Annotated in this window: 50 protein-coding genes (2 of these 50 only partly in view); 19 read left to right on the top strand and 31 right to left on the bottom strand. The window is 55.9% G+C overall.

The annotated features are described in order from the left end of the window. Positions 1–511: the start of a pyruvate kinase gene (gene pyk, locus BJL95_RS03390; protein ID WP_064031525.1), read on the bottom strand. The gene continues 935 nt to the left of window position 1, outside the view; 511 of the gene's 1,446 nt are visible here — the first part of the coding sequence; its start codon is at positions 509–511; its stop codon lies off the left edge, out of view. Positions 512–520: 9 nt separating this feature from the next. Then, positions 521–1,534 carry a type I glyceraldehyde-3-phosphate dehydrogenase gene (gap, locus tag BJL95_RS03385; RefSeq protein WP_064031526.1) on the bottom strand — a complete coding sequence of 338 codons (1,014 nt, stop codon included), beginning with the start codon at positions 1,532–1,534 and terminating at the stop codon, positions 521–523. A 179-nt stretch (positions 1,535–1,713) separates the two neighbouring features. Here gap and ylqF point away from each other — a divergent pair, with 179 nt between their 5' ends. After that, positions 1,714–2,631, top strand: a complete 918-nt coding sequence (gene ylqF / locus BJL95_RS03380) for a ribosome biogenesis GTPase YlqF (protein WP_071155487.1) — start codon at positions 1,714–1,716, stop codon at positions 2,629–2,631. Between the two features lie 45 nt (positions 2,632–2,676). On the opposite strand, the gene BJL95_RS03375 is transcribed toward ylqF, so the two are convergent. Further along, positions 2,677–3,318 carry a methyltransferase gene (locus BJL95_RS03375; RefSeq protein WP_175463637.1) on the bottom strand — a complete coding sequence of 214 codons (642 nt, stop codon included), beginning with the start codon at positions 3,316–3,318 and terminating at the stop codon, positions 2,677–2,679. A gap of 283 nt (positions 3,319–3,601) precedes the next feature. Between BJL95_RS03375 and BJL95_RS03370 the strand changes: the two genes are divergently transcribed. From BJL95_RS03370 to BJL95_RS03360, 3 genes are all read left to right on the top strand, one after another. Further along, the gene (locus BJL95_RS03370) at positions 3,602–4,045 is read left to right on the top strand and encodes a regulator (RefSeq protein ID WP_071155483.1); all 444 of its coding nucleotides are present in this window, start codon (positions 3,602–3,604) and stop codon (positions 4,043–4,045) included. Between the two features lie 120 nt (positions 4,046–4,165). Beyond that, complete coding sequence (locus BJL95_RS03365) at positions 4,166–4,720, top strand: cyclin-dependent kinase inhibitor 3 family protein (RefSeq protein ID WP_071155481.1); 555 nt, start codon at positions 4,166–4,168, stop codon at positions 4,718–4,720. 9 nt (positions 4,721–4,729) lie between these two features. Further along, positions 4,730–5,410 (top strand): hypothetical protein, encoded by a 681-nt coding sequence (locus BJL95_RS03360; protein ID WP_071155478.1) that lies wholly within the window; start codon positions 4,730–4,732, stop codon positions 5,408–5,410. 356 nt (positions 5,411–5,766) lie between these two features. Here BJL95_RS03360 and BJL95_RS03355 read toward each other — a convergent pair whose 3' ends face one another. From BJL95_RS03355 to nadA, 4 genes are all read right to left on the bottom strand, one after another. Then, a complete protein-coding gene (locus tag BJL95_RS03355; RefSeq protein WP_071155476.1) occupies positions 5,767–6,552 on the bottom strand; it encodes a PhzF family phenazine biosynthesis protein in 786 nt (261 codons plus the stop codon). A gap of 696 nt (positions 6,553–7,248) precedes the next feature. Then, positions 7,249–7,983, bottom strand: coding sequence for a DUF1566 domain-containing protein (locus tag BJL95_RS03350; protein WP_071155474.1), 735 nt, complete (start codon positions 7,981–7,983; stop codon positions 7,249–7,251). Positions 7,984–8,140: 157 nt separating this feature from the next. Continuing rightward, a complete protein-coding gene (locus BJL95_RS03345) occupies positions 8,141–8,872 on the bottom strand; it encodes a DUF1566 domain-containing protein (protein WP_071155472.1) in 732 nt (243 codons plus the stop codon). 948 nt (positions 8,873–9,820) lie between these two features. Beyond that, complete coding sequence (nadA, locus tag BJL95_RS03340; RefSeq protein WP_071155470.1) at positions 9,821–10,915, bottom strand: quinolinate synthase NadA; 1,095 nt, start codon at positions 10,913–10,915, stop codon at positions 9,821–9,823. Between nadA and BJL95_RS24435 the strand changes: the two genes are divergently transcribed. Beyond that, positions 10,903–11,097: a hypothetical protein gene (locus tag BJL95_RS24435; protein WP_139306109.1), complete on the top strand. Its 195-nt coding sequence runs from the start codon at positions 10,903–10,905 to the stop codon at positions 11,095–11,097. The genes nadA and BJL95_RS24435 overlap by 13 nt on opposite strands. Positions 11,098–11,127: 30 nt before the next feature. Here the strand turns inward: BJL95_RS24435 and BJL95_RS03335 are convergent, their stop codons facing one another. Next, positions 11,128–11,646: a DUF2780 domain-containing protein gene (locus BJL95_RS03335; protein WP_083385591.1), complete on the bottom strand. Its 519-nt coding sequence runs from the start codon at positions 11,644–11,646 to the stop codon at positions 11,128–11,130. A gap of 232 nt (positions 11,647–11,878) precedes the next feature. On the opposite strand from BJL95_RS03335, the gene BJL95_RS03330 reads away from it, so the two are divergent. The 3 genes from BJL95_RS03330 (at position 11,879) to BJL95_RS03320 (ending at position 18,115) form a co-directional block, all read left to right on the top strand. Then, the gene (locus BJL95_RS03330; RefSeq protein ID WP_071155468.1) at positions 11,879–12,808 is read left to right on the top strand and encodes a ZIP family metal transporter; all 930 of its coding nucleotides are present in this window, start codon (positions 11,879–11,881) and stop codon (positions 12,806–12,808) included. Between the two features lie 13 nt (positions 12,809–12,821). After that, entirely contained in the window at positions 12,822–13,475 is a 654-nt protein-coding gene (locus tag BJL95_RS03325; RefSeq protein ID WP_071155466.1) for a TMEM165/GDT1 family protein, read from the top strand. A 146-nt stretch (positions 13,476–13,621) separates the two neighbouring features. Beyond that, complete coding sequence (locus BJL95_RS03320) at positions 13,622–18,115, top strand: EAL domain-containing protein (RefSeq protein ID WP_071155464.1); 4,494 nt, start codon at positions 13,622–13,624, stop codon at positions 18,113–18,115. On the opposite strand, the gene rnd is transcribed toward BJL95_RS03320, so the two are convergent. After that, positions 18,112–19,266, bottom strand: a complete 1,155-nt coding sequence (gene rnd, locus BJL95_RS03315) for a ribonuclease D (protein ID WP_071155462.1) — start codon at positions 19,264–19,266, stop codon at positions 18,112–18,114. The genes BJL95_RS03320 and rnd overlap by 4 nt on opposite strands. A 351-nt stretch (positions 19,267–19,617) precedes the next feature. Here rnd and BJL95_RS03305 point away from each other — a divergent pair, with 351 nt between their 5' ends. After that, the gene (locus tag BJL95_RS03305; protein WP_071155458.1) at positions 19,618–21,927 is read left to right on the top strand and encodes a TonB-dependent receptor; all 2,310 of its coding nucleotides are present in this window, start codon (positions 19,618–19,620) and stop codon (positions 21,925–21,927) included. 92 nt (positions 21,928–22,019) lie between these two features. Here the strand turns inward: BJL95_RS03305 and BJL95_RS03300 are convergent, their stop codons facing one another. The 3 genes from BJL95_RS03300 to lptD are packed head-to-tail and all read right to left on the bottom strand — an operon-like array spanning position 22,020 to position 26,726. Beyond that, positions 22,020–22,565: a DbpA RNA binding domain-containing protein gene (locus tag BJL95_RS03300; RefSeq protein WP_071155455.1), complete on the bottom strand. Its 546-nt coding sequence runs from the start codon at positions 22,563–22,565 to the stop codon at positions 22,020–22,022. 11 nt (positions 22,566–22,576) lie between these two features. Further along, complete coding sequence (locus tag BJL95_RS03295) at positions 22,577–23,857, bottom strand: peptidylprolyl isomerase (RefSeq protein WP_071155452.1); 1,281 nt, start codon at positions 23,855–23,857, stop codon at positions 22,577–22,579. A 7-nt stretch (positions 23,858–23,864) separates the two neighbouring features. Further along, positions 23,865–26,726: an LPS-assembly protein LptD gene (lptD, locus tag BJL95_RS03290; protein ID WP_071155450.1), complete on the bottom strand. Its 2,862-nt coding sequence runs from the start codon at positions 26,724–26,726 to the stop codon at positions 23,865–23,867. 96 nt (positions 26,727–26,822) lie between these two features. On the opposite strand from lptD, the gene BJL95_RS03285 reads away from it, so the two are divergent. Both BJL95_RS03285 and murU read left to right on the top strand, forming a co-directional pair. Next, the gene (locus BJL95_RS03285) at positions 26,823–27,824 is read left to right on the top strand and encodes an aminoglycoside phosphotransferase family protein (RefSeq protein ID WP_071155448.1); all 1,002 of its coding nucleotides are present in this window, start codon (positions 26,823–26,825) and stop codon (positions 27,822–27,824) included. Next, positions 27,821–28,504 (top strand): N-acetylmuramate alpha-1-phosphate uridylyltransferase MurU, encoded by a 684-nt coding sequence (gene murU / locus BJL95_RS03280; protein ID WP_064031548.1) that lies wholly within the window; start codon positions 27,821–27,823, stop codon positions 28,502–28,504. Before BJL95_RS03285 ends, murU begins: the two co-directional genes overlap by 4 nt. A gap of 2 nt (positions 28,505–28,506) precedes the next feature. Here the strand turns inward: murU and hemJ are convergent, their stop codons facing one another. The 6 genes from hemJ to pyrC form a co-directional block, all read right to left on the bottom strand. Beyond that, complete coding sequence (gene hemJ, locus BJL95_RS03275; protein ID WP_071155446.1) at positions 28,507–28,932, bottom strand: protoporphyrinogen oxidase HemJ; 426 nt, start codon at positions 28,930–28,932, stop codon at positions 28,507–28,509. 74 nt (positions 28,933–29,006) lie between these two features. Further along, positions 29,007–29,579, bottom strand: coding sequence for a DUF4124 domain-containing protein (locus BJL95_RS03270; protein WP_071155444.1), 573 nt, complete (start codon positions 29,577–29,579; stop codon positions 29,007–29,009). An 87-nt stretch (positions 29,580–29,666) separates the two neighbouring features. After that, a complete protein-coding gene (locus BJL95_RS03265) occupies positions 29,667–29,954 on the bottom strand; it encodes a lipid-A-disaccharide synthase N-terminal domain-containing protein (protein ID WP_071155442.1) in 288 nt (95 codons plus the stop codon). Continuing rightward, positions 29,947–30,672, bottom strand: a complete 726-nt coding sequence (locus tag BJL95_RS03260; protein ID WP_071155440.1) for a glycosyltransferase family 2 protein — start codon at positions 30,670–30,672, stop codon at positions 29,947–29,949. The genes BJL95_RS03265 and BJL95_RS03260 overlap by 8 nt, the downstream gene beginning before the upstream one ends. Positions 30,673–30,735: 63 nt before the next feature. Then, positions 30,736–32,319 carry a glycosyltransferase family 39 protein gene (locus BJL95_RS03255; protein ID WP_071155439.1) on the bottom strand — a complete coding sequence of 528 codons (1,584 nt, stop codon included), beginning with the start codon at positions 32,317–32,319 and terminating at the stop codon, positions 30,736–30,738. 186 nt (positions 32,320–32,505) lie between these two features. After that, positions 32,506–33,540: a dihydroorotase gene (gene pyrC, locus BJL95_RS03250; protein ID WP_071155514.1), complete on the bottom strand. Its 1,035-nt coding sequence runs from the start codon at positions 33,538–33,540 to the stop codon at positions 32,506–32,508. 109 nt (positions 33,541–33,649) lie between these two features. Between pyrC and BJL95_RS03245 the strand changes: the two genes are divergently transcribed. From BJL95_RS03245 to BJL95_RS03235, 3 genes are all read left to right on the top strand, one after another. Beyond that, positions 33,650–33,919, top strand: a complete 270-nt coding sequence (locus BJL95_RS03245; RefSeq protein WP_064031554.1) for an FmdB family zinc ribbon protein — start codon at positions 33,650–33,652, stop codon at positions 33,917–33,919. Positions 33,920–34,026: 107 nt separating this feature from the next. After that, positions 34,027–35,820 carry an aspartate--tRNA ligase gene (gene aspS / locus BJL95_RS03240; RefSeq protein WP_071155436.1) on the top strand — a complete coding sequence of 598 codons (1,794 nt, stop codon included), beginning with the start codon at positions 34,027–34,029 and terminating at the stop codon, positions 35,818–35,820. A gap of 239 nt (positions 35,821–36,059) precedes the next feature. Further along, positions 36,060–36,332, top strand: coding sequence for a hypothetical protein (locus BJL95_RS03235; RefSeq protein ID WP_064031556.1), 273 nt, complete (start codon positions 36,060–36,062; stop codon positions 36,330–36,332). Between the two features lie 101 nt (positions 36,333–36,433). Here BJL95_RS03235 and epmA read toward each other — a convergent pair whose 3' ends face one another. Together epmA and efp are read right to left on the bottom strand one after the other, a co-directional pair. After that, positions 36,434–37,414 (bottom strand): EF-P lysine aminoacylase EpmA, encoded by a 981-nt coding sequence (gene epmA, locus BJL95_RS03230; RefSeq protein ID WP_071155434.1) that lies wholly within the window; start codon positions 37,412–37,414, stop codon positions 36,434–36,436. Then, on the bottom strand, positions 37,414–37,983 hold the full coding sequence (efp, locus tag BJL95_RS03225) for an elongation factor P (RefSeq protein WP_064031574.1): 570 nt from the start codon (positions 37,981–37,983) through the stop codon (positions 37,414–37,416). The genes epmA and efp overlap by 1 nt, the downstream gene beginning before the upstream one ends. A gap of 73 nt (positions 37,984–38,056) precedes the next feature. Between efp and epmB the strand changes: the two genes are divergently transcribed. The 5 genes from epmB (at position 38,057) to BJL95_RS03200 (ending at position 45,809) form a co-directional block, all read left to right on the top strand. After that, positions 38,057–39,043 carry an EF-P beta-lysylation protein EpmB gene (gene epmB / locus BJL95_RS03220; protein ID WP_071155512.1) on the top strand — a complete coding sequence of 329 codons (987 nt, stop codon included), beginning with the start codon at positions 38,057–38,059 and terminating at the stop codon, positions 39,041–39,043. Positions 39,044–39,129: 86 nt separating this feature from the next. Then, the gene (locus BJL95_RS03215; protein WP_071155432.1) at positions 39,130–43,116 is read left to right on the top strand and encodes a PAS domain-containing protein; all 3,987 of its coding nucleotides are present in this window, start codon (positions 39,130–39,132) and stop codon (positions 43,114–43,116) included. A gap of 4 nt (positions 43,117–43,120) precedes the next feature. Then, positions 43,121–44,068, top strand: a complete 948-nt coding sequence (locus BJL95_RS03210) for a diguanylate cyclase (RefSeq protein ID WP_071155430.1) — start codon at positions 43,121–43,123, stop codon at positions 44,066–44,068. 51 nt (positions 44,069–44,119) lie between these two features. Beyond that, positions 44,120–44,845: a sulfite exporter TauE/SafE family protein gene (locus tag BJL95_RS03205; protein ID WP_064031560.1), complete on the top strand. Its 726-nt coding sequence runs from the start codon at positions 44,120–44,122 to the stop codon at positions 44,843–44,845. Positions 44,846–44,855: 10 nt separating this feature from the next. Beyond that, positions 44,856–45,809 carry a sigma-54-dependent Fis family transcriptional regulator gene (locus tag BJL95_RS03200; protein ID WP_064031561.1) on the top strand — a complete coding sequence of 318 codons (954 nt, stop codon included), beginning with the start codon at positions 44,856–44,858 and terminating at the stop codon, positions 45,807–45,809. 101 nt (positions 45,810–45,910) lie between these two features. Here BJL95_RS03200 and BJL95_RS03195 read toward each other — a convergent pair whose 3' ends face one another. From BJL95_RS03195 to BJL95_RS03140, 11 genes are all read right to left on the bottom strand, one after another. After that, positions 45,911–46,651: a PP2C family serine/threonine-protein phosphatase gene (locus BJL95_RS03195; protein ID WP_064031562.1), complete on the bottom strand. Its 741-nt coding sequence runs from the start codon at positions 46,649–46,651 to the stop codon at positions 45,911–45,913. 4 nt (positions 46,652–46,655) lie between these two features. After that, positions 46,656–47,399 (bottom strand): pyridoxine 5'-phosphate synthase, encoded by a 744-nt coding sequence (pdxJ, locus tag BJL95_RS03190; RefSeq protein ID WP_071155428.1) that lies wholly within the window; start codon positions 47,397–47,399, stop codon positions 46,656–46,658. A 33-nt stretch (positions 47,400–47,432) separates the two neighbouring features. Then, positions 47,433–48,134 (bottom strand): DNA repair protein RecO, encoded by a 702-nt coding sequence (gene recO, locus BJL95_RS03185; RefSeq protein ID WP_064031564.1) that lies wholly within the window; start codon positions 48,132–48,134, stop codon positions 47,433–47,435. Further along, on the bottom strand, positions 48,134–49,024 hold the full coding sequence (era, locus tag BJL95_RS03180; RefSeq protein WP_071155426.1) for a GTPase Era: 891 nt from the start codon (positions 49,022–49,024) through the stop codon (positions 48,134–48,136). The genes recO and era overlap by 1 nt, the downstream gene beginning before the upstream one ends. Beyond that, on the bottom strand, positions 49,021–49,704 hold the full coding sequence (gene rnc, locus BJL95_RS03175; protein ID WP_071155424.1) for a ribonuclease III: 684 nt from the start codon (positions 49,702–49,704) through the stop codon (positions 49,021–49,023). The genes era and rnc overlap by 4 nt, the downstream gene beginning before the upstream one ends. Beyond that, entirely contained in the window at positions 49,701–50,078 is a 378-nt protein-coding gene (locus BJL95_RS03170; protein ID WP_071155422.1) for a DUF4845 domain-containing protein, read from the bottom strand. Before BJL95_RS03170 ends, rnc begins: the two co-directional genes overlap by 4 nt. A gap of 45 nt (positions 50,079–50,123) precedes the next feature. Then, positions 50,124–50,900, bottom strand: a complete 777-nt coding sequence (lepB, locus tag BJL95_RS03165; RefSeq protein WP_064031568.1) for a signal peptidase I — start codon at positions 50,898–50,900, stop codon at positions 50,124–50,126. Positions 50,901–50,915: 15 nt separating this feature from the next. After that, positions 50,916–52,715 (bottom strand): translation elongation factor 4, encoded by a 1,800-nt coding sequence (lepA, locus tag BJL95_RS03160; protein WP_064031569.1) that lies wholly within the window; start codon positions 52,713–52,715, stop codon positions 50,916–50,918. Positions 52,716–52,785: 70 nt separating this feature from the next. Next, positions 52,786–53,514 (bottom strand): cell division protein ZipA C-terminal FtsZ-binding domain-containing protein, encoded by a 729-nt coding sequence (locus tag BJL95_RS03155; protein WP_071155420.1) that lies wholly within the window; start codon positions 53,512–53,514, stop codon positions 52,786–52,788. Continuing rightward, the gene (gene smc / locus BJL95_RS03150) at positions 53,514–57,008 is read right to left on the bottom strand and encodes a chromosome segregation protein SMC (protein WP_071155418.1); all 3,495 of its coding nucleotides are present in this window, start codon (positions 57,006–57,008) and stop codon (positions 53,514–53,516) included. Before smc ends, BJL95_RS03155 begins: the two co-directional genes overlap by 1 nt. A gap of 245 nt (positions 57,009–57,253) precedes the next feature. Then, positions 57,254–57,671, bottom strand: the end of a protein-coding gene (locus BJL95_RS03140) for a helix-hairpin-helix domain-containing protein (RefSeq protein ID WP_071155414.1). Its footprint extends 779 nt past the window's final position; the window shows 418 of its 1,197 coding nt (coding positions 780–1,197); its start codon lies off the right edge, out of view; the stop codon is at positions 57,254–57,256.

Genomic DNA, 57,671 nt, shown 5'->3' with positions numbered 1-57,671 from the left:
CCGCCGATAAACCGCCACCCAGTAAGTTAATACCTTTGTTGTTGGATAGATCGCCGCCGACAACCACCTTGGTATTAACGCGGGCATTGTCCACGACATTAACGACGTCCAGCACCACCCGACCGTCGTCCAGCAGCAAGCGCGTGCCCGGCTTGACTTCGCGCGCCAACGGTTCGTAGCTGATGCCGACCTGAGTATTGTCGCCGTCCAGCTTGCCGAGGTTGATGTCCAACGCAAAGTCCTGGCCTTCTTCCAGCCAAACCTTGTTTTCCTTGAAGCGCTCGATACGGATTTTAGGGCCTTGCAAGTCGGCCAGAATGCCGACCCGGCGACCGCTTTTTTTGCTCAACTCGCGAACCCGGTTGGCGCGATCGATGTGATCTTGCGCCGAACCGTGCGAGAAATTTAAACGGACAACATCGATGCCTGCCTTGAACAAATCTTCAAGCACGCCGGGTTTGTCCGTGGCGGGTCCCAGCGTCGCCAGGATTTTTGTTCTACGTAACTGCATGTATTCCCTTTATTTGGCGTTGTACAAAGCGACGGTGGTGTCCAGCATCCGGTTAGAGAAGCCCCATTCGTTGTCGTACCAGGACAGTACTTTGACGAAGTTTCCGCCGGTGACTTTGGTCAGACCCGCTTCGTAAATCGAGGAATGCGGATTGTGGTTGAAGTCGGAAGACACCAAAGGCTCGTCGTTGATCGCCAAAATACCTTTCAAGGAACCGTTGGCCGCTTCGCGCAAAATGCCGTCGATTTCTTCCTTGGTGGTATTGCGAGACGCCTGGAAGCACAAATCGACCACCGAGACGTTGATGGTCGGAACCCGCATCGCGAAACCGTCCAACTTGCCTTTCATTTCCGGCAACACCAAGCCAACAGCGGCGGCGGCACCGGTTTTGGTCGGAATCATCGATTGGGTGGCGGAACGCGCGCGATGCAAGTCGCTGTGATACACGTCGGTCAGTACTTGGTCGTTGGTATAGGAATGAATCGTGGTCATCAAGCCATGATCGACGCCGATGGTATCCATCAGCGGTTTCACCAGCGGCGCCAAGCAGTTGGTGGTGCAAGAAGCGTTGGAAATGACGGTATCGCTCGCTTTCAAGCTGGTGTGGTTAACGCCGTAAACAACGGTCGCATCGACATCGTTACCGCCCGGCGCGGAAATAATGACTTTTTTGGCGCCGGCGGAGAGGTGGGCGGACGCCTTGGCTTTGCTGGTGAAGAAACCGGTACACTCGTGAACCACGTCGATACCCAACTCGGCCCAAGGCAATTTAGCCGGATCGCGTTCCGCCAGAACCCGGATGCGATCGCCGTTGACCACAATGTAATCACCATCGACGGAAACATCGAACGGGAATTTACCGTGCACGGTATCGTACTTGGTCAAGTGTGCATTGGTTTTGGAATCGCCCAAATCGTTGATCGCGACGATTTGAATCTCGTTGGTGCGACCAGATTCGTACAACGCGCGCAAGACATTGCGACCGATACGACCGTAACCGTTAATTGCAACTTTAATTGCCATAGAGTTTTCTCCGGGATGAGTGTGAAGGACTAACTTCAAGATGTGCGGAAAGCACTAAAAATAGCGCTGATTGTAGCAAACCCCGACAAACAACGTCTACCGCGCAACCGCGCGGCAAAGCCGGAACCGGCGTTGGCTTGCGTTACAATGGGCACCGATTCCGCAAATAAGACCCAACCATGAATATCCAGTGGTACCCCGGCCACATGCATAAGGCCAGCAAAGAGATCAAGGAAGCCCTGCCCGACATCGACCTATTGATCGAAATTCTCGACGCCCGCATTCCCTACAGTAGCCAGAATCCGATGCTGGCCCGGCTGCGCGACGACAAACCGACGATACGCATCCTCAATAAGACCGATCTGGCCGATCCCGAGGTCACCAAACTTTGGCAGGACTACCTGGAACGCGAACAAGGCGTCAAAACCCTGGCCCTCACCAGCCAGCAAACCGACAAGGTCAGGCAAATCGTCGATCTGTGCCATAAAATGCTGGCCGACAAGCTGGCCGCCGGCAAAGTCCTGCGGACCATGATCATGGGCATCCCCAACGTCGGCAAATCGACGATCATCAATATCCTGGCCGGCCGCGTCATTGCCAAGACCGGCAACGAACCTGCCGTCACCAAGCGCCAACAACGCATCAACCTGAGCAACAATTTGGTGCTGTCCGACACGCCGGGCGTGTTATGGCCCAATGTCGAAAACCGCCACGGCGGTTACCGCTTGGCCGTGACCGGCGCGATCAAGGACACCGCCTTCCAGCACGACGACATCGCCCTCTATGCGTTGGAGTACCTGACCCAGGTCTATCCCGAGCAACTGAAAACCCGCTATCGGCTGGAACCGCTGCCGGGCGAGGTACTGGCCTTGCTGCAAGCGATCGGCGCCAAACGCGGCTGCCTACGTAGCGGTGGCATCGTGGAACTGGACAAGGCCGCCAAACTGCTGTTGACCGAACTCCGAGCTGGCACGCTGGGCCGCATCAGCCTGGAAACCCCGGACATGATCGAACGCGAACTACTGGATGTCGCCGCGCTGCGAGAAGAAAAAGCCGCCAAGCAAGCGACGAAGCGGCGCGGCAACCGACCGCAATAGGCCGCTAGGCCCCGCGCCAGCGGAAACTCGAGCGGCTCGATCCAGCTAGGCCTTCATCACCTTATAAATATAATGCTCGCCGGCATGATTAACGGTGCTTTCCTCCAATGTCACCGAAAAACCGAATTCCGGGGCGATGTGTTTCGGATCGTGCTCTTCGCCGACGAATTGCGAATAGGGAATATAGATGCGGGTGTGTTCGCTAATGTAGTCCTTCACTTGATGAAAAAACCGTTTCAATATCTCGCGGCCACCGTCCTCGTTCAGGCCAAAAGTGCCGTCGCACGGGTAATAATTGAAGTTGAACACGATCAGGTCGAACGGCCGCCGCGGCACGTCGGCGAATAAATCGCTGTGCAGAAAATCGATCGGCGTCAGATCGGGATTCAAGCGGGTATTTTCCAAGGTACACAGCACCGCATCCCGATTGAAATCCACGCCCATCACGTTCTCGCAGCCCATCTTTTTCAATAAAAACGCGAAATAGCCGCTACCGCAGCCCATATCCAACGCCGTTTCGGCGGGCGGCTGCCGCTGCATGAAATTGCCAAAAAACGAGCTGGTCAGTCCGAAATCGGACGGAAACACGTTTTTGGCGATTTTCAAGGTAATGCCGTCCAACTCGGTGATGTACGGCTGCTTGTCCAAGTAATGGGCAAGTTCCTGCTTGCGAGCTTCGATGCTCATATCCAACGGTTTCATAGGCGGCAAAATTGGGTAGTTGAAGGGAACGGTCGATTCGGCTGCATGCTACCGCAAATCCCGGCGCCAACTCAAACCCAAACCTACCCGCCGTTCCTCCTCGAGCCCCGAATCGAAACACCTCCGGCGCCAATCGATGGCGGGCAATTTGCCCGGCAATTTCGGGCAAATCTCGGCTTACCGCGCGCCGCGAGATACTTAAACTCCGCTGGTCCCGACCGAATACCGACCGGACAAACTCTCTCCACCCACTTTCGAGAACATCCCAATGAACACCCATTTATTCGACGACAGCCGTATCCGCTGGCAAACCCTGGCCGGCTTCGACCACTTGCACTATTTCATTTTGCACATCGATAGCGAAGCCAACATTATCGACGTGCTCTTCAAATTCGCCGCCGGCCAACAAATCGTGCTGCATCGACACAAGGCGCCGAACCACATTTTCGTCATCCAAGGCGAGCACCGCCTATATCACCCCGACGGCAGTTTGAAGGAAATCCGGCCGACCGGCCGCTACACCGTTAGCCCCGCCAGCGACGAGCCGCATCGGGAAGGCGGCGGCGACATCGACGTGGTACTGTTGTTCAGCATACGCGGCTGCGGCGTGCTCTACGAAATCCTCGACGACAACGCCAACGTGATCGGCACGCTGGCAATGGCGGACTTCATCGCTTTGCACAATGCGCAACCAGCGTTAACCGATGGATAAGCACCCTGCCACCAGCTCCCGAGGCCGGGAGATCTTCGCGCGGCCATTACGATTCGGCACTGCTCAAGCGGCCTTCGTGCTAGACTCGCGCGCATTGATAACACCGCCGAGATTAACGCCATGGCCGGAACGCGGACCAGCCACACCCACCCGCTGCAAATTGCCGAAGTGCGCGCAAGCCCGTCGCACGGACGTATCGGCATCACCTTTTGCCCCGGCAAGCACGACCGCTTTGCCCACACCGGCGTCTGGGAGCGCGATCTCGGCGTCGATTTGGATGCCATCGCCGCCTGGGGCGCCAAACTGATATTAACCCTGGTGGAACCGGCGGAACTGACCGCGCTCAAGGTTCCGCAACTCGGCCACGAAATTCGTAGACGCGGCATCGAGTGGCTGCATTTGCCGATCGCCGACTATTCCGTTCCCACCCACGCTTTCGAGCAACAATGGCTAACCCAAGGCGCCGACATCCGCCGGCGTTTACGCAAGGGCGACGACTTATTGGTGCATTGCAAGGGTGGCTTGGGCCGGGCCGGCATGATCGCCGCGCGGCTACTGGTTGAACTAGGCATGAACCCGGAGGCGGCGATCCATGCGGTGCGCCACGCGCGCAAGGGCGCCATCGAAACCCCGGCGCAACTGGCGCTGGTCCGCCGCACCCAGCCGATCCCATAACCCGCCGACATGACTACCCTCGATACCGCCAAACTTTCACGGGTAGGCGGACAACTGGGCAGCAATCCGGCCGGCGTTTATCAAGACGGTAACGGCGGCCGACGCTATTACGTGAAGACGCTAGAATCGGCCGCCCACGCCCGCAACGAATGGCTCGCCGCCCAACTCTATCAACTGGCCGGCGCGCCGACCCTATGCTACGTGACTACTTCGGCACCGGACCAGATAGCGACCGAATGGATCGTACTGGAAAAGAAATGCCTGGCCCATTTCACCGACAGCGAGCGCGAACAAGCGCGGCAATGGTTCGGCGTGCACGCCTGGACCGCCAACTGGGACGCCGCCGGCTTCAACGGCGATAACCAAGGCGTTGCCGGCGGACAAGTCCTGACGCTGGATGTCGGCGGCGCCCTGGCCTTCCGCGCCCAGGGCGATCCCAAGGGCAAGGCGTTCGGTATCCGCGTTGACGAGCTGGACGTCTTGCGCCGCGACGACGCCAACCCTCACGCCGTCAAGCTGTTCGCCGAGATGACATCTGAACAAATCGAACAAGCCATCCTGGTCGTCGTTCGCATTCCGGACGATGAGATTCGTCAGGTCGTCTTAGCCAGCGGCGGTTCGCCAGCGCTAGCCGACAAGATGCTCGCCCGCAAAGCCGATATGGCTCGGCGTATCGCCTGGAATGAATAACTCAGGGATACCGGAATATCTAGCGGAGACGGCGTAATCGGAGCAATTTCTAAGCCCGGTGTAAAAAGGTCCGATTAGCGGAATTACTGAAATAGAGGAAGGCATCCTGGGTCAGAAATCGGCCAATTGCGGACGGATAGTTTTTCTGACGAAGGTCTGTTGGTTGATCTACAGCCGCCAGCCGTAATCCCAAAAAAGTGCAACCGCCTATAGGTTGTGCCGAGCCATGCGAGGCGCAACGATCGCGAACGGTGCGCCTGACGGCAGCACCCTATAGTTTGCGCACCTTATGGCCTTCAGTTTTGTCAGAACAGCCGACTGCTCTCTGTCGGATTGCGGCATTTTAGCATCGCGTCCTAATCACCCAAGTCGATTTCGCCAATCATGAAAGTGACGGCCTTTCCAGAGAGAATCACACGGTTGCCCTGTAGTTGGCATGAGAGTCTCCCGCCTCTCGGTGAATCCTGTCTCGCCTCGAAGGAAGTCTTCCCTAGCCGCTGCGCCCAGTAAGGTGTCAGTTCGCAGTGAGCAGCACCCGTTACTGGGTCCTCGGGTATTCCAATTTTTGGTGCGAAGAAACGGCTTACAAAATCAACATCTGTGCCCGACGCGGTAACAATAACTCCGCGCAGGTCCAACTCCTGTAGCTTGGCGAAATCCGGACTGATAGAGCGCAAGGTTTCTTCATCCTCAAAAATAGCGATGTAATCGTTTGCTGCCCAGACTTCGAGAGGTGGGCGGCCTAGTCCGACAGCCAAAGCATCGGGAATGGGCTTCATCACCGGTGGTCGCGCAGGGAAATCCATCGTCAACAGTCCGTCTTTTGACTCGACAACCAATTCTCCGCTCTTGGTTTGAAAAGTAATCTGCTTTCCGGTGTAACCAAGGATGTCAAAAAGAACATGCGCTGCGGCTAGTGTAGCGTGCCCGCAGAGGTCGACTTCAGCAACAGGTGTAAACCATCGAAGATGAAAACCATTTTCGGAAGGGACGAAAAAAGCGGTTTCGGAAAGATTATTTTCATTGGCAATCGCCTGGAGCAGGCTATCGTCCAGCCAATGGCCCAAGGGACACACGGCTGCTGGGTTACCCTCGAAAACACGTGTGGCAAATGCATCGACCTGATATTGCTTGAGTCTCATTGTTTAGTTCCTAATGTACTGGCTAGCGAGGTAGTTCACAAACTCGACCGACCATTCTGCATCGTCGGCTTCTGGGTGTAAAGCAGACCCAGAGCGCACAGATGCTCAACTTCTGCATTGGGTCGGTAACCGCCCACCAACTCCTCCTCGACTCATCGTAACAACTCAAACGCGTAGAAAAAATCTCCGCTCGAATAAGTTGGCCAGCATGGCGTTCGGAGAGATTACAAACCGCGCGAGTCGCAAACGGTGCGGCGGTTGTTATTTTCCAAGGCCCCGAATTTGGCAATGCCGCGCGCTGGTTGTGTTTGCGGTAACGGCTAAATCCAGCAACGATTTGCCAGGTTTTTATCGCCAATGCGGATGCGTTCAGTCAAAGGGCGGGAACTAGTGTTTCGGGCTTTAGACGCTTTAGTTCCCTTCGGCTCCGCTCAGGGAACGACCGGCTCCGCTCAGGGAGTGATCGACTTCATTCGGGGAACAATCGCCTCCTCTCGGGGAACAACCTGCGCGCTCTCCGAACGGAGTCGAGGCAAACGTCCTGCGTTCTCGGAAGCGAATCGAGGGGGGATCGCACCGGTCGGTTTAATCATTGCAAGCCCGAGTCAATACGATCGCTCGATACGCGTTAAACAGTCACCCAGGGGATAATTCCCGCCGGCTAACGAAACAAAATCCAATCGCTAAATATGCCTGCTACCCAACCCGCCCGCGCCGTTTTAGACCCAACAATCCCATCAGGCCACTACCCATCAACCAAACAGCCCCCGGTATCGGCACGGCCGACAATCGTCCGGGACTCACCGCCCATACGTAGTGTTGATAAGTCTTCCGGCGGTTGGCCTGACTACTGTAATAGGCTTCAAAATACCACGCGCTACCGGGGGAAGCCGCATTCTCGGTACCTGACCAGTACGAAGAGGCTTGCTCGTGGTCGAAGCTACTGGTATTGGGAATGGAATTAGACGCCGAACCGTCCAATTCGCGGTAAACCAATTGGCCCAATTCGTTGCCGGCGCTGCCGTCGTATCCGTCGATGGCATTACTGGTTGGCAAGCGCCATTGCGAGCTGCCGCCATAGTTGACGCGATTCAGTAAGCCAACGAAAGCTTGCGCGCCAAACCAGTTGGCTCTACCGTCCGACGAAAAATCGGTGGTTTTCACGGTGTAAGAACCGGTGTAACCGTCGAAGCTGTTGGGCGTGTCGCTAACGGTAGGGCTAGCGGCGATAATGGCTTGGATGACGTTTCGGAAACCGTAAGTGCTTTCCAGCGTAGCCAACAGATTGGCGTCTTGCGTCCAGGTCACGTTGCCGACGCTGCTGTAGACCAAACCAACGTCATCGGCACCGGTAAAGCTGATTAGCGTGGCATTGGCGTTGAACGCGGCGGCGCCGAGCAGAACGCCGAAGGTAAGTAGCCTGTGTGTCATGAGTAAACTCCTTGGGTATGGGGTGCGCGCGACAATTAGAGTTCATCGACCCGGCCCAACGATCAAAATACATTGGGCGTCAGCGCCGCGTTTTTTAGATTTAAGCGTCTACAAAAAGAATTGGGTTAACCGCCGCCTTACCCGAAACGACGGAATGTTATTTTCTCCGCAAACCCAGCAATCCCATCAGCCCGGTTCCAAACAACGCTAATGCGCCCGGTATCGGCACAGCAGCCACTTGCCCTGGGCTAACGAGCCAAACCAGATGCTCGCGACCCTTTTCATCGTAGCCCTGGGCACCTTTTCGAGCGTCAAAGCCCCACGCCGCGGCCTGGTTGGAAGTGAACTCAATACCAGACCAGTAGGCTACCGGCGATTCGTTGTCGAAGGTTGGGGTGTTGGGAATAAACTTGCCGGCGGTACCGTTCAATTCGCTATAAAACAATTGGCCTAGTTCGTTACCGGCGGTGCCGTTAAAACCGACAATGGCATTGCTGGTCGGCAAGCGCCATTGGTGGCTGCCGCCGTAGTCGATGCTGTTTAAGTAATTGGCGAAGGCGATAGCCCCCCACCAACTTAGGAAGCCTGAAGAGGGAATGTTGACATTGAAACTGCCGAAATCGCTCGCCGTCAAGGTGACCTGCGGCCCGGATGAGGCGTAATAATTCGTTGTAGGCGTCAACGCGATAACCCGGCTGATTAGCGAATGGTCGGCATTGGACAGGGTTTTGAACAAATTGGCGTCTTGCGTCCAAGTCACGTTGCCGACGCTACTGTAGACCAAGCCAGCGCCGTCGGTACCGGTGTAACTGGTCAAGCTGGCGTGGACGTTTAACGTGGCGCCGCCGAGTAACAACCCCAAGGCAACTAAAGTTTTACGGGTATTCATGAACTTCTCCTTTCAATCAATGAACAAAAATGACCATCGAATATCGCTTAGAGGCTATCTTGAGTCGGGACAAACAGGTTTCGAGCTGTCCTCCGCGCCTCAATTTCAGAGCCCAAATCACGCGGTACTTGCGAGTGGATATTCGAGTTATCCCAACAACAGCGCCACTCCTCGCCATGACGCGAGTCGCGGCAACCGTAGGCGATAAAAACCGGCCTAACGCTCCTCCGGCGCGGCTTAATCATAGCGCGCGAAAAATATCTCCGCTCAATTAATTAGCGCCCACTATATGCTGTTTTAGCAATACAGACCAACTCTACAGGCAGTCAATGAAACTGCGACACTGTTAGGGTGCTAGGTTAATTGCTTAATATTACAGTTGATCGCGCGGATCGGCGCGCAGCTTTAGGGTAATGGCGGCACGACGACTTCGACGCCCGTCCCGGAACCGTTTTTACGCGTGTTTCCAACGTTGGGGGAAAACCTCTGCAAGCCACGGCTGGCGAGGCGTACAGCGATTCGGCAGTCACGGAATCGTGGAAACACGGCACGGAACGGTCTATACCCTTGCTGTCGGCATTGCCGGTGGCGAAACTGGACTGGGAGGGCCGATTGATCGCTGATCGACCCCGTCTAAGCCTTTGGTGTTACGCCCTTCTACTTACTCGGGGCCAAAGGGACCGGGTTAAAATTCAGTAACTATTCAACATAGGCTTCAAGCGGCCCCAATCCAAGTAACCTCTTTGAAAAAGGGAGCTGAGGGGGATTTATTCAAATAGTCTTCCCTGCTCCTCTTTTTTCAAAGAGGGGCTACAGATCGCTGAAGACTTACTAAATCAGAAGATTGGACGCTAAGAAGTACGGCGGCTGGACGGATAACCATTCGCGAGGACCGAGCGCTTACCGCCGAACCGGCGGCAAACGCCTAGCCCGCGCGCTATCAACGCATTAAGACGCCAGCAGCATATTATCCAACGCCAACTTAGCCAGAGCGGCCTCTTCGGCCGGGACCGACACTCGGTTGACGACATGGCCGGCGGCCAGGTTTTCCAACACCCAGCATAAATGCTGCGGATCGGTACGGAACATCGTCGAGCACATGCTCAAGGTCGGCGCCATGAAATGGACCTGCTTGCCCTGCGCCTTGGTTTCCTGGGCCAGCCGGTTGACCAGATTCAATTCGGTGGCGACCAGCCAGCGGGTATTGGGCTCGGCCTCGCGGACAATTTTTAAAATCATCTCGGTGGAACCGATGTAATCCGATTTCTCGCACACTTCGAAACAGGCTTCCGGATGCGAAATCACGATGGTCTCCGGATATTTTGCCTTGAAATTATCGATTTGCTCGGGCTGAAAAGCCTGATGCACCGAACAGTAACCCTTCCACAAAATCATTTTGGCGTCGCGGATTTGTTGCTCGGTCAGGCCGCCTTGCGGTTTGTTGAAATCCCAGGTGACCATGTGTTCCAGCGGAATACCCATCCGGTAACCGGTGTTGCGGCCCAAGTGCTGGTCGGGGAAGAACAGGACTTTTTCGCGGCGCTCGAAGCTCCAATTCAGGATTTTTTGGGCATTGGACGAGGTACAAACGATGCCGCCGTGCTGACCGCAAAAAGCTTTCAAGTCGGCGGCGGAATTAATATAGGTCACCGGCGTCACCGAATGTTCGACGTCGATGATCTTAGCCAACTCGTCCCAACATTGTTGCACTTTAACTTTGTTGGCCATGTCGGCCATCGAACAACCGGCGGCCAAGTCCGGCAAAATTGCGATCTGCTCGGGCCGGGACAGGATGTCTGCCACCTCGGCCATGAAATGCACGCCGCAAAACACGATGAATTCGGCCGCCGATTGCGCCGCCTCGCGCGACAACTTTAGCGAATCCCCATAAATATCGGCATGCTGGAATACTTCGTCGCGTTGATAATGATGGCCCAGCACGATGCAGCGGCCGTTTAACTGGGCTTTGGCGGCGGCGATACGATCGGCGCATTCGGCGTCGTCCAACAAGGCGTAATCATGGATAGGTAATGCGGCAGTCATGTTTCAACCCGGCGATCAAAAGAACACATTGTAACGGCTTGGGCCGCGAAATCGGTAGCCGGTTCCCGGCGTTGGCTAATCCGATCGTCAAACCGTTCGAAGACGGTAGCGGAGCGAGCCAGGATGCGGGTGTCGTCTCCGCTCAACCGGCGCCAAACGCCGACGAAAAACGCAAACCGTAGCAACGCCGAGCGGCGACCAACCCGCCGAAACTAACGGTACAAAGCTTGCTCCAGCAAGGCCATCGCCGAAGCCCCGCCTTGATTTTGCACGTATTGCAAGACCACCGGTACGAATTGGCCGATCATGCTGCTGTTCATCCCCAAGCTCTGAAACGACCCGGCCAAACCCAGCAAACCTCCGGCCGTGCCGAGTAGCGACGACCCGCCGTCATCGCCAAACTTGGGCTGATTCGAAACCGCACCGAGATAGCGGTCCATATTGGGCACATTGGAGCTGAGTAGCGAAAAGTCGCCCGGATTCAGGCGCTGTTGCGCCAACGAGAATATCGAACCCACTCCGCCCAGCGCTTGCTGTGGGGAGATACCCAGTTGACCGACCAACAGGCCCACCAAGTCCATCTCGGCGCCCAGGTTTCCCGCGGCCGGCACCGACGGCAGCGCCGGGGTTTGCGCGAACGTTTGCCCGGTGTAGGGCTGCGGCGCATTACAACCGGCCACAGCGACCGCCGCGGCTAGAAAAAATCCTTTGCTGAAATTGAGTTTGCTCATTGTGACTCCCGTGAAAAAGGCGATTCCGGTTGGCTTTCGCGGCCTTTTGCGTTGACAGCGCCAACCCGGTGCCGCGCGCATGATACCGAAATCGCACCGGTTTTCCCGGCATATTTGCCAGGGGCTAGACAAATCCGCGAATTACCCGCCGACAACCGGAGCGACGAACCTCGGCGGCGGTTAATTCAGTATAATCGCGACTTTACGCACCCTCACCTTCGGATAATAAAAAATGCAAAACATACAAGCCAAGCTCGAGGAATACTACCTCCGTCTCCAAGCCCATCCACGGTATCTGAAAATCATGACGCTGCCCACGCTACAACGCTGGGGCGCTCTGGCTGGTTTGTTTTTGCTGTCGCAAGTCGTGGTGTTCGGCAGTCTGTACCTGATATTCGACGGCGTGGTCGTGATCGGCTTTATGGCCAGCATTCTGGCGGGCCTGGCGACCGGCGTCGGCGCGTTACCGGCGCTGTTTTTCAAGGACATCTCAGAGCGCCTGTTCAACAGTATGCTCGGCGCCGCCGCCGGTGTCATGTTGGCCGCCACCGCCTTCTCGCTGCTGGTACCCGGCATCGATTTCGGCGACCAGATCTGGCCGGGCAAGGGTTTGTGGATCGTCGCGGCCGGCATGCTGCTGGGCGCGGTGTTTTTGCATTTTGCCGACGAGCGCCTGCCTCACCTGCATTTCGACGCGGTCAGCGACGAAAGTTTGAATTCGCTGCAAAAAATTTCGCTGTTCATCATCGCCATCACGATCCACAACTTTCCGGAAGGCATGTCGGTGGGCGTCAGTTTCGGCTCGGGAAATATGAATAACGGCCTGGTGTTGGCCATTGCCATCGCGCTGCAAAATTTGCCGGAAGGTCTGGCCGTCGCGCTACCGTTGGTCGGCTTGGGCTACAACAAATGGAAAGCGGTTGGGATCGCCACCGCGACCGGCTTGGTCGAACCGGTCGGCGGCCTGCTGGGCATTACGATGGTGACGGTGTTTTCGTCGATACTGCCGATTGCGATGGGCTTCGCGGCGGGAGCGATGTTATTCGTGATCAGCGAGGAAATCATTCCGGAAACCCATGCCAAGGGCCGCTCGCGCATCGCCACGTTTTCGTTGATGGTCGGCTTCATCATTATGATGATGCTGGACAAAATCCTCAGCTAAGCGCACCAACGCCATGGATCATCTAATCGAGCTTATCGACCGGTTGACGCCCGCCGACCCTGCCGGCTTTTCGGCCGCCGCCGGGACCAGTCTGGCCTTGATCGCCGCCGCCGAAATCGGCGACAAAAGCCAATTGGTGTGCATGACGCTGGCTTCGCGCCACCGGGCCGCACCGGTCTGGTGGGGGGCGCTGGCCGCGTTCGCGCTGCTGAATACGCTGGCGGTGGTGTTTGGCGTCGCCATCGCCAACTGGCTGCCGGAATACGCGGTGTCGGCTGGCGTCGCCTTGTTGTTCGCCGGCTTCGGTTTGCACGCGGTATTCAATCGTGAAGACGAGGACGACGACGAAGCCGTCGTCGAAAAAAGCGGTCACGGCATTTTTCTGACCACGTTTTTATTGATTACGGTGGCGGAATTCGGCGACAAGACCCAGCTGGCGGTGGTCGGTTTCAGCAGCAGCGCGCCGGCGGCGGCGGTCTGGCTAGGCTCGACGGCGGCACTGGGCTTGACCTCGTTGCTGGGGGTAGTCGCCGGCCGCACCGTGCTGCAAAAAATGCCGTTGGGCTTGCTCCATAAGCTCAGCGGCGGCTTTTTCCTGATACTGGCGGCGGTCGCCGGATATAAAACCTATCTCAGCCTTAACGCGGCCGGACTGATCGCTCTATGAATCGCCGCCGCATCGCGCTTTGACGCGACGGGAAACGGCGGCTTTACGATCTAACCGGTTTGGGCAACCCCACGCCAACGTTAAAACCGGCAACGAACTTGTGAGTTTCATTTTCGACAGTTTCCGCTTCTTTCTATTCTGATTCGATGGCGACACCTCTTGACCGCCGGCGCGATTTGCCGGGCATCCTTAGCTTGGCCCTGCTATACGGAGCAATCGCCAAAATCACTTTGAGCTACTTTTCGACCAGCGGCAACGTCACGCTAGTCTGGTTTTCCGGCGGATTGGGACTCGCGGTGTTGCTGTTGAAAGGTCTAAGGTACTGGCCGGGCATTTTCTTGGGCGCGCTGGCCGCCGGTTTAATGGTCAACGATTCTCTCTGGCTTTCGGGATTGATCGCGGCCGGCAATACCTTGGAAACTTTAACCGCGGCGCGATTGCTCGGCAACAATCGCAATTTTTCAGTCACCTTATCCGAACCCAAACATTTTTTAACACTGGTGCTGGTTGGCGTGGTTTGCTCCGCTATCGGCGCGGCGATCGGCCCGGCGGCACTGTTGGCAAGCGGTTACGTACCCGCCGGGGAACTCGGCGAATCCATGCTGCACTGGTGGATGGCCGATGTGTTTGGCATCGTCTTCGCCACGCCGGCCACGTTGATTTGGCGACGCTGGCCAAGCAATTGGTTTCACGGCAAACGCTGGCCGGAAACCGTGATTTTCGTCGGACTCTCCTTTCTGGTCGGCCAGATTCTGTTTTTCGACTGGTTTACCGACCATCTGAAATTCGCCCCACACACTTATTGGCCATTTTTCTGCGTCCTGTGGGGGGCCCTGCGGTTTGGGCGGCACGGCGTGGTACTGGTGATGGTCCTCACCGCCGCGCAGGCCTTGCTGGGAGCCGCCCAGCACGTGGGCAAGTTCGCCCACGATTTCGAGCAAAGCGATCTGTTCAATTTCTGGCTGTTCATGGCCTCGTTATCGACCTGCGGCATGGCTTTGGCGTTGACATTACACAGCAGCCGACGCATCGCCGAAGAACTACTCGACAGCGAGCTACGCCTACGGCATATCGTGGACGCTTCACCAGTACCGCACATCCTTTACGACCGCCACGACAATGTGGTCTTCTTCAACTCGGCCTTTTCGGCGACTTTCGGCTACACCCAAGACGATATTCGCTGTCGCGACGATTGGTGGCGCTTGGCCTACCCCGATCCGGCTTACCGGGATTCGATCATGGCCGTTTCGCGACGCCATCTGAGCGCCAGTCTAAACCGGCAAGACATCGCACCGGAGAAAGTCGATATTCGTTGCCGCGACGGCGCTACCCTTACGGCCCTTGCCAATACCACCGCGCTTAGCGACTCTCTTCAGGGCGGCTATCTGGTCACCTATTTCGATATCACCGAAAGGATGCGCTACGAAAAAGCCTTGACCGAATCCAATTTATTGCTGCAAACCATCCTGGAAACCTTACCGGTCAGGGTGTTTTGGAAAGACCTCAACTCGCGGTATCTGGGCTGTAACACGCTGTTCGCCAACGACGCCGGCCGGCGGCGCGCCTCGGAAATGCTCGGCAAGGACGACACCCAAATGACGTGGCGAGACCAAGCCGATTTATACCGAAGCGACGATATGGCGGTCATGTCTTCCGGCACGCCTAAGTTGAATTTCGAAGAACCGCAAACCACGCCGAGCGGCGATACCATCTGGCTGCGCACCTCGAAAATGCCGCTGATCAACGGCGACGGCGCCACCATCGGTATCCTCGGCTTATACGAAGACATTACCCAAAACAAGCAGGGTCAACAACAACTGGCCGAATCGCTATCGATGCTGCAAGCCACGTTGGAAGCCACCACCGCCGGCATTTTGGTGGTTAGCCTGGACGGCTACATCCGCGGCTTCAACCAGCGCTTTCAAGCGCTGTGGCAAATTCCGAGAGACATGTTACGCGAGGGCGACCACTGCCATGCCTTGCTGGAATTCATCCTGAAGCAGATGAAGGCCCCGGAACTGACGCGCGCCCAAGTCAACGAATTGCGCGAGCATCCCGAACGGGAAATCAAAAACCTGCTGGAACTCATCGACGGCCGGCTGTTGGAACGTTATTCTCGCCCCCAACGCATCGGCGATCGAATTATCGGCCGGGTCTGGAGTTACACCGACGTCACCGAACTGCGCGGACTGGAAAAGCAGTTGCAATGGCGCACCGCTTTTCTGGAGGCGGTATTGGAATCGACGCCGGACGGTATCGTCGCCGTCGACGCCGAAGGTCGCAAGGTGCAGCAAAACCTGAGGATTGGCGAATTGTGGCGGATGCCGCCGGACCTGGCGAACCAGGACTGTATTGCCGCGCAGTTGGAGATGGCACGGCAACAAATGAAACTCCCGGAACAGATGACCCGGAGCATCGCTTTGGTTCAGGCTCAACCGGATGCTATCGCCCGCGACGAAGTGGAACTGCTCGACGACACGATACTGGAATTCCACACCGCGCCGATTTGCAGCAAAACGGGCGCTTATCTTGGTCGTATTTGGCAATTCCGCGACGTTACCGCAACCCGCCACGCGGAAAGAACATTGCGGCAAAAGGAATACTATCAACGCGCCTTGCTCGACAACATTCCTCACGCAATCTGGCTGAAAGACCGCGACAGCCGGTTTCTGGCGGTCAATCAAGAATTCTCCGCCATCTTCGACGCCGGCACGCCGGACGAATTGGTCGGCAAATCCGATCTGGATATCGCACCGCCGGAACTGGCCGAACGCTATCGAGCCGACGACCGCACCGTCATGGTAACCCGCGCCAATCTGGTCGTCGAGGAAGAAATCATCGATCGCGGACTTCGCAAGTGGTACGAAACCTATAAGGCCCCGGTGATCGATCAGAGCGGCGAATTGCTGGGTAGCGTGGGCTTCGCCCGCGATGTCAGCGAACGCCGCAAGGCCGAGGAAAATTTGCGGCTGGCCGCGCTGGTCTATCAGAACAGCAGCGAAGCGATGGTCGTCACCGACGCGGACAACAATATCCTCAGCGTCAACCCGGCCTTTACCTCGATGACCGGCTATGCGGCCGACGAAGTCGTCGGCCGAAATCCACGGGTGTTAAAATCGGATCAACACGATTCCGGGTTTTATCGGGAGTTGTGGAGGGCATTGGAAGAGACCGGCACGTGGCACGGCGAAATCAAGAATCGCCGCAAGGATGGCCGCATTTACGTGGAAGAATTAACGATCAACACGATTTACGACGCCTCCGGCCATCCGCAACGGCGGGTGGCGTTGTTCTCGGACATTACGCAACGCAAGCAATCGGAGGAACAAATCTGGCGGCAAGCCAATTTCGATCCGCTCACCGGTCTGCCGAATCGCCGGATGTTTCGCGACCGGCTGGAACAGGAAATCAAAAAAGCCCACCGTATGGGCCAGATGTTCGCGCTGATGTTTATCGATCTGGACCGCTTCAAGGAAGTCAACGACACTTTGGGCCACGACATCGGCGACCAATTGCTCAAGGAAACCGCGCAACGGCTGCAGCTTTGCGTCCGCGAATCGGACACCGTCGCCAGACTGGGCGGGGACGAGTTCACGATCATCCTGGGCGAACTCGACGAACCGCGCAGCGCCGAACCGATAGCCCGGCATTTGCTGGAGCAATTGAGCGCGCCGTTCCAACTGGCCGAGGACACCACCTACGTCTCGGCCAGCATCGGTATCACCTTCTACCCGACCGATAGCACCGACCTCAGCGAGCTGTTGAAGAACGCGGACCAGGCGATGTACGCCGCCAAAAACCGGGGCCGGAATGCCTATAGCTTTTTTACCAAGGCGTTGCAGGATGCGTTGCAGGCACGCGCGGCGCTACTGGCCGATTTGCGCAACGCCTTGAGCGAGCGGCAACTATCGCTCCACTACCAACCCATCGTGGACTTGGTCAGCGGCGAAGTCCATAAATCGGAAGCTTTGCTGCGTTGGCGACATCCGACGCGCGGCGTCGTTAGCCCGACGGAATTCATTCCGCTGGCCGAGGAAACCGGCTTGATCAACAAGATTGGCGATTGGGTGTTCGAAACCGCCGCCCAGCAGGTATTGGAATGGCAAAGCCGCTTGCACCGCGAGTTTCAAATCAGCATCAACAAATCGCCGGTGCAATTCCAAAGCGCCGGTCAAGCACCCCGTCATTGGTTCGATTATTTGCACTCCCTCGGCCTGTCGGGACAAAGCATCGTCGTTGAAATTACCGAAGGCTTGCTGCTGGACGCCAATACCAACGTTCAGGACCACTTGATGGCGTTCCGGGACGCCGGTATGCAAGTCGCGATCGACGACTTCGGCACCGGCTACTCGTCGCTGTCGTATTTGAAAAAATTCGACATCGACTATTTAAAAATCGACCAGTCCTTTGTCCGCAACCTGACCGAGGATTCCAGCGACTTCGCGCTCTGCGAAGCGATTATCGTGATGGCCCACAAGCTGGGCCTGAAAGTGATAGCCGAAGGCGTCGAAACCGAACGCCAGCGCGATTTGCTGAAATCGATCGGTTGCGATTACGGTCAGGGCTATTGGTTTTCGCCGCCGGTACCGGCGGAACTGTTCACCCAGCGTTTCGGTTTGGGTCGAGACCGCGAGAACTAAGCGGAGACCGGACTAATTTCGACGGCATCGTCGCGCAAACGCAAGCTGTAATCGCCGCGCAGCAAACCTTGCAATTCCCGTCCGGCCATGTTGTAGCGCCAACCCTGTAGCAGCAGACAATCGTCGTCGCCGGCCAGCAATTGTTCCAGATCGTTGCGGGTCGCCAAAATAATCGGATTCAGCGAGTTTTCCTCGGCCCGAATTCTGACGACCGCGCCGAGCACATCCAGAATGGCTTCGGTTTGCTGGGTTTTCTTTTGAGGTTTGCCTTTTTCGACCAGCGGTTTAGGCGGCCGTTGGCGAGCGACATCAATTAGTTCGCACAGGGTTTTACCGTAGCGGTTGACGGTGCGTTCGCCGATATTGCGGACCTTGGCCAGATCGGCGACCGTCACCGGCTGCAATTTAGCCAACTCCAGCAACATGTCGTCGGCCAACAACCAGTTGCGCGGTTTGTTTTCCTGCTGCGCGGTACGTTCGCGCCATTCGGTCAAAGCCTGCATGATGGACAATTGCTTGCCGGTCAATTTGTTCTTGCCGCGTATCCGCAACCAGGCATTTTCCGGCGACAGTTGATACAACTCCGGATTGTTCAACAGCGCGAAATCGGCATTCAGCCAATCCAAGCGACCGAGTTTATCCAACTGCTCGCACATCAAGGTGTAGATCTTGCAGAGGTAGATCACGTCGTCGGCGGCGTACTCGATCTGTTCCGGACTCAAGGGACGCACCGACCAGTCGGTGCGGGTATGGGCCTTACTCAGGTTAACGTTGAGGAAGCTGGACACCAACATCGCATAACCGGGATTTTCCTGAAACCCCAGCAACGGCGCGGCGATTTGGGTGTCGAACACCGGCATCGGAATTTTGCCGCTCAGTTGATAGAAAATCTCCAAGTCCTGGCGACAGGAGTGCAATACCTTGACGATGGCGGGATTGTAAATAGCCTCGAACAGCGGACTCAGATCTGCGATCGCCAGCGGATCGATGCAGGCCACCCAGTCCGGCGTGGCAATTTGCAACAAGCAGAACTTGGGGTAATAGGTTTTCTCCCGCAAAAACTCGGTATCCAGCGCGATCCAGTCGTGACGGCCGATCTGTACGCAGAGAGCCTGAAGTTGTTCCGGAGTATCGATATATTGAATGGTCATAGTGTGTTATTGCGTAGGGGAAAAGAAAACCTGGGCGGTATTAAGGGAGCTGGCGCACGGTCCGGCATTGCCTGAACCGCCAACAAAAGCGACCCGCGATCTTCCGCGTGAATCCGTCGGGCCGCCAGGGTAGACACTCGAAGCCAGCATCCGAGCTTCCAATCCCAGCTGAATTCGCACAATCGTCCTTAAAGCCGGTCATTTTACCGTGCCACGCGCCGAATGGCTCACCGAATCGGCGGCGCCTGGCCATTAGCCGCTTATCGGGAAATTTTCCTTTTTCCGTTTTCACCTCCCCCACCTGTAAGCTGTTAGGTATCATCCGTCGGCTGAAGCTAACTTGAGTCGATCATGAAAAAACTTGCGCTTGGCATCCTGCCTTGCTTCGGTCTGTTGCCAATGGCAAAGGCCATAGCCGAGGAAGTGGCCCCCGCCAATCTGGACAGCGTCGAAGTCGTCGCGGTGACCCCGCTACAATTCGGCGGCGTCGATATCAACAAAATTCCCGCCCACGTTCAAACCGCGACTGCCGAGAAACTTCAAGAATCGCAGGCCCTATCGTTGGCGGACTACATGAATCGCTACTTGGGTAGCGTCAACGTCAACGACGCCCAAAACAATCCGTTGCAACCGGACATTCAATACCGCGGCTTCAGCGCTTCGCCGCTGATGGGCCTGCCGCAAGGCCTGGCGACTTACGTGAACGGCATTCGCTTTAACGAACCGTTCGGCGACATGGTCAACTGGGATTTAATCCCCAACGGCGCGATCGACAATATGAGCCTGCAGCCAGCATCCAACCCGGCCTTCGGCTTGAACGCACTGGGCGGTTCGATCAGTATCAATACCAAAACCGGTTTTTCAGCGCCCGGACACAGCTTCGAAGCGCAAGGCGGCTCCTGGGACCGGCATTCCGAGGAAGTCACCAGCGGCTGGAACGATGGCACCTGGGGCTATTTCCTGGACTTTAAATATTTCAATGAGAAAGGCTGGCGCGCCCATTCACCTAGCGAAGCCAAACAAGGCTTCGGCACGCTGAGTTGGCGCGGCGTCAAATCCAGCTTGGACTTGAGCATCGCCGGCACTGACAACACCCTACGCGGCAACGGCGCCCTGCCCCAGCAAATGCTGGCTTACGGACGCGATCAAATCTTCACGCACCCGGATATCACCCGCAACCGGATGCTGCTGGTTTCTCTGGACGGCGATACTTGGCTGAACGACCATAACCAGCTGTCCGGCACGCTGTACTACCGGCGCAATAAAATCAGCACCTACAACGGCGACGGCAGCGAGTTCGCGCCTTGCAGCGGCGACCCGACCGCCTTGTGCAACGGGGACGACGAAGCTCTACAGGCGTTGGGCGGCGGAGGCATACAAGCGGACGACGCCTTCGAGGGCGGCACCATCAACACCTCCAGCACCTTGCAACAATCGTTCGGCTTCGCGTTGCAGGATGCGATCGATCACAAAGTTTTCGGCCGGAACAACCACTTGATCGGCGGCGCCAGTTTCGACCACGGCAACGCCCGCTATCACGCCGACACCGAATTGGGTGCGCTGACCGGCGATCGCGGCGTCGCGGCCGGCGGCGTGCTGCTGCAGGATTCGCATGTCAGACTCACCGCCGAAACCGATCATTACGGCCTGTTCCTGACCGACACGTTGAATCTGGCCGACAAACTGGATGTCACGGTGTCCGGCCGTTACAACCAATCTCACGTCAAATTGCGCGACCACTTCGGCGAAGATTTGAACGGCAGCCATTCCTACGACCGATTCAATCCGGCCGCCGGCCTGACTTATGCGTTCATGCCCGAACTGACCTTCTACGGCAACTACAGCGAATCGTCGCGAATTCCGACACCGATGGAATTAAGCTGCGCCGATCCAAGCGCACCGTGCAAATTGCCCAACGCCTTCGTCTCCGATCCGCCGTTGAAACAAGTCGTCGCCAATACCTGGGAAACCGGCTTTCGCGGCCGCTTGAGCCGTCTATTGGAAGGATACGTCGATTGGAACGCCGGTTTTTTCCATACCATCAACAACAACGACATCATTTTTCAAAGTTCGGGCAGCGTGATCGGCAACTCCGGCTATTTCGCCAATGTTGGTCAGACTCAACGCCAAGGCGCGGAATTGGGATTATCCGGTAAGTTTTACGAACGCTGGCGCTGGTCGGCGAACTACAGCTACATCGACGCGACCTTTCAGACGCCGTTTCTATCCAGCAGCCCCAACAATCCAGCCGCCGACGCAGACGGCAATATCCGGGTGGATGTCGGCGACCGGATTCCCGGCATTCCGGCGCATCAATTCAAATTCAGCAGCGATGTGGACATTCTGCCGCAATTGACCCTGGGTTTTGACATGAACTACAACAGCTCCCAGGCGCTGCGTGGCGACGAAGCCAATTTGACCGGCAAATTGCCGGGCTTCGTCGTGTTCAATTTGCGTAGCGAATACCGCTTCAACCAACATGTGACGCTGTTCGGCCGGGTTAACAATCTATTCGACCGCGAATACGCCAATTTCGGCACTTGGGGCAATACCGGCGAAGTGTTGGATGGCGTCAACGCCGGTCTTAACGACATGAATGCTCGCTTCGTCGGCGTTGGCGCGCCGCGGGCGGCCTGGATAGGCGTTCGTCTGACGATGTAGAAATTTGCTTGGTGGCGCCAGGGAGGTGCCGCTGCGACACAAGGTCGTGTCGCCAAAATCGGCGGTTAAACCGCCGATTTGCAAGCCAGGGATTAGCCAGCCGATTCCGCCGAGGACTTACCCCGCGCTTGGCGAAATTTATTGGGCCTGACCCGGCGAATATTCAATTTGTGAGGCCCGATCGCAGCCTCGGTCAACAACTGAAAAATATCGGTTGGCATGCCGTCCGGCAACTCCACCAAGGTATAGTGCTGGCGAATATCGATGCGGCCGATACGGCGCTTATCGACGCCGGACTCCTGCACCAGTATGTCTTGAATCTGCTCGCGCGCGACCTGATGCTGCAAACCCACGTCCAAACGGTAACGCACCATCTTGTAATCCAGCCAGGGCAGCTTAGCCGTGGACGTCTCGACCGCCGTCGATTTAGCAGGCATCGGCGCCCCGGCGGCAACAGACCCGCCGAATAGTTGGGGATGGCTCAGATAAATCAACGCAGCCGCGCAAGTCAAAGCGTCCATGCCCTGTTCGGCCATCGCTCCTGCCACGAACTCGCGTTGCTTGGTCAAATCCTGCTCTTTTACGATGCGCTGCAAACGCCGCTTCAGTTTTTCTTCTCTGCGTTTTTCGGCCGACATCGTTGCCCTCGTTACAGGCGGTCGGAATCGATTTCAACGTAGGCTTCGTCGCGTAAGCGCCGTAACCACAACTCAGTCTCTTCCTCGATTTTACGTTTGCGAATTTCCTCGCGGATCTTGTCCTTCTTGAATTGTTCGCTGTTGTCTTGATTTTCGCGGCCCAGGACCTGGATCATGTGCCAGCCGAACTGCGTTTGCACCGGTACGCTGATTTCGTTGATGCCCAACTTATTCATCGCCTCCTCGAACGGCGGCACCAGCGCACCGGGACTGACCCAATCCAACGAACCGCCGTTGATCGCGGAGCCTTTATCGTCGGAATGCGCGCGCGCCAACGCGGCAAAGTCGTCGCCGTCGTTGATGCGTTCCTTCAACGCCAGCAAACGTTTTTGCGCCTCGGCGTCGTCCACCAGTTCGTTGGTCTTGATCAGAATATGTCTGACCTTGGTCTTGGTCACGATGTGCTGCGCGCCACCCTCGGTTTCCAGCATTTTGATGATGTGAAATCCACTGGGGCTACGAATCGGCTCGGAAACGTCGCCTTGCCCCATCGTCGGCACCACATCGGCGAATAAGGACGGAATCTGCCCGAGGCTACGCCATCCTAAATCACCGCCTTTCAGCGCGTTATTGTCGTCGGATACGCTAACCGCGGTTTGCTTGAAATCCTTGCCGCCGCGCAAATCCGCCACGATTTGGTCGGCCTTGTCCTTGGCTTTTTGTATGGCGCCGGCCGAAGCACCTTCGGACACCGCCACCAGAATATGGCCTAAATGGTATTGCGACGAGACTTGGCCGGCCTTGCCCTGGGTTTCCAGATAGTGCGCCACTTCGGCGTCGGTGACCTTGACCCGGCTGCCGATTTCCCGGCCGCGTAACTGGTTAATGACAATTTCATTCCGCAGATTGTCTTCAAAACTTTTGTAATCCATACCCTGCCGCGTCAGCTCGTCGCGAAAGGCCTCGACCGACAAACCGTTCCGCGAGGCAATGTCGGCGACCGACGACCTGAGCATTTCCTCGCTGATTTGCACCCCGGAGCGGGATGCCAGTTGACGTTGCAACTTGTCGACGATCATTCGTTCCAACACCTGCTTGCGCAGCACGAATTCCGGCGGCATCGTCACGTTATTGCTGGACAGCTTGGCGGTAATTGCCTCGACTTCCCGGTTCAGTTCCCGTTCCAAAATCACGTCGTCCTCGACCACCGCGACGATCCGGTCCAACACCTGCGTCCAACCGACCGTCACGTAAGCCAGCAAGGCCAGTATCCAAAATCCCTGTTTGATCATAGGCAATTTACTCGAAGAAACTGGCTTTACGATAGCCGTTCAAGTTGGTATTCAAGAAAGTATCGACGCTATCGCCGAAACTGCTTAGACCTTTCAACTCCAGTTGCACGAAGAATGCGGTCTCGGGCTTGGTACTCGGATCGTTCAACACCGTAATGTTATTGGCGGCATTGATGTACCGGCGACCGATAATCCTGAAACGCCAGCAGCAATTTTCCTTCTCGATGCCGATGAAACTTTCGGTCGTCTTGTCGAAATTCAACGAGTATTGCCAACGCCCCAAACCGTACCATTCGCCGAATAACGGCAAACGGAACGACACGTCGGTTTGCGAAATCGTCTGCAAACTATCCAGCGGGTTACGCCGATACCGATAGCCTAGATTCAAGATTTCGTTGGGCTGATTTCTGAATTTCAGCACGGCCTGACCGCGGGCAATACTGTTGCGCTCGGGATCCCACTGCGCACCGGTCGAATAGGACCAATTCCGGTTCATCTGGCCGCTGATTTCGCCAATAAAGTTTGAGGTATTGCTAGTCAGAGCCGCCGTGTTGCTGTTCAGATAATCCAGATCGACGTTTCTATCCTGAAAATAGAGGATTTGTCCCAAATTCAGTTTCAAAGGCTCCAAACCGGTCGTCGAATCGATAAACCGCGAAGTGGCCGCCAAGGTCACTTGATTAGCGTCTTGCACTCGGTCTGCACCGCTGAAACGGTTTTCCCTGAACAAGCTATAAAAGTTGGTATCGAACAAATTGGTATCGAATATCGGAATGTTGCTCTGGTCTTTACGCGGGATGTATAGATAGAACAGACGCGGTTCCAGCGTGTGAGTGTAAGGTGTTCCAGCCAAATTCATTTCCTTATCGAACATCAAGCCGGTATCGACCGAGAAGATCGGCAGAAACCGACTGACGCTAGACGGTTGAGCCGAATTGGTAATATTGTTCAACTGGTACTGCGTATATTGGCCGGTCAACTTGGGTATCAAGAACCCCGCGCCGCTCTCAAGCGGCACACTCACCGAAGGCGCAATGTTGTAGCGCTGGCCGTTGACCAGGGTATCGTGGCTGAAATACACGAATTGGTTGTCCAGCGCCAAGTTGACCGGGAGATTGTCGAACTGATGCGCGTAATTTAAATTGATTCTAGGCAGCATATCGTAAGGCATGCCGGCGTCGGTTACGGTTTTGTCCACCGACTGATAGTGCTGCACACCGGCCTGTAGCGAGACGTCGGAGATACCGTAGTTTACGTACGCGTTACTCGACAAAAACCGGGTATCCTGAAAGCCCAGCGCATTGTTCAAGTCGTTGAAATAGGTTTTGTCGGATACGTAATTCAAGTTAACCGAAGTCCGCAGATTCTCGGCCAGGACGCTCTGATCCTGCCACGACCCCGAATATCTGGATTTGTCGGCGATTTCGTCGTACGGCAGCAGTTCCGCCGAAAAAGTCCCGCGCGAGGTTTCAGTCAAATACCGGAACTTGTTACGAATCTGCTCGCCACGCTTGCTCATGTAACGCAAGGTGATAATGTCGTCGAAGTTGGGCGCGATGTTCCAATAAAACGGCACCGAAGCGTCGAAGCCGTTCCGCTGGGTAGTACCCCAGTTTGGTGCCAGCAGGCCCGACAATCGCCGGCTGTCTGTCGGAAAAGAGATGTAAGGGGTGTACAACACCGGTACTCCCTTGAATTCCAGCCAGGCATTCTTGGCCGAGCCTTGCCCGGACTCGCGGTTAATCTTTACCCGCGACGCATGCATGATCCAATCCTGGTTACCCGGCGAACAACTGGTAAACGCCGCTTCGTTGTAACGCGATAAACTTTTACTATCCCGGTATACCACATCGGCGCTACCCCGGAACGGCGCCTCGGGAACGACGAATAGGGCCTTGCGCAAGCGGGCCTCGTCCTTGCCCAGACTTAGGGAAGCCGTTTCGCTGAACAGCGCCAATTGATCCTCGCTATACAAGACGTTACCTTGCGCGTCCAGGGTTTCCGCGACGGTATCGTAGCTGGCCTTATCCGCGATTAAGTGCTGATCTGCCCTGGTCAAATCGACGTTACCGGCAAAATTGAGCACCTCGCCGTCGTACACTTCGGAAAAATCGGCGGTCACATCGGTGGTTGCCGCGTCGCGCGCCTCTTGCGACGTAGCTTTGATTTTGCGTTTCTTGCTGCCCCAAGTCGAACAGTTCTGCCAGGGATCGCGGTCGAACTCGCCCCGCAAGGTCTGGAAGGATCGCTCTTGCTGATATGAAAAAGTCGGCGTCAGCCAATAGGTCGCGGCAAGCTCCGTCTCGACTTCGCTGACGGGTCTGGCCTCGCCTTTCGGGTCGGCACCAACCAGATTGCAATTCCAACCGCTTTTATCGTCGCCGGTCTTACAGGTCCAACCGGGAACCGTTCCGGAAGATGCCGTCTGGCTTTTCGGTTGCACTGGCTCGGCGGCAGGCTTTTGCGGCTCGTTGACCTTAACCCGAAGTTTTTGGGCCTCGCTGACCGCTTTTTCGACCACTTTGACTTTTTCCCGTTCAGGCGGCACGGCCGGAACAGGCTGAGCGACTTGCGGGATCGGCGCCGGTTCCGTCTCCACCGGCTTGGGCTCGGCTTGCCGAACCGGCGCGACCTCTGGCTTGACCTCCGGCTGCGCTGGCTTGGCTTGCTGGGCCGGTACCGGCGGCGCGGGCTGGGTTTTGATGACCTGAGGTTGAGGCGGCGTGGCACCGGCGGGGGTTTGATTCAAACAAGTCCATTCGCCGCTTTGCGACTGCTCGCAATTCCAGGCGCCGTTGCTCGCCGCGGAAACCGCACTGGTGGTGTACAAGGACAATGCCAACGAAATGGAGTGAACCCGAAAATTCATGAAGTGGCTTGAGCGGCTAATTGGCTTAGCGGAACGGAAATCGAATAAAATGCATGCCCATCATTTTACCTTAGGTTGCTCGGCAATAAGTAACTAATGTATTTTTCCAGTTCAGACTCAAGACTCGCGGAGCTCAATGCCTGGCTAGTCAACGACTTGGCATTGGACGTGCGCGGCATCGCCCCCGCTTCCAGCGACGCCAGTTTCCGGCGCTATTTCAGGATCAGCCACGGCCTTGGCAGCCAAATCGTCATGGACGCCCCTCCCGATAAGGAGAACACAGAGCCCTTCGTCAAGGTTGCCGAGTTGTTCGCCGGCGCGGACCTCCACGTGCCGAAAATCTATCGCCAAAACCGCCAGCGCGGTTTTTTACTGTTGGAAGACTTCGGCAGTACCAGCTATCTCGACGCGCTGACTCCGGACAACGCCGACACGCTATACGGCGATGCGATCGACGGCCTGCTGACGCTGCAAACTCGCCTTCACGGCATCAACCTTGATCTACCGGCCTACGACGCAACACTGCTACGCCGGGAACTGGGCATTTTCCACGAATGGTTCCTAGCCGGCTTGTTGAACCTGACGATGACAAGCGATCTGGCCGACGCGACGCACAGCCTGTTGATCGATTCAGCACTCGAACAGCCGCGGGTATGCGTGCACCGCGACTACCACTCTCGCAACTTGATGTTACTGGCGCAAGCGTCACCCGGTGTCATTGACTTCCAGGACGCGGTGATTGGCCCGTTGACCTACGATCTGGTTTCCCTGCTGCGCGATTGCTATATCGCCTGGCCGGAACAGCGGGTTGATACCTGGGTCGATCGCTATTACCAACAGGCGCTGACGCTGAACCTGACCGACGCCGACTTCGGGCAATTCCGGCGCTGGTTTGATCTGATGGGGATGCAACGCCACCTGAAAGCGGTCGGCATCTTCGCCCGCCTGCACTTGCGCGACGGCAAATCCGGCTACTTGCAAGACATTCCCCGCACCTTGAACTACGTGGAAGAGGTTTGTCGCCGATATCCCGAGCTGGAAAAAATGGGGCGCTTCCTGCAACAACACGTCCTGACGCGTTACGCCAAAACCCTATGAAAGCGATGATTCTGGCCGCCGGCCGCGGCGAACGCATGCGGCCGTTAACCGACCACACGCCGAAACCCCTGCTCAGAGCCAACGGCAAACCGTTGATTGAATATACCATTGAGCACCTAGCCTCGGCGGGCTTTAACCAAATCGTGATCAATTTGGCCCATCTTGGCGAGCAAATCGCCGCCTACTGCGGCGACGGCGAGCGCTGGGGGGTGCGAATACGCTATTCCGACGAAGGCGACACCGCTCTCGAAACCGCCGGCGGCATTGCCAAGGCGCTGCCCTTACTGGGCGAGGCTCCGTTCTTGACCTTGAATGCCGACGTCGCCTGCGACTTTCCGCTGGAAAAATTGCGGACGGTCGATGTCGATCTCGCCCATTTGGTGATGATACCCAACCCGCCGCACCACCCCGCCGGCGACTTCGCAGTCACGCCGACCGGCCAGCTAAGCGAGGTCGGCAGCGGCAAACTGACCTACAGCGGTATTGGTGTATATCGCCCCGCTCTGTTCGCGAATCTTGCGATCGAACCGTTGAAATTACGCCCGGTTTTGAACGGTGCCATTCAGGCAGGCCGAATCAGCGGAGAACGTTATAACGGCTACTGGTTGGACATCGGTACGCCCGAGCGTCTGCACGACTTATCGGAGCGGCTGACCAAAGCCGCGGAATCGGCCGCCTGAGCCTAAAAAGGTTTAAGTACCGCCAGCCAAACGATCGCGAACAAAAACAACACCGGAATTTCGTTGACCCACCGAAAGTACACATGGGAATGGCAGTTGCGGTCGTGTTTGAAGTCCAACAACCACTTACCGCACCAAACGTGATAGATAGCCAATAGGCCCAACAGCGCCAGCTTGGCATGCAACCAGCCGCTACCGGAATATAGTGTCCAGGCGTAATCGCCCAACATCCAGATCCCGAAACCGAAGGTCGCGACCATGCCGGGGGTCATGATACCGAAGTACAGCTTACGCTCCATAACCTTGAAGCGCTCATGGCTTACCGCATCGTCGCTCATCGCGTGATACACAAATAAGCGCGGCAAATAGAACAAACCGGCGAACCAGGTCACCATAAAGATCAAATGTAGCGCTTTCAACCAAAGCATAGTCGTGTTCCTGTGTCGCGAGATGATGAATGGTCCAGCAGCAAAGCCTAACCCACAAACGAAACGACCGGCACTTAACGGCCGCCAACTTTCCCCCGCCGCTCGGCCGAGGGCTTAGCGTCGACATCGTCGACCGGCTGATTGGGAGCCTCGCCGGGCCGCCGTTCATGTTCATGGTGATGCTGCTGGTCGCCCGAATATCCCGGAGAGCCTCCTAACCCAGGCAATCCGGGAATACCGGGCATCGGCGCCACCGGCGCATAAATTACCGGCGCGCCGATATAAGAATTGCGCCGCTCCAAGGCCTCGGCCTGGCGCCGCTGCGCATCGGCTTGTTGTTGCTGGGCCAGCGCGCTACGCTTCATGGCCTCGACTTCCTCGATCTGGCGTTGCTGTTCGGCTTGCTGCTTTTCGGCCTCGAGCCGAGCGGCTTTTCTGACCTGATTTTCCTCACGCAAGGCTTCCAACTTGGCTTTGGCTTCCGCCTCCCGCGCCGGATCGGCATGTATGTCGAGTTGCCGGCCACCTTCTTGCGAGCAAGGCTTTTGCTGGTAAACCGTTTTGCCGGACTTACCCGAGCATTTAAACACCTCGGCTTGCGCCGAAGTCAAACCGCACAGACCTAATAAAAGCCACGCTAACCGCATATCCACCTCCCAAACCGAATTTTTGGCGGCGACGATAATTCCTCCGACTTAAACCGCGATTAATGGCCGTTTGCCAAGCGATCCACTCTAGGCCTGACCGACGCCGTCGCCGGAGCGCGGATGACGCAAAACAAAGTACAGATTACGAAAATAGATCAACAAGCCCATACCCTGCCCGAGAATGAAGACCGGATCCTGCTTATGGATCGAATACACCAGTAAAGTCACGCCGCCAAAAATACTGAAATACCAAAACATGGTTGGTATCACGCTACGCTTTTGCCGTTCGCTGGCCAACCACTGCACCAGAAACCGCGCGGAAAACAGACCCTGTCCCAGAAATCCTACAATCAGCCATAAAGTATCGTTATCCACGCGCCACCTCGCTAACTATTGGCCGACTATAACGACGCTTTAACCACACCACGCCCAACAAATCGACGATACCCGCCGCCAGGCGATCCAAGGTACCGTATTTCGACGTTCCGTGGCTACGCGAGCGATGGTTGACCTTGACCGAAATCACCCGACCGCCGGCCATCCGTATCAAAGCCGGCAAAAACCGATGCATGTGATCGAAATAAGGCAAGACCATAAAGCGGTCGCGCCGGAACAATTTCAGACCGCAACCGGTGTCAGGCGTTTCGTCGTGCAGAATCGCCTGACGAACCGCGTTGGCAAACTTTGATGAAAATCGCCGCCAACCGGTGTCGTTGCGCCGATGCCGAAAACCGGCCAGCATCCACAACTGTTCGTCGTCAGCCGCCTGCTGAGCAGCGGCCAACTGGGGGATGTCGGCGGGATCGTTTTGGCCATCGCCGTCCAACGTGGCTATCCAGGCGTAGCGAGCCGCAACCACGCCGCTATGCACGGCCCGGCTTTGACCGCAACCGCGTTGATGATTCAACACCCTCAAGCCGGGATAACGCGCCATCAGCGCCCGCAAACGCGAGGCGGTGTCGTCGGTACTGCCATCATCGACAAAAATCATTTCGAAGGCGAATCGCCCTTCCAGCGCCTGCTGTATCTCTTCGATCAACGGCCCGACATTGTCGGCTTCGTTGTGAACAGGGACCACCACGGAAATCTCCATAACACCACTTTCTCTACTAAAACAATCGATTATACCAAACCATGCCTACGCCTGACCGGTCTGTTAAAGAGCCTTGATTTCGCCGGCCCGATCGGCATGGCGCACGACCAACCAGTATTCCCGATGGCCTTGCACTAAAAACTCGCCGCCGGGCGGCTGATTTTCCAACGAAACCAAATAACCGTCCGGATGTTCGGCGGCCCAAGCCTTGGCCCGCTCGGCGGGAATGACCGGCAGAGGCCGAGTCAGCTTGCCCAAAAAATTCAACTGACCTTGATAGTTACCGACATACACGCACGGCACCCCGGTATCGGCGAAGTTCTTGACTTGTCGAGCCGTCGGCGACAAGTCGTATGCGGCGCCGTTATCTCGAAAAAAGCAAACGAAACCGACGGCGACGGACAACACCACGGCCGCTGCCGCCGCGAACGGCGACAACCGTTGGCGATGCCAAGTCCACAATCCCAAACCGCCCGCGATCAGTAACACGCTTGCGCCCCAGTCCGCTTGCAAGGCCCGAACCCAGCTCCACTTCGCCAGACCCGGTATCGTCGGCATCGCCAATAAAAAGGCGCCGACCGCTAACAGCAGCCCAGGAATCACCATCTCCGAATACCGCGACCGCACCTGAGCGGATTCGTCCCAAACTCTGGCGGCAAACAGTGCGAACGCCGGCATGGCCGGTAACAAATAGTGGATCTGCTTGCTGGGCACGGCGGAAAACACGACAAACGTCGCGCCAAACCAAATCAGGCAAAACCGCGCCCCGGCATCTTCACCGAGCCGCATCTCGCGCAAATTGCGCCAAAACCGCGGCGCGTAGCCCCACGGCAACAAAAACAGCGGCAGAAATAGCAGATACCAGAACGGCGAGCGAGTATGAATTTTAGTACCGACGGTCCGGTCGGCAGTCTGATGCCAAAGTATTGCGCGGCCGTATTCTTCGCCGCCGGCCTGGGCCGCCGGGATTGCCCAACTCAAAGCCAGCGCCGCGCCGACCAGCACCGCGCCGACCACGCCGACCGACCAAAAGGAATACGCCGGCCGGCGCTGGTCAGCCCAAAAACCCACGGCCACCGCGGTCGGCAATACATGCAGCAACACCACCGGTCCCTTGGCGAGGATACCCAAACCCAAGCCCAAGCCGACCAAGCCCCAGGCTTGCCAACCGCCACCGCGCGCCGCCGCCAACACCCCCAGCAGAACCAGCAGCACGCAGTCGGTCAACAATACGTCGAACATCGTCGAACTGGCGAACAAGGTCCACAACAAGGTCGAGATCAAAATCCAAGGGGCCAAACCGGCGACCCCGCGCCGCTCCGGCCACAACGCTTGCGCCAGTCGCCGCAGCAGCACCAAGTTCGCCAACGCCGCCAACGGCCCGACCAACCGCGGCCACCAATCGTTAACGCCAAACACTGCCCAGCCGGCCTGCATCAGCCAAAACAACAGCGGCGGCTTATGGCTGTAGCTCGCGCCATTCAGGTGCGGCACCAGAAAATCGCCACGCAACCACATTTCCCAAGCCACGCTTAAATAGCGGGTTTCGTCTATTGGAATCGGCGCGCGAAAAAAAACCGTAAAGGTCAGCACTAGCCAGAGCGGATACACGCCCCAGCGAGCGAAAAACAAATGTCGATCAGTCATGTGATTGGAATGAGTTTGAAAATGCCGGCGCTTGGAGAACACGAACCGGCGAGTGGAAATCGGCAGGGAAGCGAATATTGTGCCGCCGAGTCCGACACCGGAAACCGCCGGTCAAACCGAGCCGATACCTTGAAACGCTCCGGTTCAAATCCCCCACCATCCCGGTGGATTTGAACCACGCATCAGTCAATCCGCGACGCGCCAATTCAAGGTTTCACCGGCCCGCAACGGCGTCAATGTGTGCTCGGCTTCGCCGTAGCGTTCAGGCAGCGCCCAAGTCCGCTTCTCCAGCGTGATAGTACCGACGTTACGCGGCAAACCGTAGAAATCGGCGCCGAATTGGCTGGCAAAACCTTCCAGTTTATCCAGTGCCCCGATTTGCTCGAACGCCTCGGCATAAAGCTCCAAAGCCGCATGGGCGCTGTAACAACCCGCGCAACCGCATGGACTTTCCTTGGCGGCGGTCGGATGCGGCGCGCTATCGGTGCCCAGAAAAAACTTGGGATTTCCCGAGCCGGCCGCTTCCAGCAAGGCCTGCCGATGATGCTCCCGCTTTAAAACCGGCAAACAGTAAAAATGCGGACGAATGCCGCCGGCCAAAATTGCGTTACGGTTGTACAGCAAATGCTGCGGGGTAATCGTCGCGCCTACATGGGCCGGCGCTTCACCGACGAACTGAACGGCTTCGCGAGTCGTCAAATGTTCGACAACAATCCGCAAGGACGGAAAGCGGCGCACGATCCCGGTCAACTGGGTATCCAGGAAAATCTTCTCGCGATCGAAAATATCGTACTCCGCGGCGGCGACTTCGCCGTGAACCAACAACGGCACGGCGAACTTTTCCATCGCGTCGAATAATGGATAGGCGGCTTCGATATTCGCCACACCGGCGTCGGAATTGGTGGTCGCCCCGGCCGGATACAATTTGAAGGCGTGGACGTGCTCGCTCTTCGCAACTTTCTCGACTTCGGCGATCGGCGTATTACCAGTCAGATACAAGGTCATCAGCGGCTGAAAGTCGGCGCCGGCCGGCAGAGCCTGCAAAATTTCGTCACGATAGCGCAGCGCCTGCTCGACAGTAACCACCGGCGGCTTCAGATTCGGCATCACGATCGCGCGGGCGAATTGCCGCGCGGTGTGTCCGACGACGGTCCGCAACATCGCACCGCTACGTAGATGCAGATGCCAGTCGTCGGGCCGGGTAATCGTCAATTTGTCCATTTCCAGCGGGATTTCGATTAAAATGGCGGCAATTCTATCACTGCCGACCTTGAAAACTTCAAGAGTCGGCCCTATAGACAACTTGATTTCGATTTTTTGGGAGTAGCTCATGCCTATCTACGAATACCAATGCAATGCTTGCGGTCACGAACATGAAGCCCTGCAGAAACTGGGTGCGGAGCCTTTGGTGATCTGCCCGGCCTGTAACGAAGCCGAGTTGAAAAAGAAAATCTCCGCAGCCGGCTTTCGCCTGAAAGGTGGCGGCTGGTACGAAACCGACTTCAAAAGCGGCAACAAGAAAAACGTCGCCGGCGAAAGTGGCAACTCCTCCAGCAGTAGCAGCTCCGGCGGCTGCGGCGGCAGTTGCGCCTGTCATTAACCCTGTCCAACGTCGCTAGAAAGAACGCGCCGGACGCCGGTCCGCGCCTGGCGCTTTCCGTCCTTATTTTTTGAAATATTCCTTTTCCGATCAACTCGAGAACCATTATGCGTAGCCACAAATGTGGAGAATTGAACACCCAACATCTAGGCCAGACCGTCGCGCTGTGCGGCTGGGTCCATCGCCGCCGCGACCACGGCGGGGTCATTTTCATTGATCTGCGCGACCGCGCCGGTCTGGTGCAAGTGGTGTTCGATCCCGACGCGGCGGAAAGTTTCGCGACCGCCGAACAGGTGCGTAGCGAATATGTGCTGCGCATCGAAGGCGTTGTTCGCGACCGGCCGGCCGGCACGCACAACCCGAACATGGCGACTGGCGAGATCGAAGTCTTGGGCAAGCATATCGAAGTGTTGAACGAGTCGGAAACCCCGCCGTTCCCGCTGGAAAGCGACATCGAGGTCAACGAGGAAACCCGCTTGCGTTTCCGTTACATCGACCTGCGCCGCACCGCGATGTTGGAGAAGATGAAAGTGCGCCGCGACGTCACCCGCAACCTGCGCCAGTATCTGGACGAACACGAGTTCTTCGAAATCGAAACGCCTTATTTGACCAAGGCCACTCCGGAAGGCGCGCGCGACTACATCGTACCTAGCCGGACCCATCAAAACTCGTTCTTTGCGCTGCCGCAATCGCCGCAGCTGTACAAGCAATTGTTGATGATTGCGGGCATGGATCGCTACTACCAAGTAGTCCGCTGCTTCCGCGACGAAGACCTGCGCGCCGATCGCCAACCCGAATTCACCCAATTGGATATCGAAACCTCGTTCATGAACGAGGAAGACATCATGGCGGTAATGGAAGAAATGATCCGCCGCCTGTTCAAGGACATCATCAATGTCGATCTCGGCGACCCGTTCCCGGTAATGACTTACGAGGAAGCGATGCGCCGTTACGGTTCCGACCGTCCAGACCTGCGCATCCCGCTTGAACTGGTCGACATCGCCGACGAAATGAAGAACGTCGAATTCAAGGTGTTTTCCGGTCCGGCCAACGATCCGAACGGCCGTGTCGTGGCGATGAAACTGCCCGAAGGCGGCGAGCTGAGCCGTAGCGTCATTGACGAACTGACCAAGTTCGTCGGCATCTACGGCGCCAAAGGCCTGGCTTACATTAAGGTTAACGACCTGGCGGCGGGTATCGACGGCTTGCAATCGCCTATCGTCAAATTCGCCCCGGCCGACGTTTGGGCTAAAGTGATGGACAAAGTCGGCGCCCAAAACGGCGACTTGATCTTCTTCGGCGCGGACAAGACCGGCATCGTCAACGAAGCGATGGGCGCGTTGCGCGTCAAACTCGGCTTGGATCGCGGTTTGTTGACCGGCCCGTGGAAACCGCTGTGGGTTATCGATTTCCCAATGTTCGCCTGGGACGAGAAGGCCCAACGCTACACCGCCATCCACCATCCGTTCACCGCACCGAAATGCGGCATCGACGAATTGAAAGCCGATCCGGGCGAGGCATTGTCCCGCGCTTACGACTTGGTCCTGAACGGCACCGAAGTCGGCGGGGGGTCGATCCGGATCAACCGCACGGCGATGCAACAAACCGTGTTCGATATTCTGAGCATAGGCCACGAAGAGGCCCGCGAGAAGTTCGGCTTCCTGCTGGATGCGTTGAAATACGGCGCGCCTCCGCACGGCGGCATTGCCTTCGGCTTGGACCGCCTAGTGATGCTGATGACCGGCGCCAGTTCAATCCGCGACGTCATCGCCTTCCCGAAAACTCAAACGGCGGCCTGCCCGCTGTTCAACGCGCCGGCTCAAGTCAGCGAGGAGCAACTCAAGGAGTTGGGCATCCGTTTGCGCAAACCAGCCGGCAAAGACGAAAAAACACAGGAATGACCCACACCAAGGCGGACAGGTTATCGCGCATGCCGGCCGGCCAATACGACCACAAAATTTGCCGGATTTTATTCGGCAAATTTTGCCCAGCTTTTTCGCCGCAATCTTCTAAAAAAGCCCATTGACATCGTTTCGGCGATGTTGCACCCTGAAGACGTTATCTTCGATAACAGGACTCGGGAGCGAGTCCTCCGCCGTTCAAGGATTGCTGTCAAACACTCATCTCCGAGAGGCTTGCCATGAATAAAATCACACCTCGTCTGATCCGCGATTTAAACGAAACCTTGCCGGAAGGCACGGAATGCTATTTGTGCGAAGCGGTTAGAAACGCGCTGTTCAATTACCGCAAGGGCCGAGAACCGTCAAATTACATTGATAAAGAACAAGCCTTGCCGATGCTTGCACAAAGGTTGGGGCGTGGCTTGAAAAATTTCTTTGTCGACGATGTCAGGCAAGCGCTGGACGCCTATGAAGACGCCCGCGTGGGTAGAAAATTCAGCTGGCCGACATAAGTTCCCTGAACGGTGATTTCGAACCGACCGAGAACACCGAGTTACGACGTGCTCCCCCTTCCGGAGAGGGGGACATTTTAATGATCGAGACAACACGGTTTTCAAGCATGCGCCACTGGAAACGCAAGAACTTGGTCGATGGCTTTGCAGTCCGTCAATAACATCAACAACCGATCCAAACCCAAAGCGACCCCGCTACAATCCGGCACCCCCTCTCGAAGCGCTGCCAAAAACCGCTGGTCCTTGTTAACGACGGGCAGCTTGTGACTGGAACGATAAGCGATCTCCCGATCGAAACGCCTCTCCTGCTCGTCGGCATCGGTCAGCTCGTAAAATCCGTTACCGAGTTCGACACCATCGACAAACACTTCGAAGCGCTTGCTAAGCTTCGGGTCCTCCGCATCGATCCTAGCCAGGGACGACTGAATCGCCGGATAGCCGTGAATAAGAAACACCCGCTTGCCTGTCAGCGCCGGCTGAACATAGAGACTGAATATTAAATCCAACCACAACGAATGATCGTCGCCGCACAACTCGCCGGCCTCGCAAGCTCCGTGAGCCGCCGCGAAAGCACGGTAGCCGGACAAGTCGAAAACCAAGGGGTCCAAACCGGTCCGAGCAACAAACACCTCTCGGTAACTCGAGCATTCGACTACCAGATCGGGGCGGACGGCGGAAAACAGCGACAACAAAAGTTCGCCGACCTCGGCCATCAGTTGTTTCATATCGAAACCGACCCGATACCACTCCAATATCGTGAATTCAGGATTGTGATAACGCCCGGCCTCACCATTTCGAAACGCTTTGCAAATTTGATAGATGCAGCCGCTTCCGGCCGCCAACAAGCGCTTCATCGCAAATTCCGGCGACGTTTGCAAAAACAGATCGCGCGATTGTGGAGGGAAATCGAATTGGCTACGAAAGAAATGCAGTTGCGGATCGGTGCCGGTTGCCCCGCATAGCAGCGGCGTTTCCACTTCCAGCACTTGCCGATCCGCGAAAAACCGGCGTATACCGGCCAACATCGCCGCCCTCGCGCGCAACTGTTCGAGAGAGCATGTCGGCCGCCAGATGTTCGACACTATTCCTTGACGCGGGAAACGTATTCGCCGGTGCGGGTGTCGACGCGTATCACCTCGCCGATTTGTACGAACAGAGGTACCCTCACCACCGCACCGGTTTCAAGCGTCGCGGGTTTGCCGCCGCCACCCGAGGTGTCGCCTTTCAAACCGGGGTCGGTTTCGGTAATCGCAAGCTCGACGAAGTTGGGCGGCGTCACCGACAGCGGCGCGTCATTCCACAAGGTCAGGATGCACATATCCTGCTCTTTCAGCCATTTCAACGCTTCACTAACGGCGTTCTTGTCGGCTTGGTATTGCTCGAAGGTATCCGGCACCATGAAATGCCAGAATTCGCCATCGCTATAAAGATATTGCATGTCTTTATCGACGACGTCGGCACTCTCCACGGTATCGCCGGACTTGAAGGTACGCTCGATGACGCGGCCGGTTTTCAGGTTTCTGATCTTAACCCTGTTAAACGCCTGCCCCTTGCCCGGTTTAACAAATTCGTTTTCGATAATCGAACAAGGGTCGTTGTCGAGCATGATCTTCAATCCGCCCCTGAATTCGTTGGTGCTGTAAATCGCCATTTTTTCCTCGTGAAACAAACAATAGTCCGCCGATTATAATGGATTGGAATTTCAATCGGAAACCGGAGCTAAATTGACACCCAAAACCGCCCGTTGGCAACGGTCGCTGGCCGATGCTTTCGACAGCGTCGATGCCTTGTTGACATACCTGGAATTGACTCCGGACGAACTTCCGATACTTCGCGACTACCCAGCCTTCCCACTCAGAGTACCGCGTGGATTCGCCGCCCGCATGGAACCACGCAATCCCAACGATCCGCTGTTGCGTCAAGTTCTTCCGCTTGGCGCCGAATTGCACGCATATCCTGGTTATAGCCGCGATCCGGTCGGCGACTTGCACGCGATCGCCGCTCCCGGCGTCATCCACAAATACGCCGGCAGGGTGTTATTGGTCGCCACCGGCGGTTGCGCGGTACATTGCCGCTATTGCTTCAGGAGAAACTTTCCGTACGCCGAACAGCAGTTGTCGCGGAGCAAATTGGCTCTGGCGCTGGACTATATCGCTGAACGCCCCGATATACACGAAGTTATTTTGAGCGGCGGCGATCCGCTGTTATTGAGCGACGACAAACTTTTCAATTTGCTGACTGCGTTAGCCGGTATCGGTCATATCCGCCGACTTAGAATTCATAGCCGTATCCCGATCGTACTGCCGGAACGCATGACCGATACATTATTGGACTATTTAAGCGGACTGCCCGTTTCTATCGTTTTGGTGGTGCATGCCAACCACGCCAATGAGCTGAGTTCCGACGTTGGAGCGATTTTAAACCGCTGGCGACGGCGCGGCATAACACTGCTAAATCAAAGCGTACTGCTCGCCGGTATAAACGATAATGTCGATGCGCTCTGCAATTTAAGTGAAAAACTATTTGGCTTCGGCATTTTGCCCTATTATTTACATCTGCTGGATAAAGCCGCCGGCGTTGGTCATTTTGAAGTGGCCGAAGACACGGCCAAACAGTTGCTACAACGAATGCAGCGAACCCTGCCGGGTTATCTGGTTCCGAAACTGGTTAAGGAATGCGCCGGCGAACCCAACAAGACCTCGATTCTTTGACAAGCGCGATCCGCTGACAACCTTTTCGGCGAATTACGCGAATTCGAGTCTCGTCAGCGATCAATATCCGCCTCATCCGCACCGATATGCAAGAGCCGTCCGCCAACAATGCCAATCCGATTTCCAGGCTAGCGCTGATAGCAGTCTGCCTGCTGTTGCTAGGCAATATCGCATTGACGTTTCTTCACCACTTGCGGACACCGCACGAACTACCCGTATTCGGCACCGATGTCGCGCTACCCGGCTTGGCGATTCTGCTGCTATTGATCTTGATGCTGAAAGACGACCGACGTCGCGGAATCTCCACCGGTTACGACATTCAGGATGCGTCAAGCCAAACTTTGATTGTTGTCGATACCCACTGCATTATCCGTTCGGTCAACAAAACCGCTGCCACTACGGTCAACTTGCCAGTCGAAGAACTGATTGACCTACCGGTGCACGAACTGTTTCATCCCGCCCAGTTCAGCGAAAACGCCTGTCCCATCTGCCAGCACATCCGGGCTGGCCAGGAAATGCCCGCTACCGATTTCAGATACGCCAACGGCCATTGGCAAGAAATTTCGCTAACTCGACTGCCACGACCGGCGTATCCTCGATTGCTGCAAATCCAGACCGACATTAGCTCTCGCAAACAGGTCGAGGAGCAATTAGCCCTTGTGATTGACGGTGCCGAACTCGGTTATTGGGATTGGGACTACCTGACCGGCAAGCATTCGGTGAACCAACGCTGGCTAGACATGCTGGGCCTGCGCGCCGCCGACCTCGACCATTACATCTCCGACTGGGCAAATCGGCTCCATCCCGACGATCGCGAACGCGTTCATCGCATCATTTCCCAACATATCGAATCTGGCGAACCCTACGTAATCGAATTCCGGATGCAACACCGGCAAGGACACTGGGTTTGGATTCAAGGCGCCGGGGCGGTGGTCGCTCGCGATCCGGCAACCGGCAAACCGACCCGATTGTGCGGCACTCACCAAAACATCAGCGCCCGCAAGCAATCGGAAAGCAGCCTGCAAGCGGCCTACCAAATCATCAGTCACAGCGCGGCGGTGGTGATGAAATGGAATAATGCTGAAGGCATGCCTATCGAATTCGCCACCGAAAACGCTCGCCAATTGTTCGGCTATAGTGCCGAACAATTGGCAACCGGTGACATTTTCTACATGAACTTGATTCACCCAGACGATTTGGACGGTTACATTCGGGAAATTAGCAGCTGCGGCAACGATGCCAATTGCCGGGAAGTGGTCCATCAACCCTACCGGATCATCGCCAAGAACGGCGGCGTCAAATGGGTGCAAGATCGCAAAGTTCTGACCCGCGACGAATTCGGACGCGTCGTCGACTACCAGGGCTTGGTGACCGACGTCACCCAGCAACGCCAGCAAAGCAGCGCGATTCGGAACATCATCACCAAATCCGCGCAGCATGCCGGCGGCTCGATGCTGGATAACCTAGCCCTACTGGCGCTGGAAACCCTGGGCGCCGATTACGCACTGATCGCGGAGCAGTGGGAACTCGGCCGTGCCCGCAGCCTATCGCTGTGCGCTAAGGGTCAAATCGTCGAAAACCTCGAATTGGACCCGCGGGATTTTCCAAGCCCAGACCTTCAAAACGGCACCCCGTGCTGTTACACGCAGGCGGTCGCGGACCGTTTTCCCAAGTCCGAGTGGTTACGCGATCGAGGGATCGTTGGTTATCTAGCGATCCCGTTGCTCGACAACCAGCAACACGGCTTCGGATTCGTGGCGGTCGCCTATTGTCGTCCCATTCCGGACGTAAATCCGGCAAGCGACATATTGACGCTATTCGCGGTACAAATCAGCGCGGAATTGGAGCGTAGCCGGGCAATTGCCGCGCTCAAGGATCAAAAACAGCGCCTCATGGACGCGCAAGCGCTTTCCCACATCGGCGACTGGTGCTGGCATTTGCAGGATCAACACTTTAGCTGGTCGGACGAAATGTATCGGATCACCGGCACCGGCAAGACCGGGTTTATTCCCAACTATGCCAACCTCTGCGAGCAACTGGTACATCCAGACGACCTGAATCTGTTCAAGACGGCAATGGAGCACCCCGAAGCCGAGAACGGCATCGATTTTCGCCACCGCATCGTGCTTGGTGACGGTCAAATTCGCCATGTTCACCAACGAGGGAAGCCGATACTCGCGCCAGATGGCCGCTGTATTGCGATACAGGGTACGATGCAGGACATCACCGATCGACTTCAAACCGAGCAGCGCCTGCTCGAGGCCAAACATCAGGCGGAACAAGCGACCAAGGTCAAATCAGAGTTTCTGGCCAACATGAGCCACGAAATCCGCACCCCGATGAACGCTATCATCGGCTTGGTCGAACTTTGCCTGAACAGCGCCGTGACCGCCAAGCAACGCGATTACCTGGAACGCGTGGAAACCGCGGCGCGCTCTCTTATGACGATCATCGATGACATTTTGGATTTTTCCAAAATGGAAGCCGGGAAGATGCATTTGGAATCGCTGCCGTTTTTATTGGAAGAGATGTTGGACCAAGTGTTTTCGACGATGTCCGAGCTGAGCGCGCGCAAAGGGGTCGACTTGATCCGCCCCAACCTTCAGGGCGCCAGTTACGCGGTCATCGGCGATCCGCAACGGCTCAGGCAAATTTTCATCAATTTGATCGGTAACGCCATCAAATTTACCGATTTCGGCGAAGTGCGAGTCACGCTGACCGAAATCAGCCGTAGCACCCAACACGTCTGCCTGCAATTCAGCATCGTCGACACCGGTATAGGAATGAGCCAGGAGCTACAGTCCAAATTGTTTCAAGCCTTCAGCCAAGGAGATAGCAGCGTCACGCGCCACTACGGCGGCACCGGACTGGGCCTGATCATTTCCAAACAACTGGTCGAACAGATGGGCGGATCGATCAGCGTCAGCAGCCAGGAAAACCTAGGCTCGACTTTTACGTTCACCGTGAACCTGGGTGTCACTAATCTTGCATCGATACGTTTGGCCCAGCACCAACAGCAAAACCCGGTCGATACCAGCAAGCTTCAATACATTCGCGGCGCGCGCATCTTGTTAGTCGAGGACAACGAGGTCAACCGCATCGTCGCGATCGAATTACTAGAACAAGCGCATTTGTGCGTCGATATCGCCGAACACGGCGAAATTGCTCTCGCCAAACTACGTGGGCAAAGCTACGACTGCGTATTGATGGATATTCAAATGCCGGTATTGGACGGCTACGAAACCACCCGTCAGCTGCGCAAGCTGTCCGGCTGCCAAACACTGCCGGTCATCGCGATGACGGCTAATGCAATGAGCGACGACCGCAATAAATGCCTGCAAGCGGATATGGACGATTTCATTAGCAAACCGATCTTGCCCGAAACGCTGTATGCGATGTTAGTAAAGTGGATTCCGCCGCGCCACGACGAGTCGGCCGAGAGTCCCACCGCTTCCGCGGAGGCCTTAATTCCCTATCTTTACGGCATAGACAGTGCAACCGGCCTATTACATACGGCCGGCAACCACGCCGTATACCGAAAAGTTCTGCAAAAATTCGCCGAGAACCATGCCGATACGATGCTGGAAATCGCCCATGCCTTCTCCTCCAACGATTACGACAAGGCCTACCAACTGGTTCACACCCTGAAAGGCTTGGTCGGATCGCTGGGCGCCCTGCAATTACAAAGCCAATTGGTTCGCTTGGAGGAATCGTTGAAAGATCACAAGCTCGATATTGCGCACGTGCCGAATATCGACAGCAATATCGCGACGATTACGCTGGAAATGGCCAAGCTCGTCAACAGCATCAAAATCACGCTCCCCCAGGAAACGTCAATGGAAATAGCGCCTTTGCCGTTGTCGTCGCTGGAAACTCGTCAACAACTGGCAATCCTGATCAATAAGCTTCAAGTGTTCGATTCGGACGCCGATCAGCAACTGGACCATATTTTGGCGCACATTGACGATAGAAACCTAATCTCCGCGCTATTGCCCATTAAAAAACAAATCGCCAATTACCAATTCATCGACGCGGCGCAGGCGATAAACCATCTTCTCGATCACGGGATTTAAGTTCATGGAAAACATCAATCAACACAAGATTCTGGCAGTGGACGATAGCCCGGAAAATCTCGACTTGATAAAGAACATCCTCGAACCGCACTATCAAGTCAAAGTGGCCGTGCGCGGGGATTTGGCGTTACAAATCGCCAATACGCAGGATCTCGACTTGATCTTGCTGGACATCATGCTCGACGACATGGACGGGTATGAAATCTGCAAACGTCTCAAATCGCACGACAAAACCCGCAACATTCCGATTATTTTTTTAACCGCCAAACGATCCGAAGAAGACGAAGTCCACGGTTTTCGGATAGGCGGCAACGACTACATCACCAAACCGTTTTCGCCGTCGATCGTCCTGGCTCGGGTCAAAACTCAAATTCAGTTGAAAACCAAATCCGATTTGCTGGAAAAACTGGCATCCTTGGACGGACTGACGGAAATCCCCAATCGGCGCGCCTTCGATGCCGCGTTGGAACGCCAATGGAATCAAAGCAAACGTAACGGCATGCCATTGTCGTTATTGATCGCCGACATCGACCACTTCAAGCAATTCAACGACTACTACGGCCACCCGCTCGGAGACGACTGCCTTAAAAAAGTATCCGCGTCGTTGCGGACTACAACCCATCGTCCCGAGGATTTGGTGGCCAGACTAGGAGGCGAGGAATTTGCGATTCTCTTACCGAACACCGATGCCATCGGAGCGATGATCCGGGCCGATCAGTATCGTCAAGCGGTCGAAAACTTGAAGACCCCGCATATTCTCAACGAACCCTATCGACTGGTAACGATTTCGATCGGCGTCGCCACCCTGCAACCGCACGCGCGCGACGACGTTTCGACATTACTCGGCGCGGCCGACAATGCACTATACCAAGCCAAACACCAAGGCCGTAATCGAGTTTGCGGTCACAATAAACAGACGTTCGACACGCCGAGTGGCGACGCCGACACTTAGTCCCAAATAAAAACGACTATAATCGCGCGGTCGTCTGTCTCCGGTTTCATCATGCACCTCTATCTCGATTTCAACGCTTCGTATTTCGCCGCCTTTGTCATGGGATTGCTCAGCAGCCTGCATTGTATCGGCATGTGTGGCTCGATTATCGGATCGTTGACTTACAGCCTGAAGCCCGAATTACGCAACGACAAACTCAAATTATTTAGCATCGTCCTGAACTACAATCTCGGCCGAGTGTTCAGTTACACCGTGGCGGGCGCTCTGGCCGGCATGCTCGAGACCTTTCTAAGCCTGCCTTTAAGTCAAGGCGATGCTCACCGGGTATTGCAATTGCTGTCGGCGATCATCATGGCCGGCGCCGGTCTGTATATAGCGGGCTGGTTCCCGCGCTTCGCCTATATTGAGAAAATGGGCTCACGTTTCTGGAAACTGATAGAACCCTTCGGCCGCCGTCTGATACCGGTAAAAAACCGTACTCAGGCCTTCCTATTCGGGATGGTCTGGGGGTGGCTACCTTGCGGTTTGATATATACGGCGCTCGCTCTGGCCGCGACGACCGGAAATGTTATCCATAGTTCCTTGACTATGCTCACTTTCGGTCTAGGGACTTTACCTGCGGTGATGGGTGTCGGTATAATGACTACGCTCTTAACAAGGCTTTACAAATCCCGACAATTAAAACATCTCGCGGGCACCTTGTTTATCATCTTCGCTTTGTTGGCGGCCTTCCCCTGGCTTAATCCAATGCGGGTTGAACATATAACGACGTTTTGAGAGGTTAGCAGTGGATAATTTCGATCCTATTATCGGTCAATCTCCGGCTATCGAGGCGCTAATCCGTAGCGCGCGCATCGTTGCGGCAACCGACGTAACCGTTTTGATCAAAGGCGAGACCGGCACAGGCAAGGAAGTACTTGCCACCGCCATCCAAAAAGAAAGCCCTAGAGCCAACAAACCGTTCATCACACTAAACTGCGCGGCATTGCCGGAAGGTTTGGTGGAATCCGAGATCTTCGGACATAAAAAAGGTGCGTTTACCGGCGCGGTGGGCGACAAACAAGGCCTGTTTCAAGCGGCCGACGGCGGCACATTATTTCTTGACGAAATCAACTCATTGCCGTTTTCGATCCAGTCCAAATTGTTGCGTTTCTTGGAATCCGGCGAATGCCTTCCGGTCGGAGGCACTAAACCCTATAAAGTCAACGTCCGTGTCATCGCCGCTTCCAACGCCGATCTGAGCAAACTGATAGATTTCGGCGAATTTCGGCAGGACTTGTATTTCCGCCTGAATGTGGTTCCTCTTGAAATTCCGGCTCTTCATCAACGTACCGACGACATTGAGCTGCTGGCCAATCACTTCTTTACCCATTTCTCGGCGGCCCACAGTCTGGAACCGCCAACTTTCAGCCGGCACGCGTTAAGGACCTTGAAATCCTACAAGTGGCCGGGCAATGTTCGCGAGCTGCGCAATCTGTGCGAGCGCCTCAGCATTTTGTTGTCAGGCAAGGTCATCGAACCTGAAAACCTGCCCCATGAATTCAATCGCGGCCCCGCCAATCCAAGTTCAGCATTTACCTTACCCGAACTTGGCCTGCAATTGGACGCATTGGAAGCGGACATGATCTTACAGGCACTGCGCCGAACCAAGGGCAACCGCAGTAAATCGGCGAGGTTGCTGGGCATCTCTCGCGATACATTACTTTATAGAATTCAAAAACACGGATTGGCAACACATTAAGCGTCTGCCTATATTATCCGACCAACCGACAAGGCCGAACCGCTCAGCGAGCGGCTCGGCCTTTTTCACGCCCTAAGGCAAAATGCCGCACGACGTTTGACTTAAAGCTTGCGCACCCATTGAACAGTGACGTTATCGCTGTGGCCTTGCGCGCGCAACACCGCCATTTTCGCCATTTTCCTAAGCTCTGCTTTTCCGCTGTCCGGTTGCGATAATGTCAGCATCTCTTGCTCCTTGACGAACTCCCAAAACCCGTCGCTGCACAATACGAACGTCTCCCCTTCCAACATCGGCGGGCAACGCACTACGTCAACCTGAGCCGGCATCAACACATTGATACTGCGGGTCAATTTATGCTGATCGGGATGCGCGCCCATTTCCCACTCGCTAATTCTGCCCTCGTCATACAATTGCTGCGGCACCGAATGATCCTTGGTGCGCCAAAGCACCCGCTCGGGATTGATCCGGTAAATTCGCGAATCCCCGCAATGCGCGGTGATGGCCTGACGCGGATCCAGATACAAAATGGCACAGGTGGTATGGGCGTTGCTGCCGTCGGGATCGCCGGCGAACAACTCGCGCATTTTACCTATCGTGTCGGCAATCCAAGCCTGCACGGCCGATTCGCCGCGCAGATGAATCTGCGGCTGGTATTTGTCGGCCAACGCCACCAGTAAACGGCAAAAAAACTGCGACGCCTTTTCACCGGCATGGTGCCCCCCTAGGCCGTCGGCCACCACGAAAACCGCATAGTCGGCGCACACCCGGTGCGCCATGCAATCCTGATTGACGTCGCGATTGCCTATCGCGGTCAATTGATAAAACTCCAGCTCTGTCAACATCGGGCTAAACTTGGGCGCGCGCCTCACGCATAACCCGCTTCATGTCGCCGACCGCTTGCGCCAATCCGCCAAACAACGCTTGGGCGATCAACGCATGACCGATATTCAACTCGACTATGGTTGGAATTCGACAAATCGCCTCAACGTTGTTCAAGGTCAACCCGTGGCCGGCATTGACTTGCAAGCCCTCACGATAGGCGTACTCCGCCGCGACCTTTATGCGCTCCAATTCCGCCAGCCGACTATCTCGACTGTCGGCATCGGCGTAACGACCGGTATGCAATTCGACAACCGGCGCGCCCGCCTGCACAGCCGCATCGATCTGCGCCAGCTCGGGATCGATGAATAGCGAGACTTCCACGCCGACGTCGGCCAAGCGCCTACACGCCCCTCGCATCCGCGCCAAGGCTCCCGCGACATCCAGACCGCCTTCGGTCGTCAATTCCTCACGGCGCTCCGGTACCAAACAACACGCTTGCGGCCGCACCCGGCAAGCGAGATCCAACATCGCATCCGTGACCGCCATCTCCAGATTCAACTTGGTCTGCAACACCTGCTTCAGCAAATCGATATCTCTATCCTGAATATGGCGTCTATCCTCGCGCAAATGAGCGGTAATTCCGTCGGCTCCGGCCTGCTCGGCCATCAAGGCCGCATGCACGGGATCGGGATATCGGGTACCGCGGGCTTGACGCACCGTGGCGACGTGATCGATATTGACACCCAGTAGTATCGGTTGCTTAGTCATTCGCTGCAATTACCCATCCTATCGTGAATTTATTCATAGATGTTTCAACATCGTCGCCAGCACTTCGCGACTCTTCAACGGCCGCCCTCGCAGATGACCGTCCAGAAGCTGGCGCAATATCACCTTGGCTTCGGCGGCAATGCCGTCCTGAAGCCGATCTCGCTTGGCCAAGGCCAGCAAGGTTGTCCCGCTCGCTCGGCCACCGGCATCAAGTACCCAGCCCTGATCGGCGCGATAGTCGTAGCGCTCGCGCGGCGAAATCGGCGCACGATCCGCCGCGACCGCCAACTCAACCTCGTACCCCGCCTCCCTGAGCAAATCCAATTCGAAATAACGCAAGGTTTGCTCGATACCGACACCCAAGGTCAAATCTCGCAATGCTGCCCGGTAAACCGCAAACAATGCCGGGTGCGGGTCGTGGCGATGTAAAAACAATTGGACCAGTTCGTTCACATAAAAGCCGCAATACAACGCCAAGCGCTCGAGGGGATACTGGCGGACAAACTCGCTACCCACCAGAGTCTTCAATTCACCGCGATCGGAAAACGACAATTTCAACGCTGTGAACGGTAGCAAAAGCCCGGCTGATTTGGATTTTTGCTTGCGTACGCCTTTCGCCAACATCGACACGATGCCATAGTCCCGGGTGAAAACCTCGAGCAGTAGACTGGTTTCACGATACGGCCGGTGTTGCAGGATATAAGCCGGCTGCAAATAAACCGTCGAGTCGGACATCACTCCGCGCTGTCGAGAAATCCCAAACTTTGCAAGGCGCGTTCGTTGTCCGACCAGCCTTTTTTGACTTTGACCCAAAGCTGCAAAAACACTTTTTGGTCTATCAGTTTTTCGATGTCCACTCTCGCTTCGGTACCGATTTTTTTCAGGTTTTCGCCCTGTTTACCGATAACGATGCTTTTTTGACTGCTACGCTCAACCCAAATATTGGCGTAAATCTTCGTCAGACTGGGATGTTCTTCGTATAACTCGATTTCAACGGTCAATGCATACGGCAATTCGTCACCCAATCGGCGCGTCAATTTCTCGCGGATGATCTCGGCGGCAAAAAAGCGTTCCGAGCGGTCTGTAATTTGATCTTCCGGAAAGATCGGCTCGGCCTCCGGCAACAAAGCCATAATTTGGCGCTCCAGTTCTTCGAGATTGGTGCTTTTCAACGCCGATACCGGCACAATGTGCTTGAACGGAAACTTTTTGGCCGCCTCGTCAAAGAAGGCCAGCGCGGCCTGCTTGTCCTTCACCTTGTCGATCTTATTCACGACCAAAATCACCGGTAAACCGGCCTGCTCCAGCTTTCTGAAGATTTGTTCGTCGTATTCGTGCCAATACAAACCGTCCAACAGCCATAACACCAAATCGACACCCAGCAAGGAGCTGTCGGCGGTTTTATTCAAATAGCGGTTCAGCACTTTTTTTTCATCACGGTGCATACCGGGCGTATCGACGAAAATAGCCTGCCCGGCACCGGTGGTCTTGATGCCGAGGATACGATGACGCGTGGTTTGAGGTTTACGGGAGGTGATGCTGAGCTTTTGTCCCAGCAAGTGATTCATTAACGTGGATTTGCCGACATTCGGCCTACCGATTAACGCAACATGTCCGCAGTTCATTGATCCGTATTCAAAAGTAAATTCAACATTTTCTCGGCTGCGGCCTGTTCGGCTTTCTTACGGGAAATACCGCTAGCCTGGGAAACCTGATCGGTGACGGCTACTTTACACCTGACCTCGAAGGTTTGCGCGTGGTCGACACCCGACATCGCGACCAATTCGTAAATCGGCAAGGGTTTGCGTTTAGCTTGCATCAACTCCTGCAAACGGGTTTTAGGATCCTTGACCCAATCGTCGGCTTTCAGCTCGGCCAATTTGTCGGCGAACAAGCCCAATATCCAGGTCCGGCAAGCCTCGACGCCCTGATCCTCGACCAAAGCACCCATAATCGCTTCCAGCGCATCGGACAGTATCGAATCGCGGCGAAAACCGCCGCTTTTCAGTTCGCCGGACCCCAGTATCAAGTACTCGCCCAGATTATGCTCACGCGCCAATTCGGCCAGTGAATTCTGATTGACCAGGCTCGCACGCAAGCGGCTCAATACGCCTTCGCCGGCCTCGGGAAACGATTCGTACAACTTTTGCGCGATGACAAAACCGAGCACCGAGTCGCCCAAGTATTCCAGACGCTCGTTATTCTTGGCACCGACACTGCGATGCGTCAGGGCCACGGCCAGCAATCCGGGATTTTGGAAGGTCAATCCCAATTTTTTCGCGAGTATTTCCGGCTTTTTTATCACTTGTTCCCGGCTTCGAATCCTTCGTGAAACTCCACCAGCACGCTTAAGTTCCCAAAGATGGGTTCCACTCGCTCGTAATCGATCTCGACGCTGACGTAACCGGGTTGGGCAACAATCTTGACATCTTCCGGCTTAACGTATTCCACGTAGTTCAAGTCGAAACGTTTTTCCAAACTGGACTTGATCTCGGCTTTGGACTTGCTGGCGATATCGGTGGTCGCTTCCACTGCCTTCAAGGCGTTCATCACCCGACTATGATTGATATAAATTGGCGCGATCTTCAACACCAATAGCGTAAAGAATGCGATCAGCCCGAGAATAAAAACGATGGAAATAAACGTCAGCCCGCGCTGATGCTTGATCGATGTCGGCATAGGATGTCCCCAAACGAGTTAAATAGGAATCGACCGCCGGTCGGCTTAGCGTAGCCTAGTGCCGAGTCGATCGAAAGCAATGCCCTTATTTTCCCAATCCCAATTCATCCAGATAAAAAACGCCTTGCCGACCAAGTTAGCTTCAGGCACAAACCCCCAATAGCGGCTGTCGTTACTGTTGTCGCGATTGTCGCCCATTACAAAATAGTGACCTTCGGGCACGACGAATACGTCTTGTACCGTCGACACGCCGCGGCTGATCAAAATCGAGTGTTCGACGCCCATTAAATCTTCTTCCAGACGCTCGGCTCCACTCATGCCGACACCTTGACCGACGCCCTGATAACGCCCCAGCGAGACTTGTTTGATCGGCTGGCCGTTCACGTAAATCACTTTTTCGAAATAACCGATGCGGTCCCCCGGCAAGCCGATCACGCGCTTGATGTAATCGACCGACGGTTGTTTCGGGAAGCGGAACACCACAATATCCCCGCGCTTTGGCTCGTTCATTTCGATGATTTTTTTATTAATCACCGGTAAGCGCACGCCGTAGGTAAATTTGTTGACCAAAATGAAATCGCCGACCAGCAGCGTCGGCATCATCGAGCCGGACGGAATCCGGAACGGCTCGAACAAAAACGAACGCAGCAGCAACACGATCAACACAACCGGGAAAAACGAGCGGGCGTATTCCACCAACACCGGTTCTTTCTCGACCGGATAGGGCTGTTGAGTCTGGCGCAGATACAACCAATATCCGCCCCAAATCACGCCGGTAACGAAGGTTGCCGCCACCAGAAAAAAGGAAAAATCGTAATCCATGCTAATAAACCGTCACTATTCTTTGTTGACCTGCAACACCGCCAGGAAGGCTTCCTGCGGAATTTCGATACTACCCACTTGCTTCATCCGCTTTTTGCCGGCCTTTTGTTTTTCCAACAGCTTTTTCTTACGGGTGATGTCGCCGCCGTAGCATTTGGCGGTCACGTTCTTCCGCATCGCCTTGACCGTGGAGCGGGCGATGATTTTGGAACCGATCGCGGCTTGGATCGCCACTTCGTACATCTGGCGCGGAATCAGGTCTTTCATTTTCTCGACCAGATCGCGGCCACGATTCTGAGCCTGATCGCGATGCACGATAATCGACAAGGCATCGACCTTGTCGGCGTTAATCAACACATCCAGTTTCACCAGAGGCGCCGGCTCGAAACGGACAAACTCGTAATCGAACGAGGCGTAGCCGCGACTGACCGACTTCAGACGATCGAAGAAATCCAGTACCACTTCGCTCATCGGCAGTTCGTAGTTCAAACTCACCTGACCGCCGACGTATTGCATATTTTTTTGTACGCCGCGCTTTTCGATACACAGATTGATCACGCTGCCCAGATAGGCTTGCGGCACCAGAATGTTCGCCAAAATAATCGGTTCTCGCACTTCGGTAATGGTGCCTGGATCCGGCAACTTGGCAGGATTATCCACCATCAACACTTCGCCGTTATGCGTCTCGACTTCGTAAACCACCGTCGGCGCGGTCGTGATCAAATCGATATCGTACTCGCGCTCCAAGCGCTCCTGAACGATTTCCATATGCAGCATGCCCAGGAAACCGCAGCGAAAACCGAAACCCAAGGCTTGCGAGGTCTCCGGCTCGAAATTCAACGCCGAATCGTTAAGACGCAACTTGTCCAGCGCCTCCCGCATCGCGCCGAAATCGTCGGAACTGACCGGATACAAACCGGCGAATACCCTAGGCTGAACTTTTTCGAAACCGGGCAAGGCTTCCGCGGCCGGATTGTCGGCGCCGGTAATCGTGTCGCCGACCGGCGCTCCGAAGATATCCTTAATCCCGGCAACGACGAAACCGACCTCGCCAGTCCCCAAATCCTGCTTTTCCAGTTGTTTGGGGGTAAACACACCCAGTTTTTCCGCCAGATAGGACTTGCCGGTCGACATCACCGTGATCTTTTGCTTGCGGCGCAGGCTGCCGTTGACGATGCGCACCAGCGACACCACCCCCAAATAGTTGTCGAACCAGGAGTCGATGATCAAGGCCTGTAACGGCCCTGCTTCGTTGCCGCTGGGCGGAGGAATCTTTTGAATCAACTGCTCCAGCACCGACTCGACATTCAAACCGGTTTTGGCGCTGATCCGGCAAGCCTCGTCGGCTGGAATACCGATTACGTCCTCGATCTCGGTCATCACCCGCTCGGGTTCCGCCGACGGCAAATCGATTTTGTTCAACACCGGCACGACTTCCAGACCTTGCTCGATCGCGGTATAGCAATTGGCGACGCTTTGCGCTTCGACACCCTGCGCGGCATCCACCACCAACAGCGCGCCTTCGCAGGCCGCCAGCGAGCGGGAAACCTCGTAGGAAAAATCCACGTGGCCGGGCGTATCGATGAAATTCAGTTGATAGGTTTCGCCGTCGCCGGCTTGATAATCCAATGTGACGCTTTGCGCCTTGATCGTGATGCCGCGTTCGCGTTCCAGATCCATCGAATCGAGCACCTGCGACTCCATCTCCCGGTCGCTCAACCCGCCGCAAATCTGGATGAAGCGATCCGCCAACGTCGATTTACCGTGATCGATATGGGCGATGATGGAGAAATTTCGAATATGTTTCTGGTCCACTGAGTCAGGTGATTTCGTTTGAGTTATTTCGGTTAAAGAGCAGACCGCCGTCGCGGCGAGGGCGGAGCGTTCAGGAAGCCTTAATCATCAGTTGTCGGAAATGATCGACGGTTTCGGCGGTCAGCGGTTGGCGCTGATTATCCCAAACCACGCCGTCCAATTCTTCGGCCAAGGTGTCCATGGTTTCCATGAAGTCGTCGAAAACCGCCAACGGTGCCTCGACCTCGCGCGGCTGCATGAAGAACACAATACCGGGACAATAAAAGTTTTCCAGATCGTCGTCGGGGAAGGTACCGGGATCGACCATGCTGGCCACCGCGAAATCCACCATCCGGTTCTTATCGACGCGCTCGAAAACCTTAACGCTGCCGTATTTCAAACCGACGCGTTCGAAAGCCTCGAACAAGTCCTCTCCCTTGAAACCCTCGTCGGCGCGGGCAACGATGCTGAATTCGATCAGCGCCGGCAACTCGGAACGCTTTACGCTAGGTTGCGGTTTTACGCTCGCGCTCGGCTCCGGCCGCGACGGCGTGCTCTGCTTGGGCGTCGGCTGAATCGCCCTATCGTCGAGCAAGGCATCGCCATCCACCAGATCTTCGCCGACCCGGAACAAATCCATTTCGTCTTCATCGGCTTCGACCTCGAATTCGTCGTCTCTTTCGTCGTAGCGATCGTCGTCGTAATAATCGTCGGCCGCGCGTTTGTCGCGCAAACCCTTGACGAAATGCCACAACACCATGCCGATCATCACCAGCACGCCGATCAAAATAATCACGACTCTGAGTAGTTCTTTATCCATTAGCTTTCCGCCATGCTTACCGCTTCATCGATATCTACAGCCACTAAACGGGACACGCCCGGTTCCTTCATGGTAACACCTGCCAGATGTTTTGCAATTTCCATCGTGACTTTGTTGTGTGAAATGTACAAGAATTGGACGGTAGACGACATGTCCTCGACCATCTTGGAAAAGCGCACCACGTTGGCGTCGTCTAGCGGTGCATCGACTTCGTCCAGCAAGCAAAACGGCGCCGGATTCAGGTCGAAAATCGAAAACACCAGCGCGACGGCGGTCAGCGCCTTCTCGCCGCCGGACAACAAATGTATCGAGCTGTTGCGCTTGCCGGGCGGCCGGGCAATGATGTTGACACCGGCCTCCAGTACGTCGTCCTCGGTCAATTCCAGATAAGCCTGGCCGCCGCCGAACAGGCGCGGAAACTTTTCCTTCAGTCCGTCGTTGATTTTGTCGAAGGTTTCCTTGAAACGCTGCCGACTTTCGCGATCTATCTTGCTGATGGCCTGGTCCAGCGTGTTCAAGGCGTCGACCAAGTCGTCGTGCTGCTCATTCAAAAACTTCATCCGTTCGGATTGGGTTTTATATTCCTCGATCGCAGTCAGATTAATCGAACCCAAGCGCTCGATTTGCTCGGCCAGATCGTCCACCTGGCGCTTCCACTGACTCTCGCTGGCGCCGTCCGACAAAGCGCTCAAAATAACTTCCGGGTCGGCATCGACTTCGGCCAATTGTTCGGCGACGGTCTGTTGCCTGACCTTGCTGTCCTGCCGCTCGAAGCGCACCTTGTCCAAGGCTTCTTTCTGCTTTTCGAGCTCGCGTTGGTTGCGGGAATATTGCTCGGCCAACTCGCTGACAGTTTGTTCGCTGGCTTGTTGAGCCCTGCGTTCCGATTGCAACAGATCTTCGATCTCGTGTTTACGCTCCAGCAATTCCTCGAGCTGCATTTTCTCGTCGTCCATCGGCGCCAGCGCGAACTGCAACTTGTTTTCCAGTTCGGCGATGCGGTCGGCGGCTTGCCGATGCTGAGACTGTAAACGCTCGATTTGCTTGACGGTCAGCACTTCGGACGACTTCATCGACTCGATCTGCGCATGCAGGCGCTGTAAATGATGCCGGGCCTCGCCGACCGAGGCGTCGGTATTTTGTTGTTGAGCCTGAATTTGCCGGTTCAACTCTTCCAGTTGCGCTTTCTTCTCGCCCAAATCGCCCAGTGCCTGCTCGGCATCCTGTTTAATCAGCTCCGCTTCGGAAATACTTTCGACAATTTCGCCTAGATGCCCGCTCAGCTCTTCGATTTCGTGATCGAGCTGGGCGGCGCGGCGTTGCTGCTGTTCCAGACGAGCCGATTGGGCGCTGAATTCGGCGCTCTTGGCCGAATGTTCCGCACCCAGCAGTTTATCTTTTTGTTGATATTGTTCGCGATGGCTCTCGGCGGCCTTCAATGCTTGCTCGCAGTGTTCCAATTGCTGCTCATCCTCGGCAATCGCCATCTGCAATTCGCCCTGGCGCAGCTTCAGTTCGCGCAACTCTTTTTCGCGATGCAGCACACCGGCCTTGCTGTCGCTACCGCGACTGATTTTGATCCAGTCCCGGCCCAGCCAAGTGCCGTCCGCCAACACTACCGACTCGTGCGGCTGCAAGGCCATTTGGCGAGCTTGCGTCATCGAATCGGCACAGTAGATGCCGCTCAACAAACTATCGAGGCACCAACGGCTGTTTACCTTGCCGGCCAACGCGTTTAAAGCGGCGACCGACGGCTCGGTGTGAGTTTCGAACACGATCAGCGACTGCTTGCTCAATTCCTGCAACTCGCTAAGAATCGTTTCGGTACTATCGACGCAAATCGCTTCCAGATAACTGCCCAACACCGTTTCGACCGCAGTTTCCCAGCCCTCATCGGCCTCAAGAAACTCGGCCAGCCGCGGTTGTTGCTCCAATCCGACCTGTTCCAGCCAAGCCGACAAGTCTTTTTTGTCCTTGCCCATGGCGTGTTGCTGCAGCAATTCCAACGAGCTGATCTTGCCGTTGACTTTCTGCAGCTCGGCACGATTGGTGTGCAAGCTATCGTGTAATTGCTTAATCTCCGGGCGCAGTTCGGCGATGCGCTGCAACACCGCTTCCAGTTGCCGCTGTAACTGTTCGCGTTCGGTCTCTATCAGTTCGATACTGCTATCCAGCGTATCCAAAGCCAGTTGCAACTGGGTATCGGCCAACTCACCGCGCTCGCCGCGCAACTTATCCAATCGCGCCTGCAACTGACGATTCTGATTTTCCAACTGGACTAATTTGGTCCGCTGGACTTCGGCCTGCTCGCGATAACCGGCGTTCTCGGCCAAGAACTCTTCCCAACGCAACTGCCATTGTTGTTTTTGCAGATGCGCGTCCTGCTGGATGCCGAGCAAGTCTTCCTCACGCTCCTTGGCGACGATCATCGTCTCCTCGGCTTCCAGCAAGGTCTGGCGGATTTCTTCCAGTTGTTGCCTATCCTGCTCGCATTCGATATTGGCGTGTTCGGCTTGCTGCTTCAAACGCTCGATTTCGATCAAGGTTTCTTCGTGGCTTTTTTGATTGTGCTTGATCGCCTGTTCCAGCCGGCTGACTTCGGCGACGACGGCGGTATATTCGGCCTGAGTGCTATCCAGATGTTGTTGCAGGGCTTTTTGCTCGCCGCGCTTCAGCTCCATCGCCTTTTCAGTGTCGCGCAGCAACACGAACAAGCGGTTATGCTCCTCGGCGATCGTCTGTAGCTTGGCTTCGAGTTGCTGGGCGTTGCGCTGAAAGCTTTGCCAACGCATCGCCAGCAATTCCTGCTTGAAGCGGCGCTCCTGCTTTTTGAGTTCGGTGTATTTTTCGGCCTTTTCCGCCTGCTTGGCCAAGTTCTTAATTTGCTTGTCGACCTCGTCGCGTAGGTCGTTCAACCGCTCCAGATTCTCGCGGGTATGGCGCATCCGGGTTTCGGTTTCCGAACGCCTTTCCTTATATTTGGAAACGCCGGCGGCTTCCTCGATATGCAGCTTCAGATCTTCCGGCTTGGCTTCCACCATCCGCGAGATCGTGCCTTGCTCGATGATGGCATAGCTGCGCGAACCCAGGCCGGTGCCCAAAAACAAGTCGGTGATGTCCTTGCGCCGGCATTTGCTGCCATTGAGCATGAATTGCGACTGGCCGTCGCGGCTGACCTGACGCTTGATCGAAATCGTCGCGTATTGCGCATACTCGCCGCCGGCCTTGCCTTCGGCATTGTCGAACACCAGTTCCACCGACGCCATGCTCACCGGCTTGCGCCCGGACGAACCGTTGAAAATCACGTCGGCCATATTGCCGCCGCGCAGATGCTTGGCCGAACTCTCGCCCATCACCCAACGCACCGCGTCGATGATGTTGGACTTGCCACAGCCGTTAGGCCCGACGATCGCGGTCAGGTTGCCCTGAATCGGAATCGTGGTCGGATCGACAAAGGACTTAAAGCCCGCGAGTTTGATTTTTTCCAGCTTCATGACTGGGATTTAGAGGTCCGGCGACAATGACAAAGCCGGATATTATCGTCGAAATGGCGGCGACATGGGAATCCGATTTCAGTCGCCGAACTTCTGCAAAATGTGTGCGGGCAATGTCGCTAGATAAACCTGCCCAAGGCATGCCGGCAATGTCGCCGGCATGCCCGAGCGCGCTTGGCAATCAAATCGGCGATCAAAACCGCTGAAAGTGCTTTCGAAGCCGCGCGCCGCTCAATCTGGAACATTTACAACGCAAACAGCTCGCGCAACAATTTCAGTAATTTCGGGCCGACGCCCTTGACATTGGAGAGGTCGTCGAACGAGGCGAACGGTTGCGCAGCGACAATATTTTCGACGGTCTTTTTCGGCACACCCTTTAGCGCGCCCAATTCGTCCAGGGTTGCTTGGTTGATCGACGCTCTCGACGCCTGCTCCGCGCCGGCAATCGCTACCGGCTCGACTGGCGTGACTGGCGATTTTTTGGTGTCGCCGAACTGAACATTGATGACATTGTCCGACTCTTTGCGAACCGCGACCGGTTTCGGCGCCACAGTGTAAGGGACCGCGAAATTGATGCAATCCCGAGTTTCGTAAGCCACTCCGTTCCATTCCCGCAACATGAGACTCAAATGCCAGCGACCGACCGGCGGCTCGCAAAATTCG

The organism is Methylomonas sp. LWB, from assembly GCF_001856095.1.
GTDB lineage: Bacteria > Pseudomonadota > Gammaproteobacteria > Methylococcales > Methylomonadaceae > Methylomonas > Methylomonas koyamae_A.
The sequence above is the reverse complement of the archived record's forward strand: the minus strand, read 5'-3'. Positions and strand labels throughout refer to the sequence as shown.

Bases quoted from the DNA above. Each gene is read 5' to 3' on its own strand.
- gap (WP_064031526.1), bottom strand. From the start codon at position 1,534: ATGGCAATTAAAGTTGCAATTAACGGTTACGGTCGTATCGGTCGCAAT.
- ylqF (WP_071155487.1), top strand. From the start codon at position 1,714: ATGAATATCCAGTGGTACCCCGGCCACATGCATAAGGCCAGCAAAGAG.
- BJL95_RS03375 (WP_175463637.1), bottom strand. From the start codon at position 3,318: ATGAGCATCGAAGCTCGCAAGCAGGAACTTGCCCATTACTTGGACAAG.
- BJL95_RS03370 (WP_071155483.1), top strand. From the start codon at position 3,602: ATGAACACCCATTTATTCGACGACAGCCGTATCCGCTGGCAAACCCTG.
- BJL95_RS03365 (WP_071155481.1), top strand. From the start codon at position 4,166: ATGGCCGGAACGCGGACCAGCCACACCCACCCGCTGCAAATTGCCGAA.
- BJL95_RS03360 (WP_071155478.1), top strand. From the start codon at position 4,730: ATGACTACCCTCGATACCGCCAAACTTTCACGGGTAGGCGGACAACTG.
- BJL95_RS03355 (WP_071155476.1), bottom strand. From the start codon at position 6,552: ATGAGACTCAAGCAATATCAGGTCGATGCATTTGCCACACGTGTTTTC.
- BJL95_RS03350 (WP_071155474.1), bottom strand. From the start codon at position 7,983: ATGACACACAGGCTACTTACCTTCGGCGTTCTGCTCGGCGCCGCCGCG.
- BJL95_RS03345 (WP_071155472.1), bottom strand. From the start codon at position 8,872: ATGAATACCCGTAAAACTTTAGTTGCCTTGGGGTTGTTACTCGGCGGC.
- BJL95_RS24435 (WP_139306109.1), top strand. From the start codon at position 10,903: ATGCGGCAGTCATGTTTCAACCCGGCGATCAAAAGAACACATTGTAAC.
- nadA (WP_071155470.1), bottom strand. From the start codon at position 10,915: ATGACTGCCGCATTACCTATCCATGATTACGCCTTGTTGGACGACGCC.
- BJL95_RS03335 (WP_083385591.1), bottom strand. From the start codon at position 11,646: ATGAGCAAACTCAATTTCAGCAAAGGATTTTTTCTAGCCGCGGCGGTC.
- BJL95_RS03330 (WP_071155468.1), top strand. From the start codon at position 11,879: ATGCAAAACATACAAGCCAAGCTCGAGGAATACTACCTCCGTCTCCAA.
- BJL95_RS03325 (WP_071155466.1), top strand. From the start codon at position 12,822: ATGGATCATCTAATCGAGCTTATCGACCGGTTGACGCCCGCCGACCCT.
- BJL95_RS03320 (WP_071155464.1), top strand. From the start codon at position 13,622: ATGGCGACACCTCTTGACCGCCGGCGCGATTTGCCGGGCATCCTTAGC.
- rnd (WP_071155462.1), bottom strand. From the start codon at position 19,266: ATGACCATTCAATATATCGATACTCCGGAACAACTTCAGGCTCTCTGC.
- BJL95_RS03305 (WP_071155458.1), top strand. From the start codon at position 19,618: ATGAAAAAACTTGCGCTTGGCATCCTGCCTTGCTTCGGTCTGTTGCCA.
- BJL95_RS03300 (WP_071155455.1), bottom strand. From the start codon at position 22,565: ATGTCGGCCGAAAAACGCAGAGAAGAAAAACTGAAGCGGCGTTTGCAG.
- BJL95_RS03295 (WP_071155452.1), bottom strand. From the start codon at position 23,857: ATGATCAAACAGGGATTTTGGATACTGGCCTTGCTGGCTTACGTGACG.
- lptD (WP_071155450.1), bottom strand. From the start codon at position 26,726: ATGAATTTTCGGGTTCACTCCATTTCGTTGGCATTGTCCTTGTACACC.
- BJL95_RS03285 (WP_071155448.1), top strand. From the start codon at position 26,823: ATGTATTTTTCCAGTTCAGACTCAAGACTCGCGGAGCTCAATGCCTGG.
- murU (WP_064031548.1), top strand. From the start codon at position 27,821: ATGAAAGCGATGATTCTGGCCGCCGGCCGCGGCGAACGCATGCGGCCG.
- hemJ (WP_071155446.1), bottom strand. From the start codon at position 28,932: ATGCTTTGGTTGAAAGCGCTACATTTGATCTTTATGGTGACCTGGTTC.
- BJL95_RS03270 (WP_071155444.1), bottom strand. From the start codon at position 29,579: ATGCGGTTAGCGTGGCTTTTATTAGGTCTGTGCGGTTTGACTTCGGCG.
- BJL95_RS03260 (WP_071155440.1), bottom strand. From the start codon at position 30,672: ATGGAGATTTCCGTGGTGGTCCCTGTTCACAACGAAGCCGACAATGTC.
- BJL95_RS03255 (WP_071155439.1), bottom strand. From the start codon at position 32,319: ATGACTGATCGACATTTGTTTTTCGCTCGCTGGGGCGTGTATCCGCTC.
- pyrC (WP_071155514.1), bottom strand. From the start codon at position 33,540: ATGGACAAATTGACGATTACCCGGCCCGACGACTGGCATCTGCATCTA.
- BJL95_RS03245 (WP_064031554.1), top strand. From the start codon at position 33,650: ATGCCTATCTACGAATACCAATGCAATGCTTGCGGTCACGAACATGAA.
- aspS (WP_071155436.1), top strand. From the start codon at position 34,027: ATGCGTAGCCACAAATGTGGAGAATTGAACACCCAACATCTAGGCCAG.
- BJL95_RS03235 (WP_064031556.1), top strand. From the start codon at position 36,060: ATGAATAAAATCACACCTCGTCTGATCCGCGATTTAAACGAAACCTTG.
- efp (WP_064031574.1), bottom strand. From the start codon at position 37,983: ATGGCGATTTACAGCACCAACGAATTCAGGGGCGGATTGAAGATCATG.
- BJL95_RS03215 (WP_071155432.1), top strand. From the start codon at position 39,130: ATGCAAGAGCCGTCCGCCAACAATGCCAATCCGATTTCCAGGCTAGCG.
- BJL95_RS03210 (WP_071155430.1), top strand. From the start codon at position 43,121: ATGGAAAACATCAATCAACACAAGATTCTGGCAGTGGACGATAGCCCG.
- BJL95_RS03205 (WP_064031560.1), top strand. From the start codon at position 44,120: ATGCACCTCTATCTCGATTTCAACGCTTCGTATTTCGCCGCCTTTGTC.
- BJL95_RS03195 (WP_064031562.1), bottom strand. From the start codon at position 46,651: ATGTTGACAGAGCTGGAGTTTTATCAATTGACCGCGATAGGCAATCGC.
- pdxJ (WP_071155428.1), bottom strand. From the start codon at position 47,399: ATGACTAAGCAACCGATACTACTGGGTGTCAATATCGATCACGTCGCC.
- recO (WP_064031564.1), bottom strand. From the start codon at position 48,134: ATGTCCGACTCGACGGTTTATTTGCAGCCGGCTTATATCCTGCAACAC.
- era (WP_071155426.1), bottom strand. From the start codon at position 49,024: ATGAACTGCGGACATGTTGCGTTAATCGGTAGGCCGAATGTCGGCAAA.
- BJL95_RS03170 (WP_071155422.1), bottom strand. From the start codon at position 50,078: ATGCCGACATCGATCAAGCATCAGCGCGGGCTGACGTTTATTTCCATC.
- lepB (WP_064031568.1), bottom strand. From the start codon at position 50,900: ATGGATTACGATTTTTCCTTTTTTCTGGTGGCGGCAACCTTCGTTACC.
- BJL95_RS03155 (WP_071155420.1), bottom strand. From the start codon at position 53,514: ATGGATAAAGAACTACTCAGAGTCGTGATTATTTTGATCGGCGTGCTG.
- smc (WP_071155418.1), bottom strand. From the start codon at position 57,008: ATGAAGCTGGAAAAAATCAAACTCGCGGGCTTTAAGTCCTTTGTCGAT.